40 protein-coding genes and 1 pseudogene are annotated in these 45,498 nt (G+C 67.0%); 15 read left to right on the forward strand and 26 right to left on the reverse strand.

What is annotated here, in order from left to right:
- Window positions 1–325: 325 nt before the first annotated feature.
- From M1M07_RS23235 to M1M07_RS23245, 3 genes are read left to right on the forward strand one after another with little or no spacing between them, the layout of a single operon-like run.
- Window positions 326–1,093, forward strand: a complete 768-nt coding sequence (locus tag M1M07_RS23235; RefSeq protein WP_231609997.1) for an ABC transporter permease — start codon at window positions 326–328, stop codon at window positions 1,091–1,093.
- The gene (locus M1M07_RS23240) at window positions 1,090–2,142 is read left to right on the forward strand and encodes an ABC transporter substrate-binding protein (protein WP_197250780.1); all 1,053 of its coding nucleotides are present in this window, start codon (window positions 1,090–1,092) and stop codon (window positions 2,140–2,142) included. Before M1M07_RS23235 ends, M1M07_RS23240 begins: the two co-directional genes overlap by 4 nt.
- Entirely contained in the window at window positions 2,139–2,936 is a 798-nt protein-coding gene (locus M1M07_RS23245; protein WP_197250779.1) for an ABC transporter ATP-binding protein, read from the forward strand. Before M1M07_RS23240 ends, M1M07_RS23245 begins: the two co-directional genes overlap by 4 nt.
- Window positions 2,937–2,939: 3 nt before the next feature.
- Here M1M07_RS23245 and M1M07_RS23250 read toward each other — a convergent pair whose 3' ends face one another.
- The 12 genes from M1M07_RS23250 to M1M07_RS23305 all read right to left on the reverse strand — a co-directional run bounded on the left by M1M07_RS23250 (window position 2,940) and on the right by M1M07_RS23305 (window position 17,044).
- Window positions 2,940–4,085: an LLM class flavin-dependent oxidoreductase gene (locus M1M07_RS23250; protein WP_197250778.1), complete on the reverse strand. Its 1,146-nt coding sequence runs from the start codon at window positions 4,083–4,085 to the stop codon at window positions 2,940–2,942.
- A gap of 263 nt (window positions 4,086–4,348) precedes the next feature.
- Window positions 4,349–5,584 carry an acyl-CoA dehydrogenase family protein gene (locus tag M1M07_RS23255; protein WP_197250777.1) on the reverse strand — a complete coding sequence of 412 codons (1,236 nt, stop codon included), beginning with the start codon at window positions 5,582–5,584 and terminating at the stop codon, window positions 4,349–4,351.
- 56 nt (window positions 5,585–5,640) lie between these two features.
- Window positions 5,641–6,570, reverse strand: coding sequence for a MetQ/NlpA family ABC transporter substrate-binding protein (locus tag M1M07_RS23260; RefSeq protein ID WP_197250776.1), 930 nt, complete (start codon window positions 6,568–6,570; stop codon window positions 5,641–5,643).
- Window positions 6,571–6,579: 9 nt separating this feature from the next.
- A complete protein-coding gene (locus tag M1M07_RS23265; RefSeq protein ID WP_308200837.1) occupies window positions 6,580–8,211 on the reverse strand; it encodes a copper resistance protein CopC in 1,632 nt (543 codons plus the stop codon).
- On the reverse strand, window positions 8,195–8,923 hold the full coding sequence (locus M1M07_RS23270; protein ID WP_197250774.1) for a YcnI family protein: 729 nt from the start codon (window positions 8,921–8,923) through the stop codon (window positions 8,195–8,197). Before M1M07_RS23270 ends, M1M07_RS23265 begins: the two co-directional genes overlap by 17 nt.
- Entirely contained in the window at window positions 8,913–10,307 is a 1,395-nt protein-coding gene (locus tag M1M07_RS23275; protein WP_248675675.1) for a SidA/IucD/PvdA family monooxygenase, read from the reverse strand. The genes M1M07_RS23270 and M1M07_RS23275 overlap by 11 nt, the downstream gene beginning before the upstream one ends.
- An 85-nt stretch (window positions 10,308–10,392) precedes the next feature.
- Window positions 10,393–11,244: an ABC transporter permease gene (locus M1M07_RS23280; RefSeq protein ID WP_197250772.1), complete on the reverse strand. Its 852-nt coding sequence runs from the start codon at window positions 11,242–11,244 to the stop codon at window positions 10,393–10,395.
- A complete protein-coding gene (locus tag M1M07_RS23285) occupies window positions 11,234–12,079 on the reverse strand; it encodes an ABC transporter ATP-binding protein (protein WP_197250771.1) in 846 nt (281 codons plus the stop codon). Before M1M07_RS23285 ends, M1M07_RS23280 begins: the two co-directional genes overlap by 11 nt.
- Window positions 12,080–12,134: 55 nt before the next feature.
- A complete protein-coding gene (locus M1M07_RS23290; protein WP_197250770.1) occupies window positions 12,135–13,241 on the reverse strand; it encodes an ABC transporter substrate-binding protein in 1,107 nt (368 codons plus the stop codon).
- Between the two features lie 357 nt (window positions 13,242–13,598).
- On the reverse strand, window positions 13,599–14,885 hold the full coding sequence (locus M1M07_RS23295) for an LLM class flavin-dependent oxidoreductase (RefSeq protein ID WP_248675676.1): 1,287 nt from the start codon (window positions 14,883–14,885) through the stop codon (window positions 13,599–13,601).
- 19 nt (window positions 14,886–14,904) lie between these two features.
- Window positions 14,905–16,137 carry an acyl-CoA dehydrogenase family protein gene (locus M1M07_RS23300; RefSeq protein ID WP_248675677.1) on the reverse strand — a complete coding sequence of 411 codons (1,233 nt, stop codon included), beginning with the start codon at window positions 16,135–16,137 and terminating at the stop codon, window positions 14,905–14,907.
- A 22-nt stretch (window positions 16,138–16,159) separates the two neighbouring features.
- Window positions 16,160–17,044: an LLM class flavin-dependent oxidoreductase gene (locus M1M07_RS23305; RefSeq protein ID WP_248675678.1), complete on the reverse strand. Its 885-nt coding sequence runs from the start codon at window positions 17,042–17,044 to the stop codon at window positions 16,160–16,162.
- A 306-nt stretch (window positions 17,045–17,350) separates the two neighbouring features.
- On the opposite strand from M1M07_RS23305, the gene M1M07_RS23310 reads away from it, so the two are divergent.
- Window positions 17,351–18,712 carry an NtaA/DmoA family FMN-dependent monooxygenase gene (locus tag M1M07_RS23310; protein WP_248675679.1) on the forward strand — a complete coding sequence of 454 codons (1,362 nt, stop codon included), beginning with the start codon at window positions 17,351–17,353 and terminating at the stop codon, window positions 18,710–18,712.
- A gap of 102 nt (window positions 18,713–18,814) precedes the next feature.
- On the opposite strand, the gene M1M07_RS23315 is transcribed toward M1M07_RS23310, so the two are convergent.
- From M1M07_RS23315 to M1M07_RS23335, 5 genes are all read right to left on the reverse strand, one after another.
- Window positions 18,815–20,434 carry an ABC transporter ATP-binding protein gene (locus M1M07_RS23315; protein ID WP_229581886.1) on the reverse strand — a complete coding sequence of 540 codons (1,620 nt, stop codon included), beginning with the start codon at window positions 20,432–20,434 and terminating at the stop codon, window positions 18,815–18,817.
- 32 nt (window positions 20,435–20,466) lie between these two features.
- Window positions 20,467–21,342, reverse strand: a complete 876-nt coding sequence (locus M1M07_RS23320) for an ABC transporter permease (protein ID WP_197250765.1) — start codon at window positions 21,340–21,342, stop codon at window positions 20,467–20,469.
- A complete protein-coding gene (locus M1M07_RS23325) occupies window positions 21,339–22,307 on the reverse strand; it encodes an ABC transporter permease (RefSeq protein ID WP_197250764.1) in 969 nt (322 codons plus the stop codon). Before M1M07_RS23325 ends, M1M07_RS23320 begins: the two co-directional genes overlap by 4 nt.
- A 23-nt stretch (window positions 22,308–22,330) precedes the next feature.
- The gene (locus M1M07_RS23330) at window positions 22,331–23,932 is read right to left on the reverse strand and encodes an ABC transporter substrate-binding protein (RefSeq protein ID WP_197250763.1); all 1,602 of its coding nucleotides are present in this window, start codon (window positions 23,930–23,932) and stop codon (window positions 22,331–22,333) included.
- Between the two features lie 163 nt (window positions 23,933–24,095).
- The gene (locus tag M1M07_RS23335) at window positions 24,096–25,385 is read right to left on the reverse strand and encodes an LLM class flavin-dependent oxidoreductase (protein WP_248675680.1); all 1,290 of its coding nucleotides are present in this window, start codon (window positions 25,383–25,385) and stop codon (window positions 24,096–24,098) included.
- A 287-nt stretch (window positions 25,386–25,672) separates the two neighbouring features.
- Between M1M07_RS23335 and M1M07_RS23340 the strand changes: the two genes are divergently transcribed.
- From M1M07_RS23340 to M1M07_RS23350, 3 genes are read left to right on the forward strand one after another with little or no spacing between them, the layout of a single operon-like run.
- On the forward strand, window positions 25,673–27,223 hold the full coding sequence (locus M1M07_RS23340; RefSeq protein WP_197250761.1) for a rhodanese-like domain-containing protein: 1,551 nt from the start codon (window positions 25,673–25,675) through the stop codon (window positions 27,221–27,223).
- Window positions 27,220–28,518 (forward strand): acyl-CoA dehydrogenase family protein, encoded by a 1,299-nt coding sequence (locus M1M07_RS23345; protein ID WP_197250760.1) that lies wholly within the window; start codon window positions 27,220–27,222, stop codon window positions 28,516–28,518. The genes M1M07_RS23340 and M1M07_RS23345 overlap by 4 nt, the downstream gene beginning before the upstream one ends.
- On the forward strand, window positions 28,515–29,834 hold the full coding sequence (locus M1M07_RS23350; protein ID WP_248675681.1) for an LLM class flavin-dependent oxidoreductase: 1,320 nt from the start codon (window positions 28,515–28,517) through the stop codon (window positions 29,832–29,834). Before M1M07_RS23345 ends, M1M07_RS23350 begins: the two co-directional genes overlap by 4 nt.
- 77 nt (window positions 29,835–29,911) lie before the next feature.
- Here M1M07_RS23350 and M1M07_RS23355 read toward each other — a convergent pair whose 3' ends face one another.
- From M1M07_RS23355 to M1M07_RS23365, 3 genes are read right to left on the reverse strand one after another with little or no spacing between them, the layout of a single operon-like run.
- On the reverse strand, window positions 29,912–30,586 hold the full coding sequence (locus M1M07_RS23355; RefSeq protein ID WP_248675682.1) for an NAD(P)H-binding protein: 675 nt from the start codon (window positions 30,584–30,586) through the stop codon (window positions 29,912–29,914).
- Window positions 30,583–30,939 carry a ferredoxin family protein gene (locus M1M07_RS23360; RefSeq protein WP_197252880.1) on the reverse strand — a complete coding sequence of 119 codons (357 nt, stop codon included), beginning with the start codon at window positions 30,937–30,939 and terminating at the stop codon, window positions 30,583–30,585. Before M1M07_RS23360 ends, M1M07_RS23355 begins: the two co-directional genes overlap by 4 nt.
- Window positions 30,936–32,525, reverse strand: coding sequence for an FAD-dependent oxidoreductase (locus M1M07_RS23365; protein ID WP_248675683.1), 1,590 nt, complete (start codon window positions 32,523–32,525; stop codon window positions 30,936–30,938). Before M1M07_RS23365 ends, M1M07_RS23360 begins: the two co-directional genes overlap by 4 nt.
- 236 nt (window positions 32,526–32,761) lie before the next feature.
- Between M1M07_RS23365 and M1M07_RS23370 the strand changes: the two genes are divergently transcribed.
- From M1M07_RS23370 to M1M07_RS33075, 4 genes are all read left to right on the forward strand, one after another.
- Entirely contained in the window at window positions 32,762–32,989 is a 228-nt protein-coding gene (locus tag M1M07_RS23370) for a hypothetical protein (protein ID WP_197252882.1), read from the forward strand.
- 6 nt (window positions 32,990–32,995) lie between these two features.
- Entirely contained in the window at window positions 32,996–33,340 is a 345-nt protein-coding gene (locus M1M07_RS23375) for a DUF1036 domain-containing protein (RefSeq protein WP_197252883.1), read from the forward strand.
- Window positions 33,341–33,398: 58 nt separating this feature from the next.
- The gene (locus tag M1M07_RS23380; RefSeq protein ID WP_229581879.1) at window positions 33,399–34,088 is read left to right on the forward strand and encodes a matrixin family metalloprotease; all 690 of its coding nucleotides are present in this window, start codon (window positions 33,399–33,401) and stop codon (window positions 34,086–34,088) included.
- 61 nt (window positions 34,089–34,149) lie between these two features.
- A complete protein-coding gene (locus M1M07_RS33075) occupies window positions 34,150–35,772 on the forward strand; it encodes a CHAT domain-containing protein (RefSeq protein WP_248675684.1) in 1,623 nt (540 codons plus the stop codon).
- A 100-nt stretch (window positions 35,773–35,872) separates the two neighbouring features.
- On the opposite strand, the gene M1M07_RS23390 is transcribed toward M1M07_RS33075, so the two are convergent.
- Window positions 35,873–37,048 carry an oxygenase MpaB family protein gene (locus M1M07_RS23390; RefSeq protein WP_248675685.1) on the reverse strand — a complete coding sequence of 392 codons (1,176 nt, stop codon included), beginning with the start codon at window positions 37,046–37,048 and terminating at the stop codon, window positions 35,873–35,875.
- 121 nt (window positions 37,049–37,169) lie between these two features.
- Between M1M07_RS23390 and M1M07_RS23395 the strand changes: the two genes are divergently transcribed.
- Both M1M07_RS23395 and M1M07_RS23400 read left to right on the forward strand, forming a co-directional pair.
- Complete coding sequence (locus tag M1M07_RS23395; RefSeq protein WP_197252885.1) at window positions 37,170–37,727, forward strand: TetR/AcrR family transcriptional regulator; 558 nt, start codon at window positions 37,170–37,172, stop codon at window positions 37,725–37,727.
- A 47-nt stretch (window positions 37,728–37,774) separates the two neighbouring features.
- Window positions 37,775–38,473, forward strand: a complete 699-nt coding sequence (locus tag M1M07_RS23400; protein WP_197252886.1) for an SIMPL domain-containing protein — start codon at window positions 37,775–37,777, stop codon at window positions 38,471–38,473.
- Here the strand turns inward: M1M07_RS23400 and M1M07_RS23405 are convergent, their stop codons facing one another.
- Both M1M07_RS23405 and M1M07_RS23410 read right to left on the reverse strand, forming a co-directional pair.
- The gene (locus tag M1M07_RS23405) at window positions 38,474–38,872 is read right to left on the reverse strand and encodes a PPOX class F420-dependent oxidoreductase (RefSeq protein ID WP_197252915.1); all 399 of its coding nucleotides are present in this window, start codon (window positions 38,870–38,872) and stop codon (window positions 38,474–38,476) included.
- A gap of 132 nt (window positions 38,873–39,004) precedes the next feature.
- Window positions 39,005–39,463, reverse strand: a pseudogene (locus M1M07_RS23410) (dihydrofolate reductase family protein); the annotation flags it as partial.
- Between the two features lie 212 nt (window positions 39,464–39,675).
- On the opposite strand from M1M07_RS23410, the gene M1M07_RS23415 reads away from it, so the two are divergent.
- On the forward strand, window positions 39,676–40,446 hold the full coding sequence (locus tag M1M07_RS23415; RefSeq protein WP_197252887.1) for a hypothetical protein: 771 nt from the start codon (window positions 39,676–39,678) through the stop codon (window positions 40,444–40,446).
- A 104-nt stretch (window positions 40,447–40,550) separates the two neighbouring features.
- On the opposite strand, the gene M1M07_RS33080 is transcribed toward M1M07_RS23415, so the two are convergent.
- On the reverse strand, window positions 40,551–43,688 hold the full coding sequence (locus M1M07_RS33080) for an ATP-binding protein (protein WP_248675686.1): 3,138 nt from the start codon (window positions 43,686–43,688) through the stop codon (window positions 40,551–40,553).
- A 268-nt stretch (window positions 43,689–43,956) separates the two neighbouring features.
- Here M1M07_RS33080 and M1M07_RS23425 point away from each other — a divergent pair, with 268 nt between their 5' ends.
- Window positions 43,957–44,376 carry a hypothetical protein gene (locus M1M07_RS23425; protein WP_197252889.1) on the forward strand — a complete coding sequence of 140 codons (420 nt, stop codon included), beginning with the start codon at window positions 43,957–43,959 and terminating at the stop codon, window positions 44,374–44,376.
- A gap of 105 nt (window positions 44,377–44,481) precedes the next feature.
- Here the strand turns inward: M1M07_RS23425 and M1M07_RS23430 are convergent, their stop codons facing one another.
- The gene (locus tag M1M07_RS23430; RefSeq protein WP_197252890.1) at window positions 44,482–44,808 is read right to left on the reverse strand and encodes a multidrug efflux SMR transporter; all 327 of its coding nucleotides are present in this window, start codon (window positions 44,806–44,808) and stop codon (window positions 44,482–44,484) included.
- A complete protein-coding gene (locus M1M07_RS23435) occupies window positions 44,805–45,164 on the reverse strand; it encodes a multidrug efflux SMR transporter (RefSeq protein WP_197252891.1) in 360 nt (119 codons plus the stop codon). The genes M1M07_RS23430 and M1M07_RS23435 overlap by 4 nt, the downstream gene beginning before the upstream one ends.
- Window positions 45,165–45,498 lie beyond the last annotated feature (334 nt).

Genomic DNA, 45,498 nt, shown 5'->3' on the forward strand with positions numbered 1-45,498 from the left:
CGGCGGCAGCGTCAGATGTGTAAAAGCGACAGCCCCCGCGCCCCGTGCGTGGTTTCGGTAGTTGCCGCTACCGAAACCACGCACGAGGCAAGGGTTTCGATCACGACGATCCGAACCCTGTACGCGGGCGTCACCTCGGCCCCATGATCACCACTCTGAGAATCGAAAGCTGTTTTGGGCCCGGTAATTCCGGCCAGGAGGTGCCGGAACCGTGAACGCCCCCGTCGACACCCTCGACGACCCGACCATCGCGGTCACCGCCACGCCGGCGACCCCGCGACCGGGCAACCCGTTCCTCCGCCGCGTCGCAGGCCGTCTCGTCGCGCTGGGCGCGTTCCTGCTGCTCTGGTGGGCGGTGACCGCTGCCGGCCTGATCGAACCGCTGTTCCTGCCGTCGCCGGGCGCGGTGTGGGACGCGTTCGTGCTGGCCAACACCTGGCATCCGGTCGCACCGGGTGTCGACCGGCTCGTGCAGGGCGCCCAGGGCTATTTCCTGTGGGAACACCTGCTGGCCAGTTGCCAGCGGATCGCCGCGGGTGTCGGCGCCGCCATCGTCGTCGGCCCGCTCCTCGGTTTCGCGATGGGCATGTGGCGACCGCTCAACACCCTCGTCGAGCCGTATCTGAACTTCCTGCGGGCCCTCCCCCCGCTCGGCTACATCGGCCTGCTCATCGTGTGGTTCGGCATCGGCGACACCTCGAAGATCTGGCTGCTGTTCCTCGCCGCGTTCCCAGCGATCACCATCGCCACGATCAACGGCGTGCATTCGGTGCCCCGCGACCACATCGACGCCGTGCGCTCACTCGGCGCCAACCGCCGCCAGGTGCTCACCGAAGTCGTCCTGCCCTCCACCGCACCCGAAGTGCTCACCGGCATCCGCATCGCCGTGGGTTTTGCGTGGACGACGGTCGTCGCGGCCGAACTCAACAACGGCATCCCCGGCATCGGCGGATTGGCGTATCTGTCCGGCACACAACTCGATACACCGCTGACGATCGCGTGCATCGTTGTCGTCGGGATCACCGCCCTCGTGCTGGACGCAGTCATCAAATGGATCGGCGTCCTCGCCGTGCCCTGGAAGGGAAAATCATGAAGCGCACACTCGTTGCCGTCACCGCGCTGGCAACGGCCACGCTCGTCGCCGGCTGCGTGTCCTCCGACCGCAGCAGTTCCCCCGACGGTTCCGCTGCAGCGAGCGCCTGCCCGTTCGAGGTCGACGAATCGATCACCACCACCGCCCGGATCGCCTACCAGGACATCCCGAACGGTGATCTCCTCGTGAAGGATTCGGGCATCCTCGAGGCGTGCCTGCCCAACGCCGAGATCACGTGGAGCCGGTTCGCGTCGGGTGGCGACGTGGTGCAGGCCTTCGGTTCCGGCAGCGCCGACCTCGGCCTGCTCGGTTCCAGCCCCGCGACGAAGGCGCTGTCGGCGCCGCTGAACATCGACGTACAGGTCGTCTGGATCCACGACGTCATCGGCGCAGCCGAGTCCCTCGTGGTGCGCGATCCGGCGATCACGTCGGTCGAACAGCTCGCGGGCAAGACGATCGCGACGCCGTTCGCCTCGACCGCGCACTACAGCCTGCTCGCCGCACTGGACCGCGCCGGCATCACCGACCAGGTCACCCTCGTCAACCTGGCACCCGACGCGACGGTCGCGGCGTGGCAGAGCGGCGAGATCGACGGCACCTGGATCTGGGAGCCGACCCTGTCCGAACTCACCGACGGCCACGTGCTGCTCACCAGCGCCGACACCGCCGCCGCCGGCGTGCCGACCTTCGACCTCGCCGGCGCGACCCGCGCATTCGTCGACGCCAACCCGGAGTTCGTCGCGGTGTGGACGCGGGCCCAGGACTGGGCCGTCGAACAGCTCCTCACCAACCCCGACGAGGCATCGGTCGCGCTCGCGGTCCAGCTGGGCATCTCGCCGGAGGAGGTGCGTCCGCAGCTCGACGGGCTGACCTATCTGCGGGCGTCGGATCAGGCGTCGGACGAGTATCTCGGGGCCGCCTTCGCCGACAATCTGCTCTCCACCGCACAGTTCCTGCTCGAACAGGGTCAGATCACCGCGGTGAGCGACCCGGAGGTGTACCGGAACGGCATCTACGTCGACGCGGCACGCAAGGTCGCACAGCCGTGACCGGCGTCCGGACGGGAACCGACCGGGTCACCTTCACCGGGGTCTCGAAGTCGTACGGCACCGGTCCGTCGGCGGTGCCCGCGGTGAGCACCGTCGATCTGACCGTCGAGCCGGGCGAGTTCGTGTGCCTGGTCGGCCCGTCCGGATGCGGCAAGACCACCCTGCTGCAGATGCTCGCGGGATTCGAATCCCCCACCACCGGCACCGTCGACATCGGCGGCGTCCCGGTGACGGGCCCCGGTCCCGAACGCGGGGTGGTCTTCCAGAAACCCAACCTGTTCCCGTGGAAGTCGGTGCGCGCCAACGTCGAACTCGGACCGAAGCTGCGCGGTGTCCCCCGGGCCGAGCGCCGCGCGCGGGCCGACCGGATCCTCACGACGGTCGGCCTGTCCGAGTTCGGGGACCGGCGCACGTACGAGCTGTCCGGCGGTATGCAGCAGCGCGCGCAGATCGCGCGGGTGCTGGTGAACGAACCGCGAATCATCCTGATGGACGAGCCCTTCGGTGCGCTCGATGCCCTGACCCGCGAGAAGCTCCAGACCGAACTGCTCGCGATCCGGAACGCCGAGCACCGCACGGTCCTGTTCGTCACCCACAGTGTCGACGAGGCCGTCTTCCTCGGCACCCGGGTACTCGTGATGAGCGCGCGACCCGGCCGCATCGTCGAGGACGTCAGGATCTCGTTGCCCGGCGACGAGGACGACGCACCGCGATCACCGTCGGTGCGCACGACCCCCGAGTTCGCCGCCTACAAGGAGCGGATCGCGAGCGAGATCTACCGCGCCCACGCCTGACCGTCAGTGCACCAGTGAAAGTCCCTGCGCCGCAGCAGGATGCTTCCACAGTCCACGGCGCGCCAGCAACGGCAGGACACCCTCACCGAACCAGTACGCCTCCTCGAGGTGCGGGACACCCGAGAGCACGAATTCGTCGACGCCGGCGGCGTGATACTCCTCGATCAGCGCGGCGACCTCCTCGTGACTACCGACGAGCGAGGTTCCCGCGCCGCCGCGCACGAGTCCGACCCCACTCCACAGACCCGGGTGGATCTCGAGGGTGCGGGCATCCCCGTCGTGGCGGGTCGCGCTGCCGTGCAGTTCCCGCATCAGACGCTGGCCCTCGGACTCGCTCGCCGCCAAACCGGCTTGGGCGAGCGCGATCTCGTCCGGGTCCATGTCGTCGAGCAGCCGCTGTGCCTGCGCCCACGCCTCTTCCGACGTGTCGCGGCTGATCACGTGCAGCCGGACTCCGAATCGCAGGGACCGGCCGAACACGGCAGCCTCGGACTTCACCCTCTCGATCTTCCGCGCGACCGCGCCCGGCGGCTCGCCCCACGTGAGGTACACGTCCGCGTGCCGGCCCGCCACCGGGAGCGCCGCGGGCGACGACCCGCCGAAGTACACCGTGGGCGCCGGATCGGGCGTCCGGTCCAGGCGCGCACCTTCGACGTGGATGTGCTCACCGTCGAGCGACACCAGGTCGCCGCGCCACAGTCCGCGCAGGACGGTGAGGAATTCGTCGGTGCGCCGGTAGCGCTCGTCCTTGCTCAGGAAATCCCCGTACGCGCGCTGTTCGCTGCTCTCGCCACCGGTGACGATGTTGATCAGCAGTCGTCCGTTCGAATGATCCTGGTAGGCAGTGGCCATCTGCGCGGCCAGTGTGGGCGAGAGTGCGTCGGGACGGAAAGCGACGAGGAACTTCAGTCGCTGCGTCAGCGGGACCAGCATCGACGTGGTGATCCACGCATCGACGCACTGCAGGCCGGTCGGGGTCAGCGCAGCCTCGAAGCCGAGTTGCTCGGCCGACCTCGCGACCTGGCCGAGATAGTCGAGGGTGGCCGGCCGGTCGGCGGCCGAAACGCGCAGGTCGGCGCCGTGACCGCCACCGACGATCGAGCGGCTGTCGCCGGAAGTGGGCAGGAACCAGTGGAACGACATGGACATGACGAGACCTTCGAAGTGAGGGAACGTGGACCGGTGCAGGTCAGCGACGACAGCGAAGCGCAGATACCCGGCACAGATCCACGTACAGACGCCAGCTGTGCCACACGGGACGCAGCACGCGGGGCTGCGGGTCACCGATGGGCGTCACGGCACTACTCCTGCACTCGTGCATGTTCGGGCGTCGACAGGCTACCGCACGAGTGCGGAATTCGACACGGGCGTTCCGGCCGGGACGCACGGCTGCCGTGCGTCCCGGCGACCGGTCAGAAGAACGCGCCCGTCGGCAACGGCTCACCCGTCAGTTCGTGGGCCCCGATGGCCTTTGCCTTGTAGGTGCGCGGGTTGTGTGCTGCCAGGGTACGGATGTTGCGCCAGTGCCGGTCGAGGTGCGAGCTTCGCCGGGCTGCGGTGCCACCGCCGACATCGAACAGGTCACCGGCAGCCCGCAGGGCGATCTCGTCCACCACGACCTTGGCCTTCGCTGCACGGACCGCGGCTCGCAGCGAAAGTTCCTGTTCCTCGTCGGTGCCGTGTGCGGCGTATGCCTCGGACAGGGCTTCGGCGGCCGCGACGACCAGCGCCTCGGCGGCGAACGCCTGGCTGGCGAGCACACCGACGGTCTGCTGCAGGATCGGATCCTCGACGGGGCTGTCCGCAGCGGCGTGATAGAACGTGCGCTGCTTGGTCCGGACGAGGTCGGCGGCGTCGCGGGTGACCCGCCGCAGGATCCCGGCGATCACAGCGGTGAGGTACAGCTGCGGGAACGTGGCCGAGTACGGCAGATCTCCGTAGTACGTCCCGGTGCCGAGGAAGTCTTCCCGGTCCACGGCGACGTTCTCGAACCGGGTGGTGCCGCTGCCGGTGAACTGCTGTCCGATGCCGTCCCAGTCCCGTTCCAGGACGACGCCCTCGCGGTCGGCGGGAACCACCACACGGATCGGTTCATCCTCGGGTCCCTGCGCTGCGACGACGAGATAGTTCGCGTAGAGGTTACCCGTGCTGTAGAACTTGGTGCCGTTCAACCGAAGCCCGTCCGGTGTCTCGGTCACCGCGGTTTCGAAATCCTGGTTGCGCCGGCCGGCGTGCTTGCGGCTCAGCTCCGTCGACGCCAGGCCGAACAGCTTTCCGGCCCGGACCTCTTCGAGCCAGCGCCCGTCCGGCCCGTCTGCCCGGCGCAGCGTGCTCTCGACGAAGTTCAGGTGGTTGCGGAGGCTGTGCGCCACGTTCGGATCCACCTCGCCGAGAGCGATGACCGTCCGGAAGAGTTCGACGAGCGTGGCCCCGCCGCCGCCCTGGTCTGCCGGGAGCCGGAGTGCGCCGAGCCGTGACTGCCGGATCACCTCGAATTCCTCGAACGGGTGCCGGTGGGCGTCGTCGCGGTCGACGACCTCGGCGTCGATGTAGGCGAGAAGTTCGTCGAGTTCGCGCGATCCGGCCGTCACGGGGTGTTCGAAGGTCGGTGCCGGGCGGGTTTCCACAGGATCGAGGGTGCTCGTCATTTCGGTTTCTCCTTGAGGTTGTTCGGGTGGATGTTCTTGTATACAAATCGATTCGGCTACTTGTCCCGGGGAACGTGTACGGAGACGTACGCTCCTCGGTACTTCTGTTCGAGGTAGTCGGCCACCTCCTCACCTTCCAGCGCACGGCCGAGTGCCGATACTCTCGGGTCGCCGGCGAGCCGGGACGGCGCGACGAGTACGCGGGCGTATGGATTGTTCGGTCCCGGTTCCACTTTCAGCGCGTCCCGTTCCGGAATCAGACCGATCGAGGCCGCGGTTCGGGGATCGAGTACAACGGCGTCGTAGTTGCGGTAGGCATCCGCGGCGAAGTTCGCCAGGTCCAGCCGCCTGATCGACAGATGACGTTGCGATTCGAGGATGTTCGCCTCCGAGACAGCGAGATCCCGCGCGGCGAGACCGCCGAACTCCCGATCCAGTGTGATCAGATTCGACTCCTGCAGGAGGTAGAGACCGCGGGCGAATCCGGTGACGGTATCGGCCAATGCGACCGTTGCCCCGTGCGGCAGATTCGTTCCGGTGACCCTGTCCTCGACGAGTCCGGCGTTCACCCAGTCGTCGGTCTCTTCGATACCCGACCATTTCGCCGAGTACAGCGCGTAGGGCGCGACATTGACCTCGGAGACGACACTCAACGTGTCCAACGAGTTCGTCGCCCGGTCCTGCAGGAACGCGGGTTGCGTCTGGAAATACACGAGGTCCGCATGTCCTTCGGCGAGTTGCCGATTCGCGTCGTCGGTGGCGTCGACGAGTTCGATCTCGACGCCGTCCGCCAACCCGTGCGCGGACACGTGCTCCAGGACGTCGCGGTAACCCTCGTCGCCCACCAGGATCGTCAGTGCGTCCCCGCTCGCGGTACCGTCGCCGTAGGTCACGGTCACTTCGTCCGAACACCCGGACAGCACCAGCAACGCGGTGATGCTCGCGAGAATCGTTCCGCGAATGCGACCGGTATCCGATTTTCCCATGTGCGCCTCCTACAACGCCTCGTAGTAGAACGACGCCAACTTGGGCCCGCGACCACCCTCGAACCGAACGGTGACCTTCCACTGCCCCGCGACCGGAACGATGAGACCGTCACTGTCCCAGACGAGTTCACCGTCAGCGGACATCGTCGTGCGGAGCTCGACCGGCAGGCGTGCGATGTTCGCCTCGGCCGAGGAGAGTTCGACGCCGACATCCGGCATCGGCGCTCCGCCGGTCGCGCCCTCGGGTCGGTAACGAACCGTCAGTGACCGTGCGCCACGACGGACCGAGTCGATCTCGACGTCGAGGACCTCGGATGCGCCGAAGTCCAGCGCAGTGCGCACGTTCGTGGTGTAACTGTCCTTGGCCGGCACGACAGATGTCAGCACGGACGTCGCGGCGAGAATCACGATCGCGAGCGCTGCCTCGGCGACGAGGATCCGCGGGCGCCGCCGGACCGGCAGCGGTTCGGTTCCCCCGGCCGAACCGACGCTGAACCTGCGGTACGCGAGAGAGCCGGCGATCAGCGTGAGCACAGCGACCGACACCTTGACGGTCAGGGTGGATCCGTAGACGGTGGAGATCAGCGCTCCGACCGGGTCGACCTGGATGAACGCCAACAGGATCCCGGTGATCGCCACCAGGGCCACGTGCCCGGCCGCGAACCCGTGCCACCGCCGCAGCGGAGGCACCTGCTCCTGCACCAGCACGAGCAGGAGGACACCTCCGAGCCAGATCGCCCCGGCGTATACGTGCACACCTGTTCCGAGGAACGACACCGGCCAGCGCTCGGTCGAACCGCCGTGACCGCCGAGCGTGACCGCGACGATCGCGGACGCGGCCTGCAGGTATCCGGTCGCATCCGACCCACGGCCCCGGCCGGGCGGACGAATCCCGCACGCGAGACTCAGCATCACCGCGGCCGCGATCGCGATACCCAGCCGGCTGCTCGCGACTGCGGCGACGGCCGATCCGGAGATGCCGGACAGTCCGCCCGACTGTTGCGCGGCCAGCAGAACGACCCTGCCCACCAGGCCGGCAACCAGAAGCGTCGCACCGACCCGATAGACGAATCGGAACCGGCGGCCACCGAGCACGTTCGGCCACACCCAGCGGGCGACGACGAACAGGCCCGCCGACAGCGCGACCCCGAGATACGTCGCCCACTTGCTCGGAATACCGAGAAACTGTGCCGTGCCCGCATCCGCCCCGGGATCGTCGGGCACGTTCCCCAGCCCGGTGACCGACCCCACCGTGAACCGGATCGACAGCGACACCACATGCGTGTCGGCGGACAGCACACGCGCCGTCGCAAGGTAGGCACCGTCGGTGAGCCCGTCCGCGGGTACCAGCACGAGCCGACGCCCGCTGTTCTCCAGTCGCACCGCCGAGAAGGGGTGCCGCACACCGTCGTGGTCGATCAGCTGCGGCGAGCCCTCGACGACGCCGACCACCTCGTTCAGCTCGAAGGACAGCAAGGCCGGCGAAACCTCCACACGGGATCCGTCGCCCGGTGAGCTGGACACGACACTCGCGTGCGCGGAGGCCGGCGCTGCCCATACGGTCGATGCCGACACCACGAGCCATACGAGGAAGCCGAGGCATGCAGCGCGATGCATCGATCGGTCACGGCTTCGGGACATGACTCCGGCGCACCAGCACAAGCACTCCGATCGACGATCCCGCCGCGATCACCAGCGCGGCACCGGCGATCGAACGCCATAACCACAGCTGTGGCTCGGTTGCCGCCGACGCGGTGCTCGCCGGGTCCGTCGAAGCATCGACACGGTCTCCGTGTCCGTCGTGCCCGTGCCCCGCTCCTGCGGCGGCCAGCGTGACGACGGGCGCCGGGTGTTCGGGTTCGCTGTCCGCGTCGAGAGCGACCTCGTCCCACCGGACCACGGATCCGTCGCTGTATCCCTGTTCGCTGTGCAGCGCCACCGATTCGACGTCGTCCGGCCACGGTCCCGCGGAGAGGGTGAAGACACCGAACTCCGAACCCTTCAGCCCGTACGCCGGATCGCTCGTCTCCCAATCGATGCGCGTCACCCGTTCGCCGTCCGCGGTCGGCTCCCGCAGGATCGTCGCGGTCCACCCCGGAATCGGCAGTGTCCGCGCCGACACGAGGTCGACGCCGTCGGGAACGGTGATCGTCAGCCGCACCGTCGAGGCCGTGTCCGACTCGGTCGGGACGATGAGCCGCACCAGGCCGTATCCGCCCTGCGTGGGCCGGTCGCCGTCGTCGACCCGGACGTGCGCCGCAGCCGTGCCCGCGGCACCGGACAGGCCGAGACCCCCGAGCAGCGCGACAACGGTGAGGCGACCGACAAACTGCCTCGTGCGTCTACCGAACATCGTCGACCGGTCCCCCGACGGCAGCCGAGCGTGCTCGTCGCAGATCGGCGAGCACCAGATCGCGCGTGATCGCCTCCACCAGCCGCGGCACGCCGACGCGCAGGCTCGGGATGTCGCCGACCGGCCGGCCGAAGCTGACAGCCGCACCGATGCTGAAGACGTGGATGTCGCGCAGCCACGGCGCCGCACCCGGTTCGCGTTCGGTCAGCTCGTATCCGCTGCCGAGGTACGGCGCCGACGCGAGCAACTCCGATTCCAGTCCTTCGGGTGCCGGATAGGCATCCGCCCATCGCGCGACATAGGGCGCGATCGTCGACAGCTCCGGCCGGGTGGCCGGATCCTGCTGATAGCCGGTGCCGGCGATGGCGAAGTCGAAGGTGCGAGTTCCGTCCGCGGCGTGGACGATCACGCGGCCGTCCTCCTCGGACGCCGACAACCACTCTGCGTCGAGGTGGAGGTAGTAGTTCTCGAACACCGCTGCCCGCTCGACGGACTCCGGAGGAACATTGGCCCCCTGCGCGGCGGTCCGCCACCGCTGACGCCACCGTTCCTCGTCGCCGAGCAGGTGGAATACGTCCTGCGCCAGCGGGTTCGGTCGTGTTCCGCCGAGCGGGGCGACAACCAGCTCCGGTCGGCGCGTGTACACGTGCACATCGCCCGCTCCGGCCTCGAGTGCGGTCGCCGCTGCATCGTATGCGGACGCCGCGGCGCCCAGGACCGCAACGGACCTGTCGCGCAGTGCGTCGAAATCGATTTCGTCCGCGGTATGTGCGAACACGCGGTCCGACAGGGCCGCCACTGCGGCGGGAATGTACGGGCCCCCGGTTCCCGAGACCCCGGTGGCCAGAACCAGTTTTCGGGTGTCCTCGGTCCAGGTGCGCTCGTCGTTCTCCAGGTGCAGACGCAGCCGTCCGTCGTCGACAGGCTCGATGTCCGTCAGCCGGACGCCGCGCCGTACCTCGATGCCGACCTGCCGGCGGAACCATTCGAGGTAGTCCGCCCAGTCCGACGTGGCGATGCGGTCGATTCCGTCGAACGCGCCTTCCCCGTGGGTCGCGTCGAACCAGACCTGGAACGTCAGGGCCGGGTTGCCCAGTTCGGGGCCCGACACCGTCTTGGGAGTGCGCAATGTGAGATTCCGTGCACGCGACTGCCACGCGAGGTCGGACTCGTCCCGGCCGGCGTCGACGACGGAGGTCCTGGCCACGCCGGCGCGGCGCAGCGCGTAGGCGATCGCCACTCCGCTCTGACCGCCGCCCACGACGACGACGTCGTGATCCGTATCGTCCAGCGGCGCGATCCAGTTCGCGTCGCCGTTACCGTAGCCGAGCAGGTGGAGCGATCGCTGCGCTGCGTCGTCGGGGTTGTCGGAGAGGTCGGTCATCGAGCTGTCATCCTTCTGCTGCGTACTTCTGGTTCTTGCGTACTTCTGGTCTGTCGATTCGTCATCGGCCGACGAGCGGCCACGGTCAGCGGCTCGTGATTCCGAGTTGCCATCCGGTCACGCGCTTCTCGATTCCGGCCAGCACGAGGTTCAAGGTGACGCCGATGATGCCCAGCACCACGATCCCCGAATACATCGCAGGGATCTGGTAGCCCTCCTGCGCGGATCTGATGTAGATGCCCAGACCTTCGGTAGCACCGAGATATTCGGCGGCCACCAGCGCGGTGAAGGCGTGCGATGCGCCCAGTCTCAGACCCGGGAAAATGTTGGGGAACGCAGCGGGAAGCACGATCCGGGTGAAGATGTAGACCCGTCCCGCGCCGAGGGTCCGCGCGGCGCTGACGAGAATCTTCTCGACGCCCTTGACCGCATTCGTGGTGTTGATGAAGATCGGCCAGAACGCCGCCCAAGCGACGATCGCGATCTTGGATTCCTCACCGATCCCGAAGAAGAGCAAGAACACCGGAAACAGCGCGAGGATCGAGAGATTCCGGAAGAAGTTCAGGATCGGCTCGAACAACTTGTCGAGTGTCCGGACCGAACCCACGAGAATCCCGAGGAAGATGCCGAGGACCGTCGCGATGAGGAACCCGGCGAGTCCGCGGCGCAGACTCGGCAGCACCTGCCGGCCGAGCTTGCCGTCCGCGGAGAACCCGTCGACCAATGCGGTGACGATGTTCTGGGGCGGCGTGAGGAACTTCGGATCCAGCAGTCCGGTCGTGTTGGCGAACCACCACACGAACAGGAACAGTGCGACTCCGACCGTCCCGTACACGTACTTGTCGTAATCGGCGGCCCACTCGCTCCACGAACGGGACGGCTTCTCCGGCTGCGCCTCGGTGCGTTCGTCGGTTCGTGGACGCGTCTCAACGGTCACCAATGTGGGCCTCCTCCTTGAGGATCTGCGCGACCTGGGCACGGATCCGGCCGAACTCCGGCGCGGCGCGGGAGTCGTCGTTGCGAGGTCGCGGCAGGTCGACCTCGATCAGTGCGTTCACCTTGCCGGGACGCTTGGACATCACCGCGATCCGATCGGACAGGAAGATCGCCTCGTCGATCGAGTGCGTCACGAACAGGATGGTCTTCTTCCGAGCCCCGGACTCCCAGATCCGCAACAGTTCTCCTTGCAGGAACTCGCGGGTCTGCGCGTCCAGCGCAGCGAACGGCTCGTCCAGAACCAGAACGTCCGGGTCGTATGCGAGAGAACGCGCGATGGCCACTCGCTGGCGCATGCCACCGGAGAGCCGATGCGGGAGGTGGTCGGCAAAGCTCTCCAACCCGACGGTCGTGAGGATCCGTTCCGAGATTTCGCGCTTGCGCGCGGCCGGGACGCCGCGGATCTTCAGACCTGCTTCGACGTTCTTCCGCACGGACAACCACGGAAACAGTGCGTAATTCTGGAAGACGACACCGATGTTCTTGCTCACGCCGCGGACGGGAGCGCCGTCGAGGAGCAACTCGCCGCCCTCGAAGGTCTCCAGTCCGGCGAGGATGTTGAGAAACGTCGATTTTCCGCACCCACTCGGGCCCAGCAGGGAAAGGAATTCGCCTTCCCGTATCTCGAGGTCGAAGTCGTCGAGGACTTCGGTGACGCCGTTGCCGGCGCCCTTGCCGACATTCTTGAACTCCTTGTGCAGGTTCCTGGCCGAAATCTTGACCGGCCGGGCCGCATCGGGAACAACAGCAGGGTGATCGACGACCGATCGGGTCATGACCGCTGCCTCCTCATCGTTTGGTTGCCTTCGTTCGTCACCGGCACCGGGCCGGTCAGAACTCGGTATCGGTCAGCACTTCGGTGTTGCTCGACTGCGAATCGATCAATGCGGCGGACGGTGCGTACGGATTGAACTCGTTGGTGGCCACGTCTTCCGGGGTGAGAGCGGCCTCCTCCGGTGTGAGGATCCCGAGTCGCTCGGACAGATCCCACCAGAAGCCGGTCTGTTCCTTGTCCAGGATCAGATTGTTCGTGTAGTAGTACTTGGTGACCTGATCCTCGGACAGTCCCGTGAGCCGCGCCACCAACTCCTGCTGCTTGTCCGGGTTCGCATTCACCCAGTTCGCCGTCTTGGCGAGGATCTCGACGAATTCCCTTGTCTGGGCTGGGTATCGACGGATGAACTCTCCACTCGCGCTGATCGGCGCCAGACCACCGTCACTGCCGGAGTTGTCGTAGTCCGAGAAGGCGACCCGCACCGCATCATTGGTCCGGAGGACACCGTTGAGCGGAGGATGGATCACCGCGAGGTCGATCTGCCCCTGCTCGAGGGACTGCGGCAGCAGGCTCTCCGACTGGGTCAGGAACTTGACCTTGTCGACATCGACACCGTTCTTGACGAGGTAGTCCTTGAGGATGAATTCGGCGCAGCCCTTCAGGGAGGCCAAGCCGACCGTCTTGCCTTCGAGCTGCCTCAGGTTCGTCTGGTTCAGGTCCGAGTCCTTGCGCACGAAGTACTCCATGTGCGGCTCGTCCTCGGTGGTATAGGTCAGTGACGCAATCACTTTCAGATCCACTCCGGCGGCGACAGCCGAGAGCGCCCGGTTGAACATGAAGTAGGCGAAGGTGACGTCGCCGGTTCCGAGCAGGGCCGGAACCTGACCGGCGTCCACGTGACCGAGATACTCCGGCCGGATACCCGCCTCGTCCCAGAATCCCAGCTCGTCGGCGATCTTGACGAGCGACGGGCTGTTCGGGTTCTCGGACCACTTGAAGTACACCGGATTATTCGGATCCGAGACGCTTCCGTCCACGTCCTGAACCACGGCCGATTCACCTCCGCCGCATGCGGCAAGGGTGGCCGCCACCACCCCGGTGACGACGAATGTTGCTGCTCCGCGGCACAATTTGCCGAACACGCCGGCCTGCGTCTCGCGCATGATCACCTTTTCTGTCCGAAGGATGTTCCGAATGGCCACCGGCTCTCCGAGGATCGACTACTGCTGATTCGCAACCGATCTCGGGGTCGACGATGTACATACGAATCGGCGGCCGCAGGACCCGACATGCGGGGCGGACCGTCCGAATATCGTCAATGCTAGAGCCCTTCGTCCCATACCCGTAGAGTTCGGATCTCCGTGACGGATTCCCCGCGTGAGACTTTCGAAACGAGTCCGAAACGACGACAGGTCCGTGCCGTCGGTGTTCCCGAACGGCACGGACCTCTGGTCCCTTTCCACGCGGACCTGCGGTCTGCTCCTACACGGACCTGTCGTCCCCCTGATGCTTCCGCGGGGCTACCCGACGGCGTGCAATGCCGGCAACGTCGCCCCGAACCGACCCCTGAGCGTCTTCTCGGAGTACTCGTGCCGGAACAACCCTCGTCGGCGCAGGATCGGCACGACGTGGTCGACGAACTCGTCCAGCCCGGTCGGCAACGCGTCCGGCATCAGATTGAATCCGTCTGCGGCTCCTGCGAGGAACCATTCCTCGATGGTGTCCGCGACCTGTTCGGGGGTGCCGATGATCGCGCGATGACCTCCGCTGCCGTTCAGGGACCGCAGCAGCTGCCGGATCGAGAGATTGCCCTCCTGCGCGAGTCCGACCACCGATTCCCGGAACCCGAGCGACCCCTGGTAAGCGTCGAGGTCCTCGGGAACCGCGAGAACGTGCGCCGGAATCGGCTCGTCCCAGTCCAGGGTCGTGACGTCGACGCCCAAGGTGCCGCTCAGCCGCTCGGCTCCGAAATCGGCGGGCACGTGCGCGCGCAGGGATTCGTGACGTTCGATCGCTTCTCGCTCGGTGGACCCGATCACGGTGATCAGACCCGGGAGGATCTTGACCTGGTCCGGGTCCCGGCCCGCCCGGGCGGCCGCGTCCTTGACGTAGCGGTAGTGCTCGATCCCGGCGGCCAGGGTGAGTTCCGCGGTGAAGACCCCGTGCGCCGTACGTCCGGCGAGTTCACGTCCTGCCGGCGATCCGCCCGCCTGGATCAGCGCCGGGTAACCCTGCGCCGACGGCGCGACCGCGAGACGCCCGGACACCTCGAATCGGGGACCGCGGTGATTCACGGGAACACCGGTCAGAGCCGATTCCCACAACTCGGTCACGACATCGACGAATTCGGCGGCGCGGGCGTACCGCTCCTCGCGGTCCGGGAGCGCCTGCAACCCGAAGTTCGCTCCCACCACCGGCGAATAGGTCGTCACGACGTTCCAGGCGACCCGCCCACCACTCGCGACGTCCAGCGAGAGGAATCTTTCCGCGAGCTCGTAGGGCTCGTTGAAGGTCGTCGATGCCGTGCCGATCAATCCGAGGTTCGTCGTGTGTGCGGCGACCGTTGCCAGGACCGCGGTCGGTTCGAGGGCCCGGGTGGGTTTGACCTTCGGGTTCTCCCAGAATCCCGGGCTGTCGGCCAGGAAGAACCCGTCCAGGGTTCCCCGTTCGGCTGCCTGCGCGATGCGCACGAAGTGGGATGCGTCGAGAAAAGCGTTCGGTGCGACGCCGAGTGTCCAGGCACCCGGGGAAATACCGACGTCGAGGACGTTGACGTTGAGGACCAGCCGACGGTTCGAGTGAGTCATCTCGGATGTCCTTTCCGGCTCAGAAGAACCCGGTGTCGGGCAGAGGAGTGTCGTTGACGAACAGGTCACCGAGGACCCTCGCCTTGTATGCCGTCGGATTGTGGGCGAACAGGGTGCGCAGGTTTCGCCAATGCCGATCGAGGTGTGCCGACTGCCGCGTGGCGGAGGCACCGCCCACATCGAAGAGACGGGACGCGGCGCGCAGTGCCGGTTCCTCGATCGCCACCTTCGCCTTCGCTGCCAGGATCGAGGCCCGCGCCTCGAGGGCCGGGTCGATCCCGGTCGTCCGCGCAGCGGCGGTCGCCTCGTCCTGCGCTTCTGCAGCGGCGCGCACGATCGATTCCGCCGCGAACGCCGTCGCGGTCAGCGAGCCGATGATCTCCAGCAGCTGCGGATCGTGACGGGGCTCCGAGACCGTTGCGAACGCGAAGCTACGCCGCCGGCTGCGAACGAGCTCGGCGGCATCGGTGGCGACGGATCGGAGAATGCCCGCTGCGACGGCGTGGAGAACGAGTTGCGGGAACGACTGCCGTGCGCGCAGCGTGTCGCCGGCGAGGCGGAACGGGAAGGTTTCGTCCTCTGCCACCCGCACGTCGGTGAAGACCGTTGTCCCGCTGCCGGTATGGCGCTGGCCGATTCCGTCCCAGTCGTCGAGGTGCTCGACGCCCTCGCGACGAGTAGGAACGACCGCGCTGAGCACGGTGCCGTCCGGCACTCCTGCGGTGACCCTCACGTAGTCGGAGAACACGGTGCCCGTGCTGTAGAACTTGGTGCCGTTCAATCGGTATCCGTCACCGTCGGAGGTGAGCGTCGTATCGAACTCGTACTTGCCCACCGCGCGGGATGACAGCTCGGAGTTCGCGCCGCCGAACAAGGAGCCGGCGAGAACCTCACCGAGCCACCGCTGCTTCTTCTCGGTGGTCGGTACCCGGAACAGTTCCTCGACGAAGGCGAAGTGCACCCGCAGAATGTGCGGCACGTCCGGATCCGCCTCAGCGAGATCGATGATCAGGTCGAACAGATCGCGCAACGAGTAGCCGGCACCACCCAGTTCCACCGGAACCCGCACCGCGCCGATTCGCTCTTCGCGGAGCAGTTCGAGAGCTGCGAGCGGCGGTTCGCCACCACCCTCGTCCCGGCGGCGCCGTGCGTCGGCGGCAATCACCGAAAGGATCTCGCTGCGTGAACGACCGGATCCCGGTGACAGTCGGTCTGCCGGACCGGGCCGTAGGTCGACGGATTGCGTTGTCATGACGTCCTTCGAATTTTCGGGGTTACGAAACGGGAAACAGACTGCGACGGTGCCCACTGAGGATGCGAGAGGCCGCAGGCAGACCGAGGCGCTCACGGAGCGTCGTGTCTCCGGCCCCGGGCGGTCTCGGTCCGGCGACGGTCGCAACGGATTCGAGATCGTGCACGTCACGAATCCTGACGACCACGCCGCCGCGCTCGGGTGCCTCGACGTCCCACGAGCCGTTCCACGTGACCTCACGCAGCGTGAGGATCTGCTGGTGGGCGCCCTCGTCGGTGCCGCGCACGATCACGACATCGGGTGCGCCCGCGATCGAGTCCGGCGCAGTGTCCGAGAACCGGAACACCGGTAGCTTCCGCTGTGGCGGCTCCGGCACGTTGAGCGGTCCCGAAACCGAGAACACTCCCTCGTGGTCGATGAAGGTGATGCGTTCCGACTCGACGAACACGGCCCGTTCGCGGTCGGCGACGATGCTGTCGGCGGGCCAGCTCTCCCACAGCTTGCGCGCGACGGTCACCGCGTCGTCGAGCAGGCTCTCCACGCCCTCGGCGGGGCCGCTCGATGCTCCGGCGCCCACCAGCCAGCCGATCCTGCCCCCGCTCAGGTGATCGAGCGACGCGAGCCGCCGCGCGAGGTTGTACGGGTGATGAACCCGAGGATCGGCTGCGACGACGAGACCGATCCTGCGGGAGTTCGCCGCCAGCAATGCGGCGGCGACGCTCGCGTCGAACCGCTGCTCCGGCGCGACCCGCGGATCGAGCACGTCGCCTCCCAGGATGGCGAAGTCGACCGCCGACGCGTCGAGAAGTGCCCCCGCCTCGAGGGGTGACAAAGGGCCGGCCGGATCGAACAACTCCGACAACACCGCAGTGTCGATGTCGATCCCGACCAGCGGTCGTGTTCCCACCGAAATCGTCTCCTCCGCATGCATTTCCGGTACACAGGCCCGAGAGATGGCCGTGGCCGGGACTCCAGGGCCACCGGTCGAAACTCTCACCGAATTCCGGCGCCTGCCATCGTTAGGCTCGAGATGGTTCTGAACCGGCCTCTGCCGCAGTCGCGCCGGCGTCGAGACGACCTGCGTGAAATACCTTCAGGCGGAGGCAAACGCTTCTCTTCGATCGACGCTCGTCCGAGCATTGCCTGCGACATACCGCCTCGCGAATGCGGAAATGCATGCCGTATAGCGATTTACCTACCTGTAAGGAACATCGTGCCCCAGAGAAACCCGTCCGTCTTCTTCGTCTCATCCGAATTTCGGTTCGCCGATCGCTTTCCCCGATGGAAGTTCTCGTCGACGCCGGCCGAATCGGAGGGCAATCACCGAGCGAGGGCCGAGTTCGCACGCGAGCTGGAACACCTGGGTTTCGACGCGGTGTTCATCGCGGATTTCGCGGGACTGAACAGAACACAGATCGCGTACGACGGCCCCCGCTCGTTCGAGCCGCTCACCCTGGCCACGTATCTGGCCGCACACACCGACCGGATCGGTCTCGTGATCACGCTGTCCACGCAGTTCAGTGAGCCCTACACGGTGGCCCGGGAACTCACCTCGCTCGATCGGCTGTCGGGCGGCCGGGCGGGCTGGAACGTCGTGACGTCGTTCAACGGTGAGGTCAACTACGGATACACCACCCTTCCCGCCCCGCACGACCGGTACCGCAGGGCCCGGGAATTCCTCGGCGTCACCAAGGCGCTGTGGAAGTCGTGGGATCCCGACGCGATCATCGCAGACCCGGACTCGGAGATCTACGTCGACACCGACCGGGTCCGGGACATCGACTGGGAGGGAGAGAACTTCCGGGTTCGGCAGGCCCTCGACCTTCCACCCGCACCCCAGTCGTTCCCGGTGATCGCGCAGGCCGGGGCATCCGACATCGGGATCGAGTTCGCTGCCGAATCCGCCGAAGTCGTCTTCGTCGCGAGCCCCGATCTCGCGTCGGGACAGAGCTACTACAGGAAGCTCAAGGACGCGGTCGTCGCCAAGGGGCGGCACCCGGACGACCTGAAGGTGCTGCCGGGAATCCGGATCTATCTGGGCGATACCGAAACGGATGCGAAAGCGGCCTACCGCGCCGAACTGACCGATCGGGACCTCGAGCGTGCACGTGAAGCGATCCGCTACGAGATTCCGGAACTGGACCTCACGGACCTCGGCTTCGACGATCCGATTCCGCTCGACCGGTTCCCCACCCTGGCAGAACTCGAGCAGCGGGGCCGGCGCGTCAGTCGAGCGCTCATCTACCGCCGGTGGATCGAGACCGGCGAATACGCCACCCTGCGCGACTTCCTCGTGCGGTACGCGACGTCGTTCGGTCACTTCCAGATCGTCGGCACCGCGGAGCACGCGGCGGCGACGATCGCGCAGTGGATCGACGAGGGTGCAGCGGACGGATTCATTCTTCTCGGTGGCTCGAGTTTCGAACGGATCCGGCGCGACCTCCTTCCGCGCCTACGGGATCTCGGCATCTTCCGGGATCCCGAGAACGAGAATGGGCACGACATCAGTCTGCGTCGACGTCTCGGAACCACCACACCCGGTCTCGAAACGACCCGGTTGCTCGTCGAGAGCTGAGCGTCCCGGCCGAGCGGCGGACGCGAAAGCATATCGCTTGCCGCGGAACGAGATCCGTTCCGCGGCACGCGATACGAGTATCGGTGACGGCGCGATCCGTGATCAGGCTCCGACGAGCAGCGAGCTCCGGAACCGCTGTCCCGGAACGGAGTCGATGAGATTGCGCGTGTACTCCGAAGACGGTTCGTCGAACACTCGTTGCGTGTCGCCGAATTCGACGAGCCGACCCGACCGGAGAACGGCGACTCTGTGCGAGATCTGACGGACCACCGCAAGATCGTGGGAGATGAACAGGTACGTCAGGTCCAGATTGCGCTGCAGATCGATCAGGAGGGCAATGATCTGGTCCTGTGTGACCACGTCGAGGGCGGAGAGCGGCTCGTCCAGAATGACGATCTCCGGCCGGACCACCAGTGCCCGCGCGATGGCGACGCGCTGGCGCTGGCCTCCCGACAGTTCGGCGGCGTACTTGTCGAGGGATCCCGCCGGTAGGTTCACGCTGCCGAGGGCCTGTTCGATCCGCTGTTTTCGCAGCGCGGCGTCGCCGATCCCGAAGGAGCGCAACGGCTCGTCGAGGATCTGCCGGATCGACCATCGGGGGTCCAGCGCGGAGTCGGGGTTCTGGTAGACGAACTGGACCTCGCGCCAGTGGTGGCGTCGCTCGCGGTGCCCGAGCCGGGCGACGTTCCGCCCGAGCACTTCGACCGTGCCGCCGGTCGGTGTTGTCAGTCCGATGATCATCTTCGCGGTGGTCGACTTGCCCGACCCGGACTCGCCGACCAGGGCGACGGTCTCGCCGCGCCGCACCGACAGGTCGACGCCGTCGACGGCCCGGTGCACGATCCGGCCCTTGACCCGGAATTCCTTGGTGATCGCGGATACCCGGACGACCTCGTCCGAATCGGTGCGGGTGGGCAGCGGCGCCGGCGGTGTGACCTCCCGGATCCGGCCGATCAATGTGCGCGTGTACTCCGACCGGGGCTCGGTGACCACCGATTCGACGTCGCCCTGCTCGACGACCCGACCGTCCCTCATCACCACGATGCGCGACGCGTGGTCGGTCGCCACGCCGATGTCGTGGGTGACGAACAGGACGGTGGTGCCGTGCTCGGCGACCAGCCGGTCCAGCACCCGCAGGACCTGGCTCTGAACCGTGACATCCAACGCGGATGTCGGTTCGTCGGCCACGAGCAGCTTCGGATTGAGGCCGAACGCGATCGCGATGAGGACCCGTTGCCGCATACCACCGGACAGTTCACCGGGATATTGACGGAGCCGTCGTTCCGGGTTGTCGATCTCGACCTGCTCCAGCAACTCGATGCTGCGGCGACGTACCTCGCTGCGGCTCAGCTTCAGATTCCGGAGTTCGAACACCTCGGCGAGCTGCGCTCCGATCGTACGCACCGGATTCAGGGACGCCCCCGGATCCTGCGGTACCAAACCGACCGTGCTGCCGCGCAACCCGCTCCACTGCCGTTCGGACAGCCCCAGGATGCCGTGTCCGTCGAGGACCGCGGTGGTCGCATGCGTGTGCGCCGACTCGGGAAGCAGACCGACCACCACGTTCGCCAAGGTCGTCTTACCCGAGCCCGATTCGCCGACAACGGCGGTGAACTGCCCCTTCTCCAGTCTCAGGCTCACGTGGTCGAGTGCGACCTTGGCGGTGTCGCCGGCACCGTAGGTGACGACGAGATCTTCGATGTCGAGTAGCGGTTCGGACATGTGGATTCTGGCTCCCGTGGTTGGATCCGTGGTCAGATTCTGTTGGCCGCGAGCAACCGCCTGCTGACCACACCGAGCGCGATGATCACCAGCAGGATCACGATGCCCGGCAGCGTTGTCAGCCACCACGCGGTGGCGATGTAGTTGCGTCCTTCGGCCACGAGCAGGCCCCACTCCGGAGTCGGCGGCGGGGCGCTGTATCCGAGATAGCCGAGCGCCGCGATCGCCAGGATGGCGGCACTCAGGTCGATGACCGCGAGCGCGACCACCGCTCCCACGGCGTTCGGCAGAATGTGCTTGCGGATCACCGCCCATCGGCTCGCCCCGGACAGGAACGCCGCTTCGACGTAGTCGAGTGCGCGCACCCGGAGCACCTCCGCCCGGAACACCCGCGCGAAGATCGCGATCGAGCCGATACCCACACCGATTCCGACGGACAGCCGTCCCGCCCCGTACGCGGTGACGATCCAGATCGACACCAGGAAGCCCGGCAGAGCCAGCAGCACGTCGCTGATGCGCATACCGACGGCGTCGACGACCGGTCCGGACACCCCGGCGAGGATCCCGATGACGCTGCCGATCACCAGGCCGACTGCGACGGCGATACCGGCCGTCAGGACGGTCTGCGATGTGCCGTGCACGACGCGGGTGAGGACGTCGCGTCCGAGGTGGTCGGTACCGAACCAGTGTTCCCAGCTCGGCGGCTGGAACTTGTCCACATGGTTGCCGGTGAGCGGGTCGAACGAGGTGAACAACCCGGGCACCAGCGTCCAGAGCACCACGACGACGAGTAACGACGCGGAGAGCAGCACCGGCAACGGAAGACCGCGCACGACGCCGAGCACCCCTGCACGGTCTTCGGAGACTTCGGGATCGACGACGATCCGCTCCGATGTCGATTCACTCATTGGAACCTGCCTAGGCGAGTGCTGAAACCCTTGCTCTGGGTCCTGGTTACTCGTGGATCGAGGATCGGATAGATCAGGTCGACGGCGAGGTTGATCGCGACGATGGCGACCGTTGTGAGCAGGACGAGTCCCTGAATGAGGGAGATATCCTGTGTTGCAACAGCGTCCATCAGAACCGAGCCGAGGCCGGCCCGCGAGAAGACGGTCTCGGTGACCACCGATCCGCCCAGGAGGGCACCGACGGTGGTTGCGGTGACGGTGAGAGCCGGTCCGGCCGCGTTCTTGAGCACGTGCTTGCGGATGACCCAGCCGGGTGTTCCTCCCTTCGCACGCGCCGTGGCGACGTGGGGAAGCCGCATGGTCGCTTCGGCATTCTTCAGCAGGACCTGCGCGATCGGCGCCGAGATCGGGACCGCGAGCACCAGCGCCGGTATGACGAACGACGCCACCGAACCGTCCGGGAAGAGCGAGAACAACCCGAGTTGCACCGAGAAGATCTGCAGGATCACCAGGCCGAGCCAGAAGGTCGGTACCGAGCTGAACAGCGGCGGGATGTTGCGCACCGCCTTGCGCAGTCGCTCGAAACGGCTGGTCGTCGCCAGCAGGACGATGCCGACCGAGATGACGATCGCGAACACGGTTGCGGTCCCGGCAAGCTTCAACGTCTCGCCGACGACGTCGGCGATGCGATCGGTGACCGCTTGCCCACTCGACAGCGAGAAGCCGAAGTTGCCGCTCGCCAGCTGCACGAGCTGCCCGAAATACTGTGCGAGCAAAGGCTTGTCGTAACCGTAGAACTGCTTGACCTGCTCGACGACTTCCGGGTTGAAGTATCCTTCCCCCTTCGCCACGAAGATCGTGGCGGGATCGGACGGGAGGATACTCACACCCCAGAACACGACGGTGTACGCGAGCAGCAGCACCAGCAGCGACTGCCCGATCCTGGAGAGCACGTATCGCGTCATCGCGCGCGCCTCGGCTTCGTCATCTATCCCTCCGCCTGCGAGGACTTCCAGGCACTCTGGAAGAGCGGCTCGGTCAGGTTCGTGAACTCGATGTGCACGTCCGGCGAGGCGGAGTGCACCTGCACCTCGTCCCACAGCACCAGCGCCAGGTGCTTGTCGACGACCTGCTGCTGCACCTGCGCCAGAACGTCGTTGCGCTTCTGCGGATCGGTCGCGGACAGTTCCTGACCGGACAGCGCGATGAGCTCGTCGTCCGCGGCGAACGTCAGCGTGTTCTTGTCGCGCCCGAACAGCAATGCAAGGCCCACGTTGTAGTACGTCCTGGTCCCCAGGAGCGGCTTGCTCGGGTCGGCGACGGCGATGTTGTAGGCGGTGGTGTCGCCTGCGTTGTTGACGAGCTTGATACCGAGGTCGCGCCACTGCGACTCGATGAACTCGAATGCCGGCTTGATCACCACGCTCTGCACCGACGCGGACACACTCAGCTCGAGCGGCCTGCCGTCCTTCTCGCGGATGCCGTCGGGCCCGACCTTCCAGCCGGCCTCGTCGAGCAGCCGTGCAGCCTCGTCGGGGTTGTACTCGATCTTGTCGCCGAGGTCGACGAACGCGGGATCGTCGTGGTTCAGAACCGAATCCGCTGCCCGGTAGCTGTCGGACAGAACGGTGGCCACGAGGGCGTCGCGGTCGATGCCCAGTTGGAGGGCCCGGCGCACGCGCACATCGCTCACGTCCTCGTTGCCGATGCGGACAGCGGCGATGTTGGAGGTCAGCAATGGGGCCGAAACGGGAATGACCTGCTTACCCGCGGCGGCGAGCCCCGCTTCGTCGGTCGGCTGGATTCCGCGCGCGACGTCGACCTGTCCGGACTGCACCGCCCCGGCACGCAGTCCCGGCTCGCCGATCGCACGGATCTCGATCTTGTCGAGGTACGCCGGCCCCTGGTTCGGGGACACTGCGGGCGGCCACGCGTAGTCGTCGCGCCGGGTCAGCACGACCTTCTGGTCGGGCACGTGGGATTCGTAGACGAAAGCGCCCGAACCGACGACGTTCTCGATCTTGGCCTGGCCCTCGTAGTCGAGCGCGAGCGTCGACGCCGCACGGATTCCGGCGCGGTGACCGGCCACGACCCGGTAGAAGTTCGTGTTGGGTGCGGACAGGTACACGGTCACCGTGTTACCGGAAACCTCGGAGCGGTCGTAGCCGACGAAGTCCGTGAACGCGGGAATCTTCTTGTCGGGGTCGCCCTTTCCGACCTGATCGAGGTTCGCCTTGACTATGTCGGCCGTCAGCGGAGTTCCGTCGCTGAAGGTCACACCGTCCCGGATCGTAAATGTGTACACGGTGGCGTCCTCGTTCCGGGAGAAACTCTCGGCCAGCCATGGTGTGATCTCACCGTTCCTCGGATCGGTGTAGACCAGACGGTCCACGATCTGCAGGAACAGGTTGCCGGTCGAGTAGAAGCCGCTGAGGGCGTCCGTCACGTACATGACGTCGGAGTAGACGACCGTTCCGCCCTGCTGCGGTTCACCGGACGGTCCCGTCGAGGCCGACTGTCCACCTTGCGAGCATCCTGCCAGTACGCCCGCCGCAATCAGGCCGGCGACCAGCTTCTTTACGCGTGACATGAATTCCTCACTGTGTTGCTGACTTTCGAAATCGGCGCCAGCCGATCCGTGCGAGACTCGACGGCCGTCCGCATTCCCGACAGACGGTAGGGCCCTTGGTCCCGGGCCTCAATGAATTACTTCGCCCTGGCCGAAACTCTCCACCGAAAGCGACGTGGAGCGCTCAGGCGAACGCGGCGCGCAGCGCCGCACCCTCGTAGGCGCGCTTGTAGATGCCCTTCTCCTGCAGCAACGGCACCACGTGTTCGACGAAGTCCACGAGACCCGACGGCGTGATCGCCGGGTTGATGTTGAAACCGTCCGCCGCGCCGGTGGTGAACCACTCCTCGATCCGATCGGCCACGAACTCCGGGGATCCCACGAATCGCAGGTGGCTGTTGCCCGCGTCGGTCACTCGCAGAACATGACGGAGGGTGACCTGGGGCCCGGTCACGAACCGCCGGATCGACTCGTGCGAACTGATGCTCCCCTCGACCTCGGACAGATCCGGAAGCCGATCGACCGGGAACGGCGAGTCGAGTTCGATTCCGCCGAGGTCGATGCCCAGGCGCTGTTCGAGGGCCGCGATTCCGCGCTCCGGTGGATTGAGCGAACTGATCTCCTCGTGCAGTCGCTCGGCCTCCCGCTGCGTACTGCCGACGATCGGGATGAGACCGGGCAGGACCCTCACCGGCGGCCTCGACGAGGTTCCACCGCGCTGAAGAGCGTGGAGTGAACTGCGGAAGTCCCGTGCCTGCCGGATGTCCTGCGCGACCGAGTAGACGGCGTCGGCATACTTGGCGGCCAGCTGTCTGCCCCGGTCCGAGGCACCGGACTGGAACAACAGCGGGCGACCGTGTGGTGAACGCGGCGTGTCCAGCGGGCCTTTCACGGCGAAATGCGTGCCGCGATGGTCGATGGGCACCACCGACGCCGTGTTCACCTGTACGCCTGCGGCCTTGTCGAGGACGATCGCGTCGTCGCCCCAGCTGTCCCACAGCCGGAGCAGGACGTCGATGTACTCGTCGGCCCGTTCGTACCGATCCGCGTGGGGTGGCAGCGCATCGAATCCGAAGTTCCGTCCCGCCGATTCCGATCCGGTGGTGACGATGTTGACTCCCGCTCGCCCGCCACTGAGATGGTCGAGCGTGGCGATCTGCCGGGCGATGTTGTACGGGTGTGTGAACGTCGACGACACGGTGGCGATGAGACCGATGTGCGATGTCGACGGTGCGAGCGCGGACAACAGCGAGACCGGTTCGAGGGGTGAGAAGAGATAGGCCCAGTCGTTGTCCGGGACCGCCGGGGTGTTCGCAACGAACAATCCGTCGAACAGTCCCCGCTCGGACAGTGCCGCGTACTCACGGTAGTAGTCGAGGTCGAGAGCCCCCTCGGGCTTCGCCGACGGGTGCCGCCAGCCGCCCTGCGTGAATCCGATCGCACGAATCACCGAATTCAGAATCAATGTGGACATGATCGGTCCAGCACCTTCCTCGGGGTCGCAGTCGCGGGGCCGCAACGGCACCCGTGATCGAGGCTAGGTCGAGCGCCGAGGTTCACCGAGAGTTCCGATCACCCTGAATCAGGATGGGAGATGGACTTTTCCGCGCATCGACACGTATCCGAACCAGACTGAGCACAACCCTGTCGGGGAACCCGCGGACGCGAGATTCTGTCGTCTGCGCTCACCTTGCGCGCAGCCTCCTTTCGTTTCTTCGCTCGTCCGAGACGAAGCGCCAACCGCCTCTTCACAGGAAACCGATGACCACATACATCTCCGGGAAAGACCTACTCGAGCTCGTGTCCGATCGCGCCCCGGCCGTCGCCGTACTGGACGTGCGCACTCCGTTGGAACGCAGCAAGGGCCATATCGCGGTCAGCGCGTCTCTGCCGTTCCACGAGATCGAGCAGCGCATCGTCGATCTGGTTCCCGGCACTGCCACCACCGTGGTACTGGCCGGCGAGCCGGATACCGACGGACCCGCTGCCGACCTGCTCGAATCTCTCGGCTACAGCGACGTCCGGGTGCTCGAGGACGGTCTCACCGGATGGACGAACGCCGGTGGTCGCCTCTACACGGGCACGAACGTGCGCAGCAAGACCCTGGGCGAGTGGATCGAACACGAGTTCTCCACTCCCACCGTCGACAGCACGACCGTGCAGGGCTGGATCGAGCAGGGCGACGACGTCGTCATTCTCGACAGCCGACCGACGACCGAGTACCTGCACCACCACATTCCGGGTGGATACGACACCGGCGGCGGAGCCGAGATCGCTTATCGTGCAGGCAGTGTCGTGAAAAGTCCCGACACCAAGGTCGTCATCAACTGCGCGGGGCGCACGCGCGGCATCGTGGGCGCCCAGTCCCTGATCAACACGGGCATCGCCAACCAGGTCTTCTCCCTCTACAACGGCACCCCCGCGTGGGAGCAGTCCGGGCGTTCTCTCGCCTTCGGTGACGAGCAGGCACTTCCGGCACCGCAGGACGTCTCGGACGAGCTCGCCGCATGGGTGCGTGCCACCTTCGACAAGGCCGGTGTGCAGGTCCTCTCTCCCGACGCCGTCCAGGAACGCCTGGCCGATGCGTCCACGACCACCTATGTCTTCGACGTTCGCACGCCCGCAGAGTTCGCGGCCGGCCATTTCGAGGTCAGCGTGTCCGCGCCGGGCGGACAGCTGGTGCAGCAGGTCGACAACCACATCGCCGTCCCGAACGCCCACGTCGTCCTCGTCGACGATCAGGACTTCGTGCGGGCCGCGAGCACCGTTCAGTGGCTGCGATACCTGCACACCGGCCCCTTGTCGGTTGTCGCGTACACCGAGGACGCGGTACTCGATCATCCGCGTCGTGCGCTCCCTCTTCCGGACGCGCAGCACGTGGACCGGTCCGAGCTCGAGCAGTGGCGAACCGACGGCACCGACCATCTTGTCGTGGACCTGCGGCCCTCCGCCGACTATGCCGCCGGACACATCCCGGGCTCGGTACACGCCCGCCGCGAGCAACTCACCCAGATCGCCGAGAAGGCACCGGACGCGACACTCGTGCTCGTCGGGAACGACCGGTACTCGCCGGAACACGTCGTCTCCGAAGTGCCGGCGTCCGTAGTAGTCCTGGCCGGCGGAATCGACGCCGCGGAAACACTCACCACCGATGATCCGCACTACGCCGGTGATATCGCCGACCGCACCGGACCGCCCCCGTTCGGTCCCGAGCGGGACCGCTGGTACGCAGAGTATTTCGAGTGGGAACTCGCGCTTCTGGAGACGACCAGCGGCGATCCGCACTTCGCCTTCGCGGAGATCGCGTCGTGACCGCAGCACAGGCGGACTCCCTCGTGGCCGCAAGCGCAACGGTGACGGGAGCGACCGGCGAAGAAGCATCCGTCCGGTTCCTCGAAGAACTCCGGGCACGCGTCGCAACCTTCCGCGACGAGGCACCGTCGCGGGACAGGGAACGTCGCTACCCGTTCGACGAGGTCGAGCAACTGCGCAACATCAAGTTCTGGGCGTTGAACGTGCCCGTCGAGTTCGGCGGGCTGGGGCTCGACCGCCGGACCCTGATCCAGGCGATCATCGCGGTGTCCTCCGTGGACGGAAGCCTCGGCCAGCTTCCGCAGAACCATTTCGCGACCGTCGAACGGCTGTTGCTGTCCGGATCACCCGAGCAACGGGAGTTCTACCTGCGCGAACTCGGCAGCGGGGCGATCTTCGGAAACGCGACCGCAGAACCGGGTGAGCGCCGGCCGGGTGAAGCGCACACCACGGTCGTCGAGCGCGACGGCAGGCTGTACCTGTCCGGACGGAAGGTCTACGCGACCGGCTCGCTCTTCGGCGACTTCATCGCGGTCCAGGCACGCAACGAGGCAGGCGGGCAGGAGACGGTCGTGGTGCGGCCCGACGACCAGGGCGTCGTCATCCACGACGACTGGGACAGCTTCGGTCAGAGGACGACCGGTTCGGGCTCCGCGGAGTTCGACGATGTCGAGGTGCAGCCGATCCAGCTCCTCTCCCGCTCCTCGGATCCGGCGACAACCTATCGCATCTCGGCGCTCTCCCAGCTGATCCACGCGGCGATCGACACCGGTCTCGCGGAGGGCGCGCTGTACGAGGCGCTGGCACTCGCTCGGCGGGTCCACGGCGGACGCGGAAGCGGTGCCGCCGAATTCCGCGACGACGTGCTGGGCGTCGCGCACCTCGGCGAACTGCGGATCGCAACGACCGCCGCGCGACGGCTCGTCGAATCCGCGGCACGGCGGCTGGACTCCCTCGGTCCCGACACCGCGCTGAGCGCCGTCATCGACGTGTTCTACGAAGTGGTCCAGGCGAAGGTGCTCAGCACCCGCACCGCACTGAGCGTGACGACCGACCTGTTCGACATCGGTGGCTCGAGTTCGACCAAGCCGGCGTTCGGCCTGGACCGTTACTGGCGCGATGCCCGCACCCACACCCTGCACGATGCGGTCCGCTGGAAGCCGTATTCGCTCGGCAAGTGGCTGATCGACGAGGAAGTCGCCGACGCCTGGAGCCTCGCGCGGCCGTTGCTCCCGCTCGCGGACCTCGAGAACGCCGCGGACGATCCGGTCGCCTTCTACGGGAGCGCTCGGTGACCGAACGCAGGCTGCATCTCAACATCAACGTCAACAACAGCGGCCGGCACCCGGCCTCGTGGCGCGTACAGAACGATCCGCTCTCGTTCCTCGATCTGGGCTACTACGAGGAGATCGGGCGGCTCGCGGAACGCGGCCGCCTCGACGCCGTGTTCTTCTCCGACGGCTTCGACTACTCCGCGCCGAACATCACGCGACCGTGGCAGGCGCTCGACCCGATCGTTCCGCTCACCGCGGTCGCGCGGGCGACCGAGCACGTCGGCCTGGTCGCGACCGTGTCGTCGAGTTTCGATCACCCGTACAACATCGCACGCAAGATCGCCTCCCTCGACTACGCGTCCGGTGGGCGTGTGGCATGGAATGTCGTCGCGACCCGCGCGCTCGCCTCCGCGAGGCTGTTCGGACTCGACGCCGTGCCCGACCACGACGTCCGCTACGGTCGCGCCGAGGAATCGGTCCGAGTCGTCAAGGCGCTGTGGAACTCCTGGGAGCGTGATGCACTGGTCGCCGATCAGAGTTCCGGGAAGTTCGCCGACGTGGCGCGCATTCACCCGATCGATTTCGAGGGCGAGCACTTCCGGGTTCGCGGGGCACTCAACGTTCCGCGCTCACCGCAGGGCCGTCCCGTCCTCCTTCAGGCAGGCGGTTCGCCGCAGGGCATCGAACTCGCGGCCCGGCACGCGGACGCGGTCTTCACCGTCAATCACACGCTGGCCGCAGCGCAGGACTTCTATCGGACGGTCAAGTCGAAGGCTGCCGGTCACGGGCGTTCACCGGACGAGATCCTCATCCTCCCCGGCCTGTTCCCCGTTCTGGGCAGCACCGAGAAGGAGGCGCGCGAGCGGAAGGACCGGCTCGACGAGATCGCCGGATTCGAGGAGGAACTCGAATCTCTCAGCAGGACACTCGGTCTGGACCCGGGCGACCTCGCACTCGATGCTGCGTTGCCGTGGGACAAGATCGAGGACTTTTCGGCTCGGGCCGGGGTGAGTCAGGGCTTCGCGAACGCGATCCTCGATCTCGCGCGGCGGGAAGACCTGACGGTCCGGGAACTGCTCGCGCGCAATCCGAACGGCCATCGGGTCGTCGTCGGAACACCCGAGCAAGTCGCGGATTCCATCGAGGAGTGGTTCCGCGGGCGCGGCGCCGACGGTTTCAACCTCAACGCCGACTACTTCCCGAGCGGTCTCGAGCTGATCGTCGACCAGCTGGTTCCGGAGCTGCAGCGTCGCGGCATCTTCCGGCGGGAATACGAGTCGACGACACTGCGCGGCAACCTCGGCCTGCCGATCCCGTGGGGTGACGACCGCGTATGACGGCGTTGCCGGCCGGAAACGGTTCGCTTCGGCGCCTTTTCCGGCCGGCATCGATCGACGATGCGACTTGGCGGGAGTCAAGCCGCCGGCAGGACCAGCACCTGACGCTGCCGAACCGTGGGCATGACGATCTCGTCGACCACAGCGGCCGCAAGCGTCTCGTACGACAGCGCCGCACCCAGCGCTTCCGGGCCGACGACCTCGGTCAGCGTGTACGCCGACACCTCGGCCGCGTCGGACGACAGACCCGCCGGTGGGGTGACGATCAGCCAGTCCGGCGCCGGATCCGCCTGCGACAGAACCGTGCGTTCACCCGCGTGGGCGCGGGCGAACGGAAGCAACTCCTGTGGAAAGAGATCGACGACGTCCGACACCGCACGACCGTCCGGCAACCGCAGGTTCGCGAACAACCCCACGGTCACGATCCGCACGTCGGGTGAACGCCGACCGGCGAGGATCGCGCCCAGCACCCGCGCGTAGAACGTCTCGTCGAACCCGTCGAACGACGGCGGCGGGGCCGAGAACGGCGTCACGGCATTGACGGCATCCGCGTCGGCGAGTGCGCGTGCCACATCCGCCGCATCGGTGGCATCCCCTTCGACCACGGTGACCCCTCGCTGGGCCAACCACGGGTGCCGCGCCCTCGCCCGCACCAACGCGGTGACCGAATGACCTTCGGTCAGAATCCTTCTCACGACGGCGCTACCCGCGCGCCCTCCGGCACCGAGCACCGCGACGCGGAGCTCGGTCACGCCGACCCGCCCAGAACCGCGGCGGGAAGCCTCGGCGGCAACGGGCCGTGCGGCAGTTTCGGGCCCACCGCCCGCCGAGCGCCGGGGACGCGACCGTTACCCCAACCCAGTTCTGCCCGGTACCGGCCGATGTGTTCGGCGTCGAGGTCCTCCTCGGACACCGGCGTCGCCTGCGGATGCACGTACAGCGCATCGGTCGGGCAGTACGCCTCACACATGAAGCAGGTTTGGCAGTCGCTCTGGCGGGCGATGACCGGGATGCCGGTGGCGGTGCGCTCGAACACGTTGGTGGGGCATGCGTCGACGCACTTGTCGCAGCCGATGCACGCGTCGGCGATCAGCAGTTCGATCATGACGCCACCAGCAGTGAGTTCCGGACCGCCCCGGTTCGCGTCCACACCGTGTCGAGCCCGCCCGTCAGAACGTGGTGATGCTGGGCGGGGTCGAGGTCGGGATGATCGGACCGCTTGCTCATGCCGCGGGTTTCGGTGCGGGCCAGCGCGGAATGGTAGATCCAGCGGCCGACTGCGGTGATCGCCGCCGCCTGCCGTGCCCGGACCCGCTCCTCGCCCGAGGCGCCGAGACTCCGCGTCGCATCCGCCCACAGCCCGTCGAGCTGACCCAGCGCTGCTTGCAGCCGGGGGCCGTCGCGCAGCAGGTTCTTCTCGACCGGGAGCAGTTCGTCGCGGGCCGCGGCGAGCACCGTGGCCGTGTCGAGGGTCGGACGGCCGGTCGGGCGCAGCCCCGCCCGACCGGCCGGGCGCAGATCGGAGGCGGTCACCCGCGCGACCGTGCGCGCGAATCGGGCCGCGCCGGTTCCCGCCCAGCTGCCCGACGACATCGCCCACGCCGCGTTGTGGCTGCCCCCGCCCGTGAATCCCCCACAGATGCGTTCGCGGGTCGCGGCGTCACCGGCGGCGAACAGGCCGGGCACCGACGTCGCGCACGTGTCGTCGACGATGTCGATGCCGCCGGTGCCGCGGACGGTGCCTTCGGCGAGCATCGTCACCTCGAAGCGCTCGGTGAACGGGTTGATGCCGCGACGATCGAACTGCAGGAAGAAGTTGGGTTGTCCGGCCCGCATCATCTGTTGCACCTGCGGGTCGGCGCGGTCGAGCTGAGCGAACACCGGTTCGGTCAGCAGGGTCCGCGCGATCACCGAACGGCCCTGCGACGAGCCGGCGCCTTCGAGCACGCGACCGTCCGCGTGGAAGAACGTCGCGTAGCCGTAGTAGGCGGTCTTGGTGACGGTCGAACCGGCCGCCGCGATCCCGTATGCGTTCGCGAACTCCATCCCGGAGAACGACACACCGGCCTCGGCGGCCATCAGAGCGCCGTCGCCGGTGTCGACGTTGGTGCCCAGCGCACCGGACAGGAATGCGCAACCCCCGCTCGCGATGACCACGGCCCCGGCGGTGATCCGGTAGTCACGGTCGGCCTGGCGCCGGTATCCCGCAGCGCCGCGCACCTGCCCGTCGGCGTCGACGAGCAGTTCCAGCGCCGGCGAATGGTCGAGGATCCGCACGCCGGCGCGCTTGATCCAGGCGCGCATCCGTCGCATGTACTCCGGGCCCTGCACGCCGGTGCGAATCTGCAGACCGGTGTCGGGGTCGACGGGGAACGGGTAGCGGCCCTCGTCCGCGAGCAGGTTCATGTTCTCGTACGTCTGGTCGAGCACCCGGTCCATCCAGTGGTGATCGGCCAGGTAGCCACCGAGCGCTTCACGGCTCGCCTTGGCCTGCTCCCGCGCGGACCGCTCGGGCGCGACGTACCAGACACCCGTGCCCGACGGTGCGGTCGCGCCGCTGGTCCCGCAGTAGCCCTTGTCGACGAGCACGACGTCGGCCCCGGCGCGGCGGGCACGCAAGGCGGCCCACGTCCCGGCGGGTCCACCGCCGATGACGAGAACGTCGGTACTCAGATCCAGTGGTTCGGTCACGGAAGGGCTCCTGTCACGCGGGGTCTTCCGCGAAGATTCCGCATCCACCCCGTGGACACAATCACCAGAATCAGCGTGACTCGAACCCAGCCGCCGATCGACTACCCACAATCCACGACCCGCCCTCGTCGGAGTCGAGGACAAGCGGCGCCGAATACAGGTAGCGCGCTACTCGTGACCGTCGCTACTGCACCGGCACAGACTGAGAATCCGCACCATCCCCACGAGGAGGAACCATGACGGATTCCCGAAGCTCTTCTCGCGAACCGGAACCCACCGCCGATTTCGGCGCCCCCGTGTTCGCCGGAACGGAAATCGACCAGAGTGTCGGATTCGACGACTCGCCCGGCGTCGCCGACGTCCCGTCCGAGGAGGGCGCGCACGCGCTCGAGCCGTGCAGCGAAGGTGACATCCCCACGGCATCCGTCGCCGACCTGATCCGCCAGTACACACCTGAAGGGTGATCGACGATGGAAATCCGCTTTCGCAACAACTATCCCGCCACGGTATCGGTGGCGGTGATGTTCTACAGCCCCGGAACCTGTGGCAATCACGGTAATTGGGGGACGCGCGGCTGGTGGAACATCGCACCCGGACAGATGGCGCATGTACTCAACACCACCAACCGATTCATGTACTACTACGCCGAGGCCGGCGACGGCGCCCGGTGGGTCGGGAACTTCGGTCCGATGTACGTCTACCGGAACAGTTTCGATTCGTGCATCAACATCGGATCCACGGCCGCGATCGGTCGCGTAGGAACACGGCAGATCGACACCGGAGGAAAGAACACGATCGTCAACCTGAACCCCTGACCCCTACCCGAACCGGGGGGATCGTCCGTCCCGCCGGAAAACCCATCGAGGAAATGCCATGACCGAAAACAATGCCCGACATTTCTGTTCACTGGTGTTGCCGCCACAGGCCACCGAGAAGACCCGGGCCGCGCTGCTGAAGGAATCGAAATGGGGCGTCGGAGATCGGGTCACCGTCCGATTCCTCGAGGGCGATCCGGACCTGCGGCGACGGGTACGCAACGTCGCAGAGGAATGGACCGGGGAGAAGATGGCGAATCTCTCTTTCCGCTTTGTGGATTCGGGTCCGGCGGACATCCGGATCGGCTTCGAACAGGGCGACGGATCCTGGTCGTACCTGGGCACCCAGTGCCGGCAGATCCCTCCGGCGGAACGCACGATGAACTACGGGTGGCTCACTTCCTCGTCGTCCGACGACGAGCTGCGCCGCGTCGTCCTCCACGAGTTCGGGCATGCGCTCGGGCTCATCCACGAGCATCAGAACCCGAACCGTCCGATCGCGTGGAACCGCCGGGCCGTCATCGCCGACCTGTCGGGTCCGCCCAACAATTGGGATCCCGCGACGATCGAGCACAACATCTTCAAACGGTATGACCCGCGGTCGGTTTCGGCCACGCCCACCGATCCGGACTCGATCATGATGTATCCGATTCCGGCCCGGTGGACCACCGACGGATTCTCCGCGGATCTCAATTCCGAACTGTCCGATACGGACAAGGAGTTCATCCGTGATGCCTACCCGTGGTGAGCATCGGACTCGGGAGGCCGGTCGTTCCGTGACCGGCCTCCTGGCACGTACCGTGCGGGCGGTGGCGAAAGTCCTCGCCCGCCTCCTTGCCCTGGTCCACCGCGATACCGACCTCGACGAAACCGAAGCGGCACCGGATGCGACAGTGGCCGAGACATTTCCGGAGGATCGAATCCTCGAATCCGCCCCGGCAGCCGAACCGTCGACCGGCACCCGCACGGCTTACGCGCGGCTCGACGCGCCCGATCGAGTCGCCCCGGGTGGTGTCTTCGAGCTGGATGTGGGTCTCGCGGAGTCACCCGGACGCGGCGTCACGAGTCCCCAACCTCTCTCGGTTCCGGACACGGAATTCACTTTGACGGTGACGGTTTCGGCCGACGGCTTCGAGGTGCTGGGTGGCGCCTCGCTTGTCCGCACCATCGCCGTGAATCCCGACGATCCCTATCCGTACGACGTGATCCGGTTGCGTGCGATCGACGACGTCGCCCTGACGCCGGCCCGCAGCATCCTTGCCGTGTACGCGATCGAGGGTCGCACGATCGGGATCGCCACTAGGTCGGTGGTGGTCGGCGACGGTGCCGTCCCCGCCGAGCCCGAGCGAGCCGGCGTCGATTGGGTGCTGCCGACCGATCCGGACACGCGGCCCGATCTGGAACTGGTGGTCACGCCCGGCAACGACGTCGGCGGGCAGCGCCTGTTCTGGTATTTCCGGTCTCCGCATCCGACGGTCGGTGACGGCAGTTTCGTCGCCGCGGATCTTCCTGTGACGGTCGCGACCACCGTGCGGCAACTACTGAACGGCGTCGAGGACCGCACGACCCTCGACGATCTGCCCTACTACCTGCGCGGCGTCGGCCGGCGTATCGCCGACGCGATTCCCGATCCGGTATGGCAGGCATTGAAGGCCACGGCCGACGCGGTGGAGGGTCCGCCGAGTGTGCTGCTCGCGTCCGCCGACCCGTACATCCCGTGGGAGCTGGCCCGCATCCCGTGGTGCCACGACGACCCGCCCCTCCTCGGTGCGCAGACCGTCATCGGCCGCTGGCCGTACCTGGCGAACGGCCGGAGCCCCGCTCCCGCTCCCCGCCTCGAACTGGATTCGATGGCCGTCGTCTTCGGGGAGTACTCCGGCGGTGAGAATCTCGAGGAGGCTGCGCGGGAGGCCGCCCACCTGCGTGCGCACTATGCGGCGCAGCCCGTCGACGCACGGATGAGGGACATCCTGCGCTGCCTCGACGGCACCCCGAGGGCAGACGCGCTGCATCTCGCGGTGCACGGCAACTTCGACCCGACCGGCATGCGCGACGGTATCTACCTCGTCGACGGCAACTATCTGAGCCCGGTGTCCGTCGAAGGAGTCGAGTCGAGCCCGATTCGGCTGGCGTTCCTCAATGCCTGCCAGCTCGCACAGGGCCGCGAGGTGTTCGGCATCTATGCGGGTATGGCGTTCGCACTGTTGAACATCGGCGCCGAAGCGGTGGTCGCACCGTTGTGGAAGGTGAACGACACCGCGGCCCGTGAACTCGCGGCGGCGTTCTACCCCGCCCTGTTCACCGATGTGCGATCGCCTGCCGAATTCCTGCGTGAATCCCGGTGCCTGTCAGTGGAGACGAACCCCGCAGCGACCTCCCTCGCCTACATCTACTTCGGTCATCCGCTGCTGCGGGTGAAGTGGATCCCTTAGGCGGCTCCGCCGCCGGTGTGTCGTTGTGGCGGCTCCAACCGCCACAACGGCACACCGAGGGATCGGCGCCGCTTCGACGGCGGCAAGAAGTAGGGCTGGGTCAGCGCGGCGCCGCGTCGACCAGGTCGTGTTCGACGCCGTAGTCGACCCGCATCCGCTCGATCGCGGCATCGCGACCCTTGTAGGCGCGGAGCGTCACCCGCTCGCGGTCCGGGTGGCGACGGTCCTGGATGCGGTTGACGAGAGCGAGGACAGGGCCGACGTGGCGCAGCACGTGCTTGATCGGCCCGTCCGAGATGTGGAGGGCGTCGGCGTCGGCGTCACCGATGAACACGCGCTGCAGGCCGTACATCAACGTCCGCGACACGGCCCGCTTGATGCGCTCGTTGCCCGGCAGCAGGTTCGCCAGTTCCGGGACGAGGTAGTCGTCGGTGAGCGCGACGACGAACTCCCGGTCGTCGTCGCCCGGGCCGGGCGAGGTCAGCCGGTACAGCTCCTCGACGAGGATGTGGTCGGCTTCCTTGCACAGGTTCAGCTCGTCGCTCATCCCGATGACGTGGCCGACGTAGCGCCACAGGTGGTAGATGTCGTCGCGCTCCTCGTCGGTGAACCGCACCCCGAGCATCTCCATCGCTTCGACGGCGATGTGCCCGAACTCCGCCATCGTCAGCGCCATGTAGGACTGCGGAATCGGCACTCCCCACGCCTCCTCGTCCCAGCGTCCGCTCGCGAGGATGCCGCGACGCACGTGCGCGTGGATCAGCCGGACTCGCACGGTGAACGCGAAACCGGCTGCATCACGGCGCATTCCACCGCGGGTCAGCACATGCCGCAACCACTCCCCGACCTCGACGGACCGCACCGCCGGTTGGCTGACGTACCGACCGGTCAAAGCCAATGGCTTACCGGCGATCTCGTTGCCGGCACCGCGCACCAGCGAGGCGGCGCCGAGCACCATGCCGAGGATCGGGGTGTGCCGGACCAGCGCGTCGGCGGCGTTGTCGAGACGGTCGTGGTCGACCCAGGCGGGTTCGTCGTCGAGGAATTTGAACAGCAGACGCAGCGATTCGGGGGCGTCGGCGACCGAGTCGATTCCGCCTTCGAGGGCGGCCCGCACAGCTTCCGTCGCCGACAGGGCCCCGAAGTCGTCGGCGACCACGGCATCGGCCAGCGGATCGGCCTGCCACATTCCGTCCAGCCACCGGTGTCCGAGGTCCCCGTAGCGACGCACCGCGATGTCTGCGTTGGCAAGGTCCCGAGGAATCCGTCGCTCCATGCATCTCATGGAAACACGAGGAATCCTCACTTACTATTCACTTTCTGTGAGCTCCCGTCAGCACCGAAACACCCCAGGTAGAAGCATACGGAAGTCGCCGACTCAGCAGCGCAGCCGCGAAATGCGCAAGCATCTGCTCACGTCTACACACGAGCTGCTCGCGAAGGGCCCGTCGGCGCGTCCCACCACGACCGCCCTCGCCGAGCACGCCCACGTCAGCATCGGCACCGTCTATCGCTACTTCCCGGACATCGACGCGATCGTCGAGGAACTGCGGATGTCGGCGGTCCACGACATCACCACCACGCTCTCGACCGCGATCGGCCGGGCGATGGATCAGGAGCCCGCGGTCGCGATGGTCACCGTCGTCGAAAGCCTCACCGCGGCGTTCGAGAAACACGCGGCCGTGCTGCGTGTGTCGTACACGTCCGGTGAGAGCGAGTTCGGGCTGGCCTGGGCCGAGGTCGAAGGACCGCTGCGACCGCTGGGGCGGATCATCCCGGCCCGCCTGCGCCCGGATCTCGACGACGCCGCACTCGACGACCTGGTCTTCATCATCATGGGCGCGACCGCCAGCCTGTGCTCGCGGATCGCACTGCTGCGTCCGCCGAAGTCCGACCGGGACAGGCTCGTCGCGGTCGCCACCCGCATGCTGCTCGCCGCCGTCGAGGACGCCTGAGCTGCGAATACCGGCAAAGGTCGTGTCGTGCTGGCACACTCGCGGGCATGAACGATCTCCCCGTCACGATCACGGTCGCCGGTCACGCCGAACGCGAGTACGCCCCGAACCGATGCACGGTCGCCCTGCAGGTACACGCGGACGGTGCGACGCGGGAGCAGGCCGCCGACCCGGTCGCGGTGGCGATCGCCACTGTGACCGGTCTCGTCACCGAGCTGCGTGAGCGTCCCGACAGTCCCGTGAAGCGCTGGACGTTCGACCAGGTGCGGCACACCCGGTATCGCCCGTACAACAACGAGGGCAAGACCCTCCCGTGGCGGTACACGTCGTCGGCGTCGATCACGGTCACGTTCCACGAATTCGACGCGGTCGCTGCGTTCGTGGACCGGGTCTCGGGGATCGAGGCCGTCACGGTGTCCGACCTGCGCTGGTGGATCACCCGCAAGTCGCGGCAGAGGAAGCTCGCCGAAGTCCGCGACCTCGCGGTGCAGAACGCCCTCGATAAAGCGAAGGGCTACACGAAGAGCTTGGGATACAACACTTTCCGCGCGGTCGCGATCGCCGATCCGGGCATGCTCGGGCTGCCGACGCCCCCGACCCCGTACCCGGGTGGTGGACCCGTGCTGCGGTCGGCGATGCGCGCGGAGATGGCACCCGCCTCCGCGGAGAGCGGTCCCACGTTCGCCCTCGAACCCGATCGCATCGGCATCACCGCGGACGTGGAGGCGAGATTCGAGGCGTCGTAGCTACAGATCGGTGACGTCGGTCAGTTCATAGTGCAATGTCGACGTGCGCATCACGCGGTGCGCAAGGTGCACCCCGACGTGTTGCACCAGCGGGAACTTCTTGTCGATCAGCTCACCGGCGGCCCGGGATTCCTCGCCGGACAACAGGTGTGCCGTCGCTTTGGCGGGCGGACCCGTCGGCTTTCCCGACCACGTGCACGGACGGATCCGTACCTCCGGGAAGTTGCGCAGCCGCTTGTTCTTCGACGCTTTGCCGGGGGTACGGAAGTAGGCGTGGCCGTGGTCGACGACCAGGTTGACGGGCGTATCGACCCAGGTGCCGTCGCGTTTGCGGGTCTGGAGTTGCACGACCTTCTCTCCGGCGAACCGTTCCAGGGCCGGTGATTCGTTTCCGGGCATGCTGCTGTCACCTGCTTTCGAGGAATTGGGATGCGGGCTTTTGTGGACGGTCGGTGCGTAGACCAATTGCTGGACGCGGCCGTCGAACGTGTGGGATTCGAGCAGTTCGAGGTCGAACTCGGCACCGGGCACGAACACCGGATTCCGGCCGCTGGTGCCGGTGATCGCCGGGAAGATCGTGATCACGAGTCGGTCGACGAGCCCGGCCGCCATGAGCGCGCGGTTCATCGACAGGCTCCCGTGCGACCACAGCGGCAGGTCGGATTCGGCCTTCAACCGAGGGATCGCGGTGAGCGCGTCCTCGGCGATCAGTGTCGTGTTCTCCCACTTCAAAGGCGGTTCGAGTGTCTTCGAGAGAACGATCTTCCGGGCCCGGTTGATCAGATCGAAGGTGGGATCGTCCCCGGACCGGACGATCCGATAGAAGTCCCGGTAGGTGTTGGCGCCGAGCACGAGGATCCGATCGGATCCGAACGCCTCGGCACGACTCGCCACCAGTTCGGGACCCTCCTTCCCCCAGTACCCGGGCCAATCCACCGCGGTACCGAACCCGTCGAGACTGACGAAAACGTCGAATGTGTAAGTGGCCATGGTGTTTCGAACCTCCGCACGCGACGACGCGGGCGTACGTTCACCGCTGGGTCGAACAGTGATTCTCGAGACTGCCACTTTCAACCGTAGCGCGGACACACTTACATGGCACTAGAACCGAATTGCCGAGGCCCTTACTCGTAACCGTGGTTAATCGGTCCTGCGCGTGTCCCGCCCCGGTTTTTGCGGTCCGTCGTGGCAATCTCGACAGAATGCACCCCTACGACGAGGGATTCGAGCCCCCGAAAGCATGTTCGGAGTGGTGCCGGGCGCGCTCGTTCGACCTGCAGGTACTCGACGAGGGCGTCACCGTCGACCTGGAGTGGTGGAACAGCCACCTCGAACGCGCCGGCCACGAGATCCGACTTCGCGGCCGCAACCTCGACGGACGTGTCGTCACCGAGGGCGATGCGATCGTCCCGCGGAACGACCTTCGGCTGGGCAGCGAGTTGATCGACGCCGACCACGAGGGACTGGGCCTGCTGTTCCTGTGCGCGGCCTGGCGCAGTGCGCATCCACGACGACGCGGCGCCCGCCGCTTCCCCGACGTCCGCGACGCACGCGCCCCGAAGAACCGGGACAGGTTCGCGAAGATCAAGGGGGTCCTCGACTACTGCGCGAAGACGAAGAAACTGCCCGAGGCGTCCCGGCAGACCTGGTCGGGGTGGCCGGACACCCCCGGGATCGGCGTTCCACTCTTGGCGACGTACCTGTGGGCGGTCGGGGTCCAGACGGACGCCGGGCCCGCGCAGCTGCTGGACCAGCACGGGGTGTCGACGCTGGTCCACGAAGGATGGCTCGAGGATCCGTCCGTCGCCGACTTCACGCTGCGCCGCTACCACCGGTACGTCGATCTGCTCACCACGTGGGCCTCGCTCATGACCACCCGGCCCGAACTGGTCGAGATGTGGCTCGTCGACCGCTGGCACGCCCGCATCACCGAGGCACGAGACGGATCGCACGCGACCCCGCGGCTGTTCTGACCCCCGGTAACACTCACCCCCGATATCCACCGACCAGAAAGACAGCAGCGCGATGCATGCACCGCGCTGCTGTCTTTCTCGTCTGCGGCTCTGGTAACGCGTCCCTATCCATCGGGGTGGGCCGACTGCTCGACGTGGCGAGCCAGTTCCCGGGCGAGCACATCGAAGCGCGGATGCCGCGACCACGCCGCGCGGTCCCCGATCACATACAGGCGCTTCTTCGCCCGACTGACCGCGACGTTCGCCAGATTCGGTTTCGACGAGGCCCAGCGTTTCGCACCGTCGCTCGCCGGATCGCCGCCCAACACGAGGAAGACCACATCGGCTTCCCTGCCCTGCGCGGTGTGCACCGTCCCGGCGGTGAGTCCGCCGAACCGCGCGGGCAACGCCGTGAGCCGTCGCGCGACGTCCCGGAACGGGCTCAATACGATCACCTCACCCATGTCCTGCCCCTTCCGGGCCAGGTCGTCGAGGAGTTCGACGAGTCGGTCGTACTCCGCCCGAATGAAATGACCGCTGGAGGGTCCGGTGATGTCGATCCACCGCGACGACGGCAGCGGCCCGCGCGGGCGCGGATCCCTGCCGTGCAGCATCGTGCCGCCGTAGGCGATGGTGTTGACGATCGAGAACATCGGCTCGTCGCAACGCCGGTGCACCCGCAGCGGTGCACCCACCCAGATCGGCCCCTCGTCGCCGGGCAGGGTCGTTCCCCATCGGTTGAGGCGATCGGCGATCGACTGCGCCGACGACCGCGCCGGCAGCCACCGCTCGTCCACGCCGAACTCGCGGCGTACCGCCTGCTGAGCCCGGAACGGCAGTGTGACAACGGGTTCGAGCTGAATCGGGTCGCCGACGACGACCGTACGGCGAGACCGCCAGATAGCGCCCACCGGGTTCTGCGGCGTGGACTGGCCGGCCTCGTCGATGAGCAACCAGCCGAGCGCTTCCCGTCCGAGTCCGCGGAACACCCGGTCGAAGGACGCGAAGGTCGTCGAAACGAGGGGGACGACGAAGAACAACGCGCGCCACGCGTCGGCAACGGCGGCCGGATCCAGATCCCGGGGTGCGCTTCCGGAAACGACGTCGGTCGCCCCGTGCAGGCTCTGCCGCATCTGAGTGGGCACGTGGGCGAGGAATTCCCGGTGCAGGTCGAGGGCGGCCAGGAACACACGTGATCGCGCCTCGGTGACCTCCTCGTCCGACCACGGCGCGGCCAGTTCCCTCGCCGGGGTGGTGTCGCTGTCCTCACCGGGGACCGATGCACCCCACCGCTGCCGCGCCGCGTCGAGCGCGCAGTCGAGTTCTGCGAGACGCGCGCGCGTGCCGCGATACCGGTGGGTGAGTTCGTCCTGCGTGCCCTGCAGGGCGACGAGCGCGTGCGTCGCTTCTTGATGGGCGGCAAAGGCCTGCCGGTAACTCTCGTCCCAGCGGGCGAGGGCCTCGGCGAGTTGGTCGCGATGGGCCTGCCATCGCCGTCGTTCCTCGCGGGCCTGCCGGCCGATGCGCCACCACGGGACTCGCGTCGCATCGTGCGCGGCGAGTTCCGCTTCGACCGTGGTCTTCGCCTGCTGCGTTCGTTCGACGGTGCCACGCCGTACGTGCTCGGCCTCGACGGCACTGCGAACCGTAATAGCGTGCGCCGCCAGCTGGTCTTCGATCGCCCCCAGTTCGCTGCGTCGATTCGTGCGCTCGCGCAGTTGCTCATAGGCCCGCTGACGTTCGCCGAGCATCGTCGCGACCGCGTCACGCCGGGCACGATATGCGGCAACCGCCTCTCGCCAGGGACGTTCCGGTCCCGTGGATTCGAGTTTCTTGAGAATCGACTGGATACCTCGTCTGGCAGGAGCATCCCGCCCCGTGGCCTTTCCGTCGAACCACAGGGTGCTGGTGAATCGGGACCGGTAGCTCTTGCGACCGAGCCGGGCAGCGGTCAGCGCCCACGCCCGGGCCGGTTCGGCATCGCCGGCGGCGTCGACGTTCAGCAACGCCGTCGCGATGTCGGTGAAATAGTCGATCTCGAATCGTTCGCCGTCGATTGCGTCCGCGGCGGGCATCTCGAAGCTGATGTTCTCGACCGCCCCGTTGTTGGACGACGCCACCACCATCTCGAATCCATGGAACGGCCCGGTCCACCGCTGCACGATCCGCGTATAGTCGCCGGTCTTCCAGCGGTGCGGGGTGGCCGCGAACGCCTCGGCCGGGTTCGCGAGGCCCGCGAGCCGGTCTGCGCGTTCGACGACGATCGCCGCAACGAGATCGCGCAGCAGCGTGGACTTTCCGGTGCCCGGAGGACCGTTGACCGCGAAAATTCCGGCGCCGCTGTGCAACTCGTCCATGATGGTGTTCACAGCGAACTGCTGGCCGAGAGCGAGGGGATGCTCGGGTCTGCTCGGCCAGCGGCCGGGCGGGGTCGCGGCGGGGCGGCAGGCCGCCAGCGATGCTTCGGGGACGGCGCTCAGGTCGACCCGGGCGGCCACGTCGAGCCCGGTGTCGTCGGTGAGGTACTGCGCGAGCCCGGTACCGATGTCACCGTGAGCGACCTGTTCCGCCACCCGATCGAGATCATCGGCGATGAAGCTGTTCAGGAAGTCGGTGCCGTCGATGCCGTCGGACTGGTTGACCTGCACCGAGCGCACTCTGATCTCGGCGCAGTCGACCATGCCCTCCAGCCCGGTCAAGGTCGCGATGCGATTCCGCAGGTCGGTGAGCATCCCGACGCTCAGAGGGCGCCGGCCGCCTCGTTGCACGTCGACCTCTTGCCCGTCGTCGAGCAATTCTGTCAATTGTTCCTGCGCCTCGCGGAATCCGCGCAACCACGACGGTGACCCGGGTCCGGGGTTGCGGGTGCGACCTGCCGCCCACGCAAGGCCGGACAACACCTCGGACTCCGGGATGTAGCAACCCTCCTTGTCCAGGACGATCGCAGCAAGCGCACATTCCCCGGCCGGCCGGGGGTCGTAGTTCTCGGCACCCGGATCGAGGATCCCGTCGACGGCCGTCCACACCTCGTCGATTCGATAGACACCGAGGTAGACGATGTACTGTCGCTCGTTGCCTTTCCGGCGCAACGGCTGGCGCAGTTGACGGCAGAACATCCACGGCAGTGGGATTTCGGCGGCCACCTCTTCGACCGGTTCCAGACTGTCGAACCTGTCGACCTTCGGAACCTGCTGTGGACTGAACAACTCCACGGCACGCCAGAACTCGATGACGTCGGCCTGCCGACGGTACTCCCCGGTCACTGCTCCCCCTGTCGATTCCCCCCGCGGTTCGTTCCGGTGCGCGAGAACGTCCGCCCAGCGAACACAATTGCACACACTCTCATCCGAAGCGCCGCGGGAGAGTGTGGCAGTGCCCTCGCCCCGGTAGCCGCAATCGAGAAAGACAGCAGCGCGATGCCGGTCGCGCTGCTGTCTTTCTCATTTGCGGCTCTGGAAACGCTCCGAACCTCGCCGCCTACTCGCGGTCGTCATCCCGTGCAGTAGGGCATCTTTCGGCTAGGTTGGTGCGATGAGAACACTCTGGGCCGTGTCGGTCGTCTCGGTGTTGTGCACCGTGCCGATGTGGGTGATCGCCGTACCGCAGCTCGTCTTCTCCGGGGTTGTCGATGTCGGCCCGTATACCGGACTCGTGCTGGGACTCCCGACCCTGATCGGGTTACCGTGCGCGGTCGCCGGAGTGATCGCTGGATCGGTGTCTCTCGTGAAACAGCGCGCACGCAACTGGGCCGCGAACCTCATGACACTCGGGCAGGTCGCGACCGTGGCGCTGGCCGCCGCCATCGTCGTGTGGGCGCTGGGCTACGCGTCGACCGGCTGGGAACTGCTCGCGCTGCCGACGTCGCCTATGGTCGGCCAGATCGTGGTCGCGGCGGGGCTGCTCAAGGCCGGACGGCCGCGGATGTCCCGCTCGGTGCGCGCATCGTCGTGACTATCGGGGTCACCGCCGCGCCCTGCAAGACCCGCAGTCGAGAAAGACAGCAGCGCGATGCCGGCACCGCGCTGCTGTCTTTCTCGTCGGCGGCTGCGGTAACCCTCACGCGGAGTGCGAACCGACCTCGATCGCAACAACTCCCGCCATGATCAGCGCAATGCCGATGACCATCCGGAAAGTGAGAGGGTCCCGGAACAGAAGCCTCCCGAGAACTGCGGTGAGCGCGACCCCGCAGGCGACCCAGATGCCGTACACGACGCCGACGGGAACGTCGCGCGCCAGCACCAGTGCGACGAGCCCGAATGCGACGACGTAGCAGGAGACGGTCGCCAGGACCCAGCGGGTGCGGGCCATACCGTCGGACAACTTGAGGCAGATCGTGCCTGCCACTTCGACAACGATCGCCGCAGCGAGAATCAGCCAGGTCACCGTGCCGCGACCTCGTCGTCACGTTCGTCCACCGGGTCGATTCTGGGATGCGAGCCCAGTTCGACGATGACCACTCCCGCGATCACCAGCGCCATGCCCAGCGCCATCAGCGGGGTCATCGGATCGCCGAAGAGGACGGTCGCGGCAACCGCGGTCAGCAGGATGCCGGCGGCGCCCCAGATTCCGTAGGCGACACCCACGGGCATCAACCGCAACGCGCGGGCGAGGAACGCGAAGGACGCGCAGTAGCCGGCCACGACGAGCACGTACCAGACGGGATCGTCGGTGGCAGCACGCAGCGAGAGGGTGGCGGTGACCTCGCACGCTATCGCCCCGCCGAGCGACCACCATTTCATGCCGGCCAACCTACCGCCCTCCTCTCGGATCCCGCGGGTCCGCGCGGTCGCGTCGCGTCGCGGCGACGCATTCCCACCATCGGATACCTGCAACTTTACGCAATGCGCAGTCTATTTCACGCTTTTTCTTGACATTGCGTATCTGTGAGCCCATGCTGGTACGCAATTCGATGTGACGCACACAACAGCCCCGTGCGCTCCCCCACCGAAAGGACTCTCAATGATCCTGTCAAGCCGCAACAGCGGTACCCGGCAAGCTCGGTTGCCAGGTGCGGTTGTCGCGGATGAGGGCATAGAGAACATCGACGCGACGCCGAGCCAGACAGAGGGTGGC

This window comes from Rhodococcus sp. HM1 (genome assembly GCF_023218075.1).
Classification (GTDB): domain Bacteria; phylum Actinomycetota; class Actinomycetes; order Mycobacteriales; family Mycobacteriaceae; genus Rhodococcus.

What these genes read in the sequence shown, in the direction of transcription:
- M1M07_RS23240 (WP_197250780.1), top strand. Translation starts at nt 1,090, where the DNA reads ATGAAGCGCACACTCGTTGCCGTCACCGCGCTGGCAACGGCCACGCTC.
- M1M07_RS23250 (WP_197250778.1), bottom strand. Translation starts at nt 4,085, where the DNA reads ATGTCCATGTCGTTCCACTGGTTCCTGCCCACTTCCGGCGACAGCCGC.
- M1M07_RS23255 (WP_197250777.1), bottom strand. Translation starts at nt 5,584, where the DNA reads ATGACGAGCACCCTCGATCCTGTGGAAACCCGCCCGGCACCGACCTTC.
- M1M07_RS23260 (WP_197250776.1), bottom strand. Translation starts at nt 6,570, where the DNA reads ATGGGAAAATCGGATACCGGTCGCATTCGCGGAACGATTCTCGCGAGC.
- M1M07_RS23265 (WP_308200837.1), bottom strand. Translation starts at nt 8,211, where the DNA reads ATGTCCCGAAGCCGTGACCGATCGATGCATCGCGCTGCATGCCTCGGC.
- M1M07_RS23270 (WP_197250774.1), bottom strand. Translation starts at nt 8,923, where the DNA reads ATGTTCGGTAGACGCACGAGGCAGTTTGTCGGTCGCCTCACCGTTGTC.
- M1M07_RS23275 (WP_248675675.1), bottom strand. Translation starts at nt 10,307, where the DNA reads ATGACCGACCTCTCCGACAACCCCGACGACGCAGCGCAGCGATCGCTC.
- M1M07_RS23285 (WP_197250771.1), bottom strand. Translation starts at nt 12,079, where the DNA reads ATGACCCGATCGGTCGTCGATCACCCTGCTGTTGTTCCCGATGCGGCC.
- M1M07_RS23290 (WP_197250770.1), bottom strand. Translation starts at nt 13,241, where the DNA reads ATGCGCGAGACGCAGGCCGGCGTGTTCGGCAAATTGTGCCGCGGAGCA.
- M1M07_RS23295 (WP_248675676.1), bottom strand. Translation starts at nt 14,885, where the DNA reads ATGACTCACTCGAACCGTCGGCTGGTCCTCAACGTCAACGTCCTCGAC.
- M1M07_RS23300 (WP_248675677.1), bottom strand. Translation starts at nt 16,137, where the DNA reads ATGACAACGCAATCCGTCGACCTACGGCCCGGTCCGGCAGACCGACTG.
- M1M07_RS23315 (WP_229581886.1), bottom strand. Translation starts at nt 20,434, where the DNA reads ATGTCCGAACCGCTACTCGACATCGAAGATCTCGTCGTCACCTACGGT.
- M1M07_RS23320 (WP_197250765.1), bottom strand. Translation starts at nt 21,342, where the DNA reads ATGAGTGAATCGACATCGGAGCGGATCGTCGTCGATCCCGAAGTCTCC.
- M1M07_RS23325 (WP_197250764.1), bottom strand. Translation starts at nt 22,307, where the DNA reads ATGACGCGATACGTGCTCTCCAGGATCGGGCAGTCGCTGCTGGTGCTG.
- M1M07_RS23330 (WP_197250763.1), bottom strand. Translation starts at nt 23,932, where the DNA reads ATGTCACGCGTAAAGAAGCTGGTCGCCGGCCTGATTGCGGCGGGCGTA.
- M1M07_RS23335 (WP_248675680.1), bottom strand. Translation starts at nt 25,385, where the DNA reads ATGTCCACATTGATTCTGAATTCGGTGATTCGTGCGATCGGATTCACG.
- M1M07_RS23340 (WP_197250761.1), top strand. Translation starts at nt 25,673, where the DNA reads ATGACCACATACATCTCCGGGAAAGACCTACTCGAGCTCGTGTCCGAT.
- M1M07_RS23360 (WP_197252880.1), bottom strand. Translation starts at nt 30,939, where the DNA reads ATGATCGAACTGCTGATCGCCGACGCGTGCATCGGCTGCGACAAGTGC.
- M1M07_RS23370 (WP_197252882.1), top strand. Translation starts at nt 32,762, where the DNA reads ATGACGGATTCCCGAAGCTCTTCTCGCGAACCGGAACCCACCGCCGAT.
- M1M07_RS23375 (WP_197252883.1), top strand. Translation starts at nt 32,996, where the DNA reads ATGGAAATCCGCTTTCGCAACAACTATCCCGCCACGGTATCGGTGGCG.
- M1M07_RS23380 (WP_229581879.1), top strand. Translation starts at nt 33,399, where the DNA reads ATGACCGAAAACAATGCCCGACATTTCTGTTCACTGGTGTTGCCGCCA.
- M1M07_RS23390 (WP_248675685.1), bottom strand. Translation starts at nt 37,048, where the DNA reads ATGGAGCGACGGATTCCTCGGGACCTTGCCAACGCAGACATCGCGGTG.
- M1M07_RS23395 (WP_197252885.1), top strand. Translation starts at nt 37,170, where the DNA reads ATGCGCAAGCATCTGCTCACGTCTACACACGAGCTGCTCGCGAAGGGC.
- M1M07_RS23400 (WP_197252886.1), top strand. Translation starts at nt 37,775, where the DNA reads ATGAACGATCTCCCCGTCACGATCACGGTCGCCGGTCACGCCGAACGC.
- M1M07_RS23405 (WP_197252915.1), bottom strand. Translation starts at nt 38,872, where the DNA reads ATGCCCGGAAACGAATCACCGGCCCTGGAACGGTTCGCCGGAGAGAAG.
- M1M07_RS23415 (WP_197252887.1), top strand. Translation starts at nt 39,676, where the DNA reads ATGCACCCCTACGACGAGGGATTCGAGCCCCCGAAAGCATGTTCGGAG.
- M1M07_RS23425 (WP_197252889.1), top strand. Translation starts at nt 43,957, where the DNA reads ATGAGAACACTCTGGGCCGTGTCGGTCGTCTCGGTGTTGTGCACCGTG.
- M1M07_RS23435 (WP_197252891.1), bottom strand. Translation starts at nt 45,164, where the DNA reads ATGAAATGGTGGTCGCTCGGCGGGGCGATAGCGTGCGAGGTCACCGCC.